The organism is Pseudomonas sp. REST10, assembly GCF_029542605.1.
GTDB lineage: Bacteria > Pseudomonadota > Gammaproteobacteria > Pseudomonadales > Pseudomonadaceae > Aquipseudomonas > Aquipseudomonas khazarica.
Genome location: NZ_CP035677.1, coordinates 3,443,305 through 3,500,975, shown reverse-complemented (window position 1 = coordinate 3,500,975; position 57,671 = coordinate 3,443,305). Strand labels below are relative to the sequence as shown.

Below are 57,671 nucleotides of genomic sequence, written 5' to 3'. Positions count from 1 at the left end.
TTGCCCTGTATCAGCAGGGCGCCGTGCTGCGCACTGACTTCGATGGCACTCTTGCCCGCGCGCAGGATGAGGTTGTTCTGGATGCGCCCGCTGCTGCTGCCGCTGACGCGCACGCCGCTGTTGTTCTTCACCCCGTCGATGCGGTTGTCGGCAAGCAGAAAGCGGCTGTTGCCGAGGTCGATGGCGTACTGCTGCTGCCTGATGAACTGGTTGCCACGCACCAGTGCCTGGCTGTGATTCAGCTCCAGCGCGCTGGCCATTTCCTCGAAGCGACTACCCTCGATCAGGATCTGTGCCGGAGGGCGATTCGCCGACTGGTGCGGGCTGAGGCCACTGCTGACGCCGCGCGAGAGGTTGGCGTTGTAGCCGATCCTGACCAGTTGCGAGGTCTCGATCTGCAGGCGGCTGCCGGCCCAGTTCATGATGAAGGGGCGGGTGGGGCGGTCGGTGTCCGTGGCACGGCCGTCGCTCCAGCTCTGCAGCCTTGAGTTCTGCACGCGCAGCAGCCCCTGGTTGATCAGTGCCGTGCCGGATGGACCGAACAGGTAGAGCACCTGGTCGTCGATCAGCAGTGCAGCATCGTCGGCGATCATCAGCGGGTAGCTGAGCAGGTAGCCGTCGTCATGGCGGCCCAGGACCCGGGCATCGTTGAGTTGCGTGCGCAGTTGCTCCAGGGTGATGCTGCCGCCACGGATCACCACGGCACGCGGGTGTTGCGCCTGGTAGCTGGCGATGGCGCGGAACAGGCCGTTGTGCACGAACGGCTCGAACGGCCAGCTGCCGGCCTGCGCGGAGTACATGGGCTCCAGGCTGACGCTGCCGCGCTTTCCGGGGGCCTGCATGTCGAGTACAGGAGGCTGACTGCGCTGCATGATCTGCGTGCTGCTGCGCTGCTGTTGCTGCTGCTGCCAGTGCGGGTCGAGCGTGTGCAGGGCCGCTGGTGCACCGAGGGCCGCGAGGCTGAGGGTGCAGGTCATCAGCAGCAGTGCGCGGGAAAGGGTCAGAGCCTGTGACATGGCGACAATCCTGGGTCAGTTGGGCCGGGGATACAGCGGCTTGAGGTCGCCGCCTACCTGGCTGTAGTGGTTGATCTCCTCGCCGTGTGCCTGGTACAGGCGGCGGCCCCACTGGTGTTGCGGATAGCGGTTGAGGAACGGCAGCAGCCAGACCATCTTGTGCGGGCCGACATCGGCCTGGCGCTCGCTCAGTTCGGCGACGGTCCCGGGATCCAGCACGGCGCGAGCGGCGAAGTTAGCCAGGCCGGCGAGCTGGCTGCGCTCCTGTTCGCTGAGCGGGCGACCGTTGAATTCCGCGGCCTCGACCAGCAGCATTAGCGGCACCAGCGCGTAATGGCTGTAGTCGGCGGCCAGGCGTCCTCTGGCGACTTCCAGCGGCAGGTACTCATAGTCCCCCTTACCTTGGGCGAGCTGGCTGAACGCCCGGCGCAGGGCGACGTCTGCCCAGGCCAGGCCCTTGTCGTCATCGAGCAACATGGCGGTGGCGGCGACGGCCCACGCCGCCCAGTAGTCGTGGTTGTTGAAGTAGATGCCGCTGTCGTGGCGACGAGGCTCGTATTCGGCGATCACCTTGGCGGACAGCTGTTGCAGCCAGCGCGTCTGCACGGGGCTCAACCGATAGCGCTGGTCACTCAGCGCCTGCACCTTGAGCAGGGTCGAGGCGATGGCGGCGAGGGCCCACTTGCGCGAGGCCACGCCGGTCTTGCTGGCGTCATCGCTGAGCAGGGCCGAGCGGCTGCCCCAGGCGTCGAGCCACTGATCCAGGCAGGCCAGGGCGATGTTGGCCTCGTTGGCCTTTTGCGTGCGCTGGAACACCTGGGTGGCCTTGATCAGGCCACCGATATAGCCCTGCACCTGCTTGCGAATGCGCTGCGTGTCCTTGCTCTGCCGAGCGACCAGGCGGCTCTTGCTGGGGTCGCGCTGGTCGTACTTGCTGTCCAGCTGCAAGTGGCCGGTGTAGGCGGCTGGCGGCGTCTTCGGGCAGCGCTCCTGGCGATAGTCGCCGACCAGGCGTGACGCTGCCGTCGACTGCGGTGCCCAGATCGACTGGGCCGCGTTGGCGCCCAGCGAGGCGCAGAGCAACAGCAGCAGGGCCGTCAGGCGGGCGCTCACAGACATAGCTTGGTCTCGATCTTGAAGGGCTGCTCGACGGTCTGCGTGGGTTCGAGCAGCACCGACAGCAGGTTGGCGTCGCGGAATTCCGGCGCACGGCTCAGTTCGAGGTAGTACTGCCCGCCCGTGACGATGGCTTCACGGCGGAACCACACCTTGTCGCGGGTGCCGTTGTCGTAATAGGTGATGATGTAGAAGTTCTTGATGTTGGGATCGCTGATGCGGATGTCGAGCACGGCGTCGCGGCCCTTGAGGTTCTGACGCGCCGCCCCCGTGTTGCTGAGCAGCTCGAGGCGGTCGTTGAGGCCCATGCCCGGTCGTTCCAGCTGGGCCTGCAGCACGCTGTCGCTGGCCTTGCAGCCGCCGTTCACGGCGGGGATCAGCTGGCGGTAGGTCAGCTCACCGTCCAGCCGGTAGTTGGCCGGCAGCTCCCAGATGATCAGTTTCGGTGCCTTGTCCGGCGAGTAGTTGCTCGACTGCAGGTATTCCAGCAGCGAGCCGTCCTGGCCGGCCCCCGGCAGCGCGTAGTTGATCAGGTCGGTGCTGAGGTACTGCTTGAGGAATCCGTCGAAGTTGAACTGCTTGGTCTCATCCTCGCGGGCAGCGGAGTTACTGGTCCCTACCAGCACCACCTCGGGGTCGGGCTGTTCTTCGAACAGCAGCGCGGCGTCGTTGCTCTCCGGCACGGTCTGGTAACCGGGCACGAACTGGTAGCCGAAGTGGTTGCCGCAGATCGCCGCCAGGCCAAGGTTGAGCGTGCCGTCCTTGTACAACGTCAGGGTCTGCTCGGTGACATAACCCTTGCGCGGCAGTTGCGCATAGACCGGGCTCTGGCGAATGGCCTCGGCCGTCAGACGGGCCGTGGATTCTGCGCCTACCGGGGTCCAGTGGTGGTCGCGGCGGAAGAAGAAGTCCTTGGGCGGATGTTCCACCAGGGTCATGATGTCGGGGACGATGGCGCCGGCGTCGCGCATCTGCTGCAGGAACCGGCGCAGGCTGCCGCTGGCTTTCTGGTAGTCGAAACCATGCGCTTGCCCGGGTAGCAGCTGGGCGCGGTGCATAAGCCCTCGGGTCGGTTGCACGGCTACCGCGACCTGCGTGCCGTGCTTGGCGAAGGCCTGCATCAGGCGCGCGAACTCCGGCTGTGCAGCCGCTGGAATGCCGAAGTCATTGGTCAGGTCGACCTCCGAACGGAACAGCCAGCGATCCTTACCAGGCACGATCTGCTTGAGCGCCTTCATGTTGCCCTCGGCGTATTCCTCGGGGGCGCTGAGGCGCGGGCAGATCAGGCATTGCAGGTCCTGGCACTCTTCGGCCTGCTCGGCTTGCGCAACGGCAGGCGTGGCGCAAGCGCCGGCGGCGATCAGGCTGCCGACCGCCAGTAGTAGAGGGTGCTTCATGCGTTTGCAGGTCATCGTCCGCTCACTTGTTTGGCCAGGCCGTCGGGAGTCATTCCGTCGGGTCGATGCTGTTCGCCAGGGTAATCGCGCGGAAGCCGCTGCCTGCCGGGAGGAGGGCGTAGCTGTAGGAGCGGCCCTTCTTCAGGAACAGCTCGTCGAAGTCGACCAGCCTGGCGTCACCGGCGTAGGCGGCGAAGGCGATCTTCAGCTCGTTGACCATGCGGCTGCCGGTCTGGTCGTGTTCGATCATGTCGACCACCACATGCTGGCCGTCGAGGGTCTTCAGTGCCGCCGGCTTGGCGGTGAAGTTGTAGAACGCGATCTGCGCCTTGCGCGGCTCGTTGACGAACTGGTCGGCGATCAGTTGCAGCTGGCCGTCGCGATAGAGCACCGTGCTGGCGGTATTGGCCTTGAGTTCATGCTCCAGCACCTGGCCGGCGACCGTGATGCGTTGCACGCCGGGAGCGACGAAACGGTAGCCGCCGAACTGCCCGCCGGTGACGGACTGGGGCTTGTTCTTGCCGCTGAGCGTGACCTCGACGTTGCTGTCGCTGAGGTTCAGTACCCGCACGAAGGCCGAGTTGGCCGGGGCGACCGGGTCATAGAGGTCGGCATTGCTGTCCTGGGCGGCCTGGGCGCAAGCACTGCCGAGCAGCAGCAGGGTCATGACGCGAAGAATGAGGGCGGGCATAGGGGTACCTCTGGCTGGTGGAGATGTCAGGGAGAAGGGATCTGGCGTTGGGCGAGGAGGGTGCGCACGGGGAACTCCCAGATCACCGTCTGCACCTCGTCGCCACTGGCGGCAGGGCCGGCCAGGAACTCGTTCATGGACTGGAACGGGCCGCGCGCTTCCAGGGCGACGGTCACCAGATCGCGCTGCAGCGCCTGCTTGAGGAAGCCGGCGAAGTTCCAGTCGTCGATACGCGTGTAGCTGGTGCCCACCAGCGCCAGGGAAATGGCCTCGTCGCCGAACAGGCTGGCGCCGAGGCCGCCGCTGTCGTGCTTGAGGGTTTCATGGAGCTGGATGTACACCGGTTCGAAGTAGCTGGGCGCCAGCCTGGGGTCGAATTTCAGGTAGTTGAGCAGGTCGCCGGTGATCTGCTTTTCGCCGGCGGCCTGGGTGATGTAGGGCGTGTCGCCGCGCAGCTGGGGGAACTGTCGGGCCAGGGTCTGCGCCGCCAGTTCGGCCCCCTTCGGGCTCCAGTGGGTGTCGTTGCGCAGGAACAGCGGCTCGGCGGCGGCGACGTCCTGGTACGCGCTGCGCAGGTCGACCCTGTCGATACCGCGCTCGGCCAGGCGCTGGCTGAACTGCTGGTAGAGGCTGCTGATTCGCTCGGCCGGCGCGTAGTTCGAGTGCTCGGCGTAGGTGTCGAGCTTCATCGGCACCGGCAGCATGATCAGCTGCTTGCCCTGCTGAGCCAGTTGCGCGTGGACCTTGTCGATCAGCGCCAGTTGCTTGTCCAGGTTCTGCTCCAGGTCGCTGGGCAGCAGGTACTCCTGGTTGGTGAACAGCCAGCCATCGCGGCCCAGCACCACGCCGCTGGCCCCTTCGCGGAAGATCGCCTGCTGGATGTTCGCCCACAGCTCCACGGACGGGTCGCGCAGAAACAGGCGCTTGTCGTAGAACTGCTCGAACTTGCGCACCAGCTTGCCGTCGAGAAACAGCGACAGGGCCTGGGTCTGGGTGCTGGAGAACGCGAGCACCGCAGGCAGCGAGTACAGGAACATGCCGCACAGCAGAACGCAGAACAGGATGCCGTTGATCTTGCTGGCCGAACTCATCACCGGAAACATGTCGGCAACCTCAGAACTGGAAGTACAGGAAAGGGGAGAAGGAATTCGCCGCCAGGCGGGTGAGCGTCAGCAGGAAGCCGAGCCACAGCAGGAGCATGCCGACGCCGCTGACGTGCTGCATGAAGTACCCCTGCTGGCCGGCGTTGGCGTAGTAGCGGATGTTGATCGAACCGGCGACTACGATCCACAGCAGGGCGATCAGGGTGAAGGTCATGGTCATGGCCGAGGTGCCGAACCAGTAGAGGTCCAGCGAGCCGAAGCCGTTGAGGCCGATCAGCGCCTTGTAGATCTGCAGGGCGTGGGGCAGGGCGCCGGTGAAGAACAACGGCATGCAGGACGCCAGGACGAACATGCAGCGCGCGTTGCGCCAGAAGTTGTAGGGCGTGTTGATCTTGGTGGCGATGCCCAGCCGCCGCTCGATGACCATGGCGATGCCGAAGAACAGGCCCCAGAAAATGAAGGCGAAGCTGGGGCCGTGCCACAGGCCGGACAGCATCATGGTGATGACCAGGCCGACGAGCATGCCGACCAGGCGCTTGCGCACCAACGGCATGTACACGTAGTCGCGCAGGAAGTCGGCCAGGGTCATGTGCCAGCGCTGCCAGAACTCGGTGATGCTCTGCGCGATGTAGGGTTGGTTGAAGTTCTCCGCGAAACGGAAGCCCATCATCATGCCCAGGCCGATGGCCATGTCGCTGTAGCCGGAGAAGTCGAAGTACAGCTGCAGCGCGGAGACCAGCAGGCCGAACCAGGCGTCCGCCATCTGCAGTTCGCCACCGCCGATGAACAGCGTGTTCATCGGCGCCAGGGAGTCGGCGATCAGCACCTTCTTGATGAAACCGAGCATGAAGCGGCAGGCGCCCAGGGAAAACAGTTCCAGGGAGTGGCTACGGTTCTTCAGCTGCTTGTCGATCAGGCTGTAGCGCAGGATCGGCCCGGCGATCAGCTGCGGGAACAGGGCGATGTAGGCGGCGAAATCGACGAAGCGATCGGTGGGCTCCGCGTTGCGCCGGTAGATGTCGACGATGTAGCTCAGGGCCTGGAACACATAGAAGGAAATGCCCAGCGGCAGGATGATGTGTTCCAGGGTGAAGGTATTGATACCCAGCGGCTCGAGTACCGCGACCAGCACGTCGGCACCGAAATTGGCGTACTTGAAGTAGCCGAGGGTGGCCAGGTTGCCGATCACGCCGACGCTCAGCAGGCGAAAGGCGATCTGCTTCTCGCCGGCACCGATTCGTGCCTTGATGCGCAGGCCGAACCAGTAGTTCCAGTAGGAAATGGCGACGAACAACAACAGGAAGTCGGGCCGCCACCAGGCGTAGAACAGGTAGCTGCCGAGCACGATCACGTAGGAGCGCCAGTGATCCCTGGCCAGGTAATAGCAGAGCAGGAAGACCGGCAGGAACAGGAACAGGAAGACATTGGAGGCGAAGATCATGCTGGCGCTGCTCTCGGTCAGTAGGTCAGGGTGATGCCCAGCGTCACCTGGTAGTCGTCGCCGATCTCCAGTGCGCTACCGGCCCTGAAGTAACTCAGGCTGGTCAGGGTGTTGAGCTGGATGCGCTTGCCGTCGTAGGCCAGCGGGAACATGCGCCAGTAGTGATTGATGTCCAGCACCTGGCCCAGGTGCGACGACCCGCTGTCACGCACCAGGCCATCGGTGGTGGTGCGCAGTGGCAGCTGCGCGGAGGCATTGCGCAGGCGCAGATCGCTCAGGCGCATGTCCAGCTGGCTGCGGTCGGTCGGCTGGGTTTCCAGGCTGATGCCATAGAACGCCAGGTTGCTCAGGTTGACGCTGACCAGGTTGCTGACCAGGCGGCTGCTGTAGCTGAAGGGGTCGTTGCGCCGGTCCGACTGGATGCGGTTGAGGCTGAAGCCGTCGTTGCCGCTGTCGTCCGGGCGGTCGGTGAGACCGGCGCTGAGGCCGACGCGCGGGGTCCAGGGCAGGCTCTCGAAACGCTTGCCGACATCGCCGACCAGCGCCCAGCCGCGCTTGTCGCTGCGCTCACGCTGGCCGTTGGCCTGGGTGATGTCCTGCGTGCCGTCGAGCCGCACGGCTTCCAGCTGGTAGTCGCTGACCAGCGAGGTCAGCTGGCGCGTGTCGCCGCGCAGGAAGATGCCGTAGCGCAGGCCGTCGAAGTCCTGGCGATCATCCACCGAGCTGCCCGAGTGATCGTCCTCGTGCAGCAGGCGCGCGCCGATCCAGTGATCGGCATGCCAGCGCCAGGCGTACTCGGCCATCAGGTAGCGGATGTTCTTGTCGCGCGGGTCGAGGCGATTGTCGTCGGAGTTGTAGTAGTAGAACTTCTCGGCGACGGCGACGAAGCCGCTGGCGAAGCTGTCGTTGTAGTCCAGGCGCAGGGCTTCGATGCTGTCGTCCCACCAGATGCCGAAGCGATCACTGAAGCGCTGGCGGCCGAAGGTGGCGGAGAAGCGCGGGTCGTCGCCGAGCAGGTTGCGGCGTGCGTAGAACTCGCGGGCCTCGCTGTAGGCATGACGGCGCCGGCTCAGGTTCTCGTCGCTGCCCTCGGTGTTCTGCAGGGCATTCGGGTCGGTGTCGTAGTTGAGCCACAGGCGACCGAACAGCTCCCACCTGGCCCAGCGCTGCTCGGGCGAGTACCAGCGGTAGGACGGCTCGTAGCGCAGGCTGAAGAAGGTGCGGCGATCCTCGCCGAGGCGGGTCTCGTCGGGGCCATAGCCGGTGCGCATGAACAGCTTGTGGGTCAGCAGCGAGGTGACCGGTTCGAGCTCGGGCGACAGGCTGCCGGCCTCGGCCGCCGGGTTGTCGAGCTCATCGGCCTGCGCCAGGAACGGGGGCAGGCAAGCGAGCAACAGGGCGGCGCAGCGCAGGGCGTTGGGGCGGATCACAGGGCGAACTCCTCGATGAGACGGTTGCCATCACGGGTGGCGGCGGTGCGTTGCTCGGGCGTCAGCCTGGAGCCCAGCGCCTGCGTCAGCGCTGCTGCGCGTTGATCGCCCAGTTCCTGAGCGGCGAAGGCGAAGGTGTAGGCCTTGGCGTTGTCGCGGCAGATGGCGCGGCCATAGGTGTAGAGGCGGGCAATGCGCATCAGGGCGTTGATCGAGCCAGCCCTGGCTTCCTGCAGGTACAGCGCCAGGGCCCGTTCCTGATCGGGCTCGTCCAGGACGCCCTGGTTGTACATGTCGCCTTCGAGCAGCGTGGCTTCGGGGTAGTGCTCGGCTTGCAGCTCGGCGATCAGGCGCTGGCTCAGGTGCGGATCGAGGGTGCGCCACAGCACCATGTGCAGCCTGGCGCGCAGGGCCTTGATGTGTTGCGGGGTGATGGGCTGCTCACGCTCGGCCATGCTCAGGCTGAGGTTCTGTCCCTGGCGCTGTTCCAGGCGCTGGACCAGGTCCACCACCGGCTCCGGGCCGTAGCGATCCGGAGCGGTCATGAGGAAGTTGGCCTTGCTCACCATCGCCGGGCCAAAGTCGCGGGCGATGGCGTTGTCCAGCCACTGCAGCACCTCGCGGTCGAGCTGTTCGATGAGGCTGGCGTGTGCCTGGGCCTTCAGCTCGCGGGCCTGTTTCTCCTCGTCGGTCTGCGCACGCGACAGCGGGCGGCTGTTGTTGTAGGCGCTGATCTCGGCGTTGCGCACCTCGGTCAGTTGCTGGGCGATGCGCTGCACCAGGTCGACCGGCAGGGTGGCCATGCGCGGCGCCAGTTGCTCGGCGAACGCGCGGAAACGTTGGTTGCGCGCCTCGCCGAGAAAATCGTAGTAGCGGTACACGGCGCGCGGGTCGCTTTCCACCGCCAGGCGGAACCACCTGTCCGCAGACTCGGTGTCACCGGCACGGGCCGCCGCGACGGCGCGGTAGAGCGGGGCGTGGCAATACACCAGGCAGGCACGGTCATAGAGGTCGATCAACTGCGTGACTTGTGCCGCGTCGAACAGCTCGGGAAAGACCAGGAACACTTCCAGGCGGGTGTCGACGCTGATGAAGTCGCGCCCGGCCTTGAAACGCTGCAGCGCCTGCTCCATGTAGGCGCGGTTGGCCTGTTGCCAGCGCGGCTTGTAGTCCACCAGGCGCGCCAGTGGCACCAGTGCGCCGATATCGCCGCGGCCCTCGGCGAAGGCCTGCTTGAACAGTTCGATGGCGCGTGCGGTGTTTGCCGGGCTGCGGCTCGCCAGCACTTCGCCGAGCAGTCGCGTCGCGCCCAGGTCGCCACGGGCGGCCAGGGCACGCAGGTCCTCCTCCACCGGCGCCAGGTTGTCCTGGAACAGCGCGTAGCGAATCTGTTCGAGGCTGCGGGCCGCCTGCGCCGGCCCGGCGATGGCCAGGGACAGGGCAGTGGTGCACAGGAGCGATCTGAGCGACATGGTGACCTCAGAATGTCCAGCGCAGGGGCAGGCCGAGCTTGAACTCGACGGCGGCCGGCAGTTGATAGGTGCTGAGCGGCAGCGGGTGATCCGGCTTGATGGTCAGCTCGACCATCTGCCGCTGATCGTCCACGCGACTGGAAACGATCTCGCCGGAGAAGGTGTCGTCGCTGCCCAGTACACGCATCTCCACCGCGCGAACCCGCTCGAGCTTGTCCATGCGCTCGAAAGGAACGCTGGCCTTGATGTTCAGTGGCTGGTCCTGCGGCAGCAGATGGACCAGCTCCTGCTGCTTGTAGGCGAAGCCGTCCAGGCGCGGTGCAGGGAAGTAGAGGCTGCAGTTGCACGGGCTGGCGATCACCGTTTCCACCGTGACCCGACCCAGCAGGGCGGCGACATCCTGCTCGCTGAGGTCGCCCAGTGCGGCGATGTCGGCGGGGCTGGTGAGGCTGCTGGCCAGTTGCGTGGAGACGCTGGCCAGTGGTTGCCCGGTGCTGACGCTGGTCTGCTCGGCGCCGATCAGGTAACGCAGGTTGCCGTTCTCCGGCATGCTGACGATGTAGGCGTTGGCACCGACGACCGCTTGCGCGGCAGGCATCTGGAAGAACAGCAGGTAGCTCTTGTAGACGATCAGGGTCACTGCGGCGGCGCCGGCGCAGAAGAACAGCAGCGAACCGAGGGCCGCCTTCAGGCGCTCTGCGGGCGTGCGTGCGCTGGCCTGCTTGGTCTTGCGCTCCTTGATGTAGTTCTCGCGCTGCATGACGTTGAACAGGCCGTTGATGTCGGCGATGTCGCCGGACATGTAGGCGGAGATGATGTAGCGCAGGATGTCGCGCTTCTGCCGGTCGAGCTCGACGAACTCGGCGCCGACTTCGCGGCCGCGCTGCGAGACGATCTTCAGCTTGGTATCGATGTTCAGGTCGACCGTGTGCAGGTTCAGCTTGATCGAGCCGTTGAACAGGCTGCCGATCTTCAGCGGCTGATCCAGCAGCAGGCCGATTCCGCCCAGGGAAATGTCCTGGATCTCGCACTCCAGTTCCTTGATGCCGTTGCCTGCCAGGGTCAGGCGGGCAGGGATCTTGGCGCGAACGAACTGGCGTTCATCGATCGCTTCATGAACAACGTTTGCAGGTAGGACAGTGGTGCTACTCATAGCATTCGCGCCTTTGCTTAGGGTTGCGTGAGTTCCAACAGGACCGAGATGACCCCGAAGAAAATGGCGATGGAGGACAGCAACATGGTCTTCGAGGTCCAGCGGTTGAGCGCCGCATCGAAGCTGACGTTGCCGTTGCTGATCGTGGTCTTCTGCCGCGTCCAGCTCTGCTGGTCCATGTGGAACATGGTGTAAACCTTCATCACCGAGCCGACGATCTGGTTGTAATAGAGAACGAAGGGGTACATCGGATCGACCGGGTGCTGGGTGAAGAAGAACAGCAGCGTCACCAGGGTCCGCGACAGCAGCACCCAGAACAGGTAGATCAGCAGGTACTGCACGCCGAACAGCAGGCCGGCCACCACCGAGGCGCTGAGGCCCATCAGGCAGGTCCACATGGACACGCGCTGGTCGTAGAGCACGTACATGGTGAACAGGCCGAGGCGATCGAGGCCCAGCAGGCGGGTAGCGCGGAAGTTCTGCCGCAGCGAGTTGCCGTACCAGCGATACATCAGCTGCCGCGTGGCGCGCAGGAAGCTGTTGTCTGGCGGGTGCTCGACGGTCAGGGTATGGCTGTCCGGCACGTAGAAGGTGTCCCAGCCGGCGCGCATCAGGCTGAACCAGGAGGACTTGTCGTCGCCGGTGAGAAACTGGAAACGGCCCAGGCGCCAGTGGTCGAGGAAGTCCGCCTCGACGTCCTTGATGAACGCCGGGTCGGTCATCACGCTGGCGCGGAAGAACGACAGGCGCCCGGTCATGGTCAGCACGCGCTTGCTCAGCGCCATCGAGCACATGTTGATGTGCCGTTGGACGAAGCGCATGGTGTGCCACTCCTGCATCAGCCTGCTGCCTTCCACCTCGCAGAACTCGTTGGTGGTGATGCCGCCGACGCTGGGCAGGTAGGCGAACAGGGTGACGGCGCGTTCCACGCAGCCCGGCAGCATCATGGTGTCGCCGTCGACCACGCCGACCACGGCGTTTTCCAGTGGCATCTGCCGTGACAGGGCGCGGAAGGCGTGGGCCAGGCCGTCGCGTTTGCCGGTGCCGCGAGCCCGCACGATGACCAGCTTGATGTCGTCGCGATCACGCACCTCCTGGCGCATGATGTCCTTGATGAAGTTCTCGTCACCCTTCTCCACGATGGAAGCGATGATGGTGCAGGGCACCGGCATGCGCTGCACTTCCTGGAACACCGACTGGTAGACCTTGAACGTGGTGTGCGTCGGGATGCGGAAGCTGGTCACCACCATGAACATATGGTCGGGCAGGGCGGCGTCGCCCATGCGTTCGACGGCCTTGCGCATGCGCGGAAACCGCCAGTGCAGGAAGTACATGCCGCGCAGGTAGTGGGTCGCGGCGTTGCCGTAGCGCCACATGCCCAGGGCGCCGATCAGGAAGATGAACTTCTGGTGCGACGGGTCCAGGTAGCTGGGGGCGACCATCTCCGAGGCGAGCGCGATCAGTGCGATCAGGCAGAGCCAACCGCACAGTTTGCCGAGGCCGGGCGAGGCCTCGAACCACCCCAGAGGTGCTGTTAAATGCCTGAGCATGGGCGTGCTTCCTCCATTGAAGCCGTGTGGGCACGTCTTGCCGCTATCAGTTGATCGTGACGTCGTCGGTGCGGCCGTAGACATCCTCGAAACGCTCGATGTCGTCCTCGCCCAGGTAGCTGCCCGACTGGACCTCGATGATCTCCAGGGGGATCTTGCCGGGGTTGGCCAGGCGGTGAATGGCGGCGATGGGGATGTAGGTCGACTGGTTTTCCCAGAGCAGGAAGGTCTTGTCGTCACAGGTCACGCGGGCCGTGCCGGATACCACGATCCAGTGCTCGGCGCGGTGGTGGTGCTTCTGCAGGGAGAGGCTGGCGCCCGGTTTCACCACGATGCGCTTGACCTGGAAGCGGTTGCCGCTGTCGAGCGAGTCGTAGCTGCCCCAGGGGCGGTAGACCTGGCAGTGGCTGTTCGCCTCGCTGCGGCCCTTGCAGGTCAGCTGGTTGACCAGCTGCTTGACGTCCTGCACGCGGTCCTTGTGGGCGACCATCACGGCGTCCTTGGTCTCGACCACCACCACGTCGTCCAGGCCGACCAGGGTCACCAGCTTGCTCTGGCTGTGCGCCAGGCAGTTGTGGCTGTCGTGCAGCATCACATCGCCGGACTGGCAGTTGCCGTCGCCGTCCTTGTCCTGGACGTCCCACAGCGCCGACCATGAGCCGACGTCGTTCCAGCCGGCACACAGCGGCACCACACAGGCGCGGTCGGTCTTCTCCATCACGGCGTAGTCGATGGAGTTGTCGGGGCAGCACTCGAACGCGCTCGGGTCGATGCGGATGAACTGCAGGTCGTGGGTGCTGCGGCTCAGCGCCAGCTGGCAGGTGTCATAGATGTCCGGGTCGTGGCGCTGCAGTTCCTCGAGGTAGCGGCTGCAGCGGAACAGGAACATGCCACTGTTCCAGACGTAGTCGCCCTGGGCCACGAATTCGCAGGCCGTCTCCAGGTCGGGCTTCTCGACGAAGGCCTCGACCGCCAGTACGCCCTGCGGAAGTTCGCACGCATCACGTCCGGTCTTGATGTAGCCATAGCCGGTCTCGGGGCGCTCGGCAGGTACGCCGAACAGCACCATCGCACCCTGTTCCGCTGCGTTGCGGGCCACGGCGAGGGCCTTGTGGAACACCTCGACGTCCTCGATCACATGGTCCGCCGGCAGTACCAGCAACAGTTCGTCCCGGCCCTCGGCCAGCAGGTGCATGGCGGCGATGGCGACCGCAGGCGCGGTATTGCGGCCGAAGGGCTCCAGCAGGATGGTCTGGGCTTCGTGGCCGATGCTCGCCAGCTGTTCGCTGACGATGAAGCGGTGTTCCTCGTTGCACACCACGATGGGCTTGCTCATGCCGTCGAACGCCAGGCGCCCGATGGTCTGCTGGAGCATCGTCTCGTTGCCGGTGAGGGCGAGAAACTGCTTGGGGTACTGCTTGCGGGACAGGGGCCAGAGGCGAGAGCCACTGCCGCCAGACAAAATCAGGGGAATCATGCTGTCACTCCGTGTATACACCGATTCAGGGCTATTGGCAGGAAACCGGCATGCGCCGTAACCAATCGAACGGCACCGCACCGGTGCCACCGCTGTTCTTGTTAGCGTGCGCTTACCAGCAGATGCCTTCCCTGTTGGCTTGAGTGGCGTGTTCCATGAATCCGACCAGGTCGACGATCTGCTTGTCGTCACCGATGCCCTTCACGACATCGGCGAAGCGTGGCTCGCCATTGCCGACGATCAGCACATCGGAGGCTGCGACCACGTCGTCCAGCTCCTTGCACAGCAGCGAGGAGACGTGCGGGATCTTCGACTCGATGTAGTCCTTGTTGGCGCCGAAGACCCGTGCGTATTCGACGTTGCTGTCGAAGATCTTCAGCTCGTAGCCCTTGCCGATGAGCATCTCGGCCAGCTCCACCAGCGGGCTTTCACGCAGGTCGTCGGTGCCGGCCTTGAAGCTCAGGCCGAGCAGACCGATGCGGCGCTTGTCGTAGCCCGTGACGATGTCGAAGGCCTTCTTCACCTGAGCGGCGTTGCTGCGCATCAGCGAGCCGATCAGTGGCGCCTCGACGTCCAGGCTGCCGGCGCGGTAGGAGAGGGCGCGCACGTCCTTGGGCAGGCACGAGCCGCCGAAGGCGAAGCCGGGCTTCATGTAGTACTTGGAGAGGTTGAGCTTGTGGTCCTGGCAGATCACGTCCATCACTTCGCGACCATCGACGCCGGCGGCCTTGGCGATGTTGCCGATCTCGTTGGCGAAGGTGACCTTGGCCGCATGCCAGACGTTGCAGGTGTATTTGATCATCTCGGCAACTTCGATCGACTTGCGGATGATCGGTGCGTCGAGTTCGCTGTAGAGCTCTTGCAGCAGGTCGCCGGACTGTTCGTCCAGTTCGCCGATGACGGTCATCGCCGGGAAGTCGTAGTCCTTGATCGCCGTGCTTTCACGGAGGAATTCCGGGTTGGTGGCCACGCCGAAGTCGACACCGGCTCGCTTGCCGGAGGCACTTTCGAGCAGCGGGATCACGACGTTCTTCACGGTGCCAGGCAGGACCGTACTGCGCACGACCACGGTGTGGCGCTCCTGCTTGTCGCGCAGGGCTGCACCAATCTGCTGGCACACCGACTCCATGTAGCCGAGGTCGAGGTCGCCATTGCGCTTGCTCGGCGTACCGACGGCAATGAACGACAGTTCGCTGGCCAGCACCGCAGCGCTGACGTCGGTGGTGCCGTGCAGCAGCCCGGAACGTACGCCGGCGTCGAGCAGTTCGGCCAGGCCAGGCTCGACGATGGGCGACTTGCCCTGGTTGATCAGGTCGATCTTGGCCTGCGATACGTCCACGCCGACGACATCGTGACCACGGGCGGACAAGCAGCCAGCACAGACAGCCCCCACATAGCCCAGTCCGAAAATACTGATACGCATAGGTCCTTCTCCTTAATTAACTGAGTCGGTCAATTGCTGCTGCTGACCCTAATCCCTGTTTCATTGCGCCTGTATGAATCAACGGTTTATTTCCGTTGTATTCGTCTGGCTGGCTGAAAGTGCGCGGATATTAGCGTCGGCTGTTTTGCGCTTTCAAGCAAAACATGGACCTTATTTTTTTATTTTGTTTGTTTAATCTTTTGTTATTTTTTTTATTATAAAAATCAATAACTTAAAGTTTGTGGTATTTATGTCGCCAAAAAAAAGTCGCACATTTTCGCTGTGTTATTTTTATGGCGTCATAAAGTCGATGCTTTTCTGCGTGCTTATGTCGCACGCACTTCGGTGCTGTGCGCGTTAGTTGTGCGGGGTGTCTGTAATATCATTGCGATATGTCTGTGCGGTGGTTTTGCCTTCGCTGCGACGAAGTTGGCAATATCGAACTCGAACTGGCGGGCCGGCGCTGCCGGCCTCCGCGTTCTGTGAGGCAATGCGGAAATTCAGGCTTGGCACAGTGCCACTGTCTGGACTACTCTCCGGTCACCGGGCTAACGAAGTGGCCAACAGGCAGGATGCCGACCCCATACACTTCGTTAGCTCGGTTTTCAGTTGCGTGGCCTGCAGATCGCCGGATCTGCAGGCAAAACAAAGCCCTCTCCTGGAGGGCTTTGTCGTTTCTGCGGGGCGCTCGCGTTGCAGCGGTGGCGAAAAAAAGCGTCCTTGCCAGCTTTCCTTTCCCGCCCTTGAGCTGTCGTATCGATCAGCCTAGGCGAAGTCTGGCGTTTCGCCATGCAGTGGAGTGGCCTGGTGCCGACAGCGCCTGCGCGTCTGGCCTCAGTCGCTGCGTTGCAGCCGGGCCTTGCCGGGTTTGCTGGCGACGAGGTGTTCCGGCAGGTCGAGCAGGTCGGTGTCGTAGGTCTCCAGTGGCGGCGGACGCCGCTCGAAACGCGCGCCGAGCACCAGCAGGCAAGGCGTCAGCAGCAGCGTCAGGACCGTGGCGAACGCCAGGCCGCCGGCGATGGCGCTGGACAGCTGCGTCCACCATTGGGTCGACGGGGCGCCGAAGCCGAGGCTCGGCGTGAGCAGGTCGACGTTGATGCTGAGCACCATCGGCATCAGGCCGAGGATGGTGGTCACGGCGGTGAGCAGCACCGGGCGCAGGCGCAGGCTGCCGGTCTCCAGCGCGGCCTCGCGTGGGGCCAGGCCCTGCCGGCGCAGCTGGTTGTAGGTGTCGATGAGGATGATGTTGTTGTTCACCACGATACCGGCCAGGGCGATCAGGCCCATGCCGACCATGACGATGCCGAACGACTGGCCATTGACCAGCAGGCCGATCAGCACCCCGGCGGTCGACAGGACGATCGCGGAAAGCACCAGGGCCGCCTGGTAGAGGCTGTTGAACTGGGTCACCAGGATGATCGCCATGAGGAAGATGGCGACCAGGAACGCGGTCATCAGGAAGGTGGCCGCCTCCTGCTGGTCGGCATCCTCGCCGGTGAACTTCACCTTGACCTCGGCCGGCACCTCGCCCAGCGCCTTGCGCAGGGCCTTGAGGCGTTCGTCCAGGCGTGCGCCGTCGGCCAGGTCGGCCTGCAGGGTGATGGTGCGATCGCCATCCACGCGGCGCAGGGTGCCGACCTTGGGCGCGGGTTGCAGGTCGACGAAGTTGCTCAGCGGGACCTGGCCGGCTGCCGTGTTCAGCGTCAGGCGGCCAAGCTGATCGAGCGAGCGCCAGTTGTTGGGCAGGCGCACGCGGATGTCGACTTCGTCGGTGGCGTCTTCGGGGCGGTAGGTTGCCAGCTTCAGGCCGTTGGTGATCATCTGCACCGCGTTGCCGACGCTCAGTACATCGGCGCCGAAGCGGGCCGCGGCCTCGCGGTCGACCTTGATCCGCCACTCGATGCCGGGCAGGGCGCGGTCATCTTCGATATCGACGAAACCCCCGAGCTTCTGCATCTCGCCGCGAATGCGCTCGACCCACTGCTCGGTCAGGGCCGTGTCCAGGGTGCTGATCTGCAGCTTGACCGGCTTGCCATCGGTGGGGCCTTCCTCCTGCTTGCGGAACTCCAGCACCACGCCGGGAATGCCGGCGGTGCGCTGGCTCATTTCGGCGAGGATGTCCTTGGCCGGGCGCCGCTGGTGCCAGTCGACGAACTGGAACTGCAGGGTGCCGATCACGTCGGCGCCCAGCTGACCTTCCGGTTGCGCCAGGGAGCGGGCATACAGCGCCTTGACCTCGCGCATGCCCAGCACCTGCTTCTCGACCTGCCTGAGCAGGGCGTCCTTCTCCTGGATCGACAGGTCGCCACGGGCACGCAGCCAGATCTGCGCGCTTTCCGGCTCGACCTCCGGGAAGAACTCCACGCCATGGTTGAAGCGACCGTAGCCGATATAGATGAGGGCGATCAGCGCGAGCATGCCGAGCAGCGTCAGGCCGGGGCGCTTGAGCAGCGTTGCCAGCAGATGGCGATAGGCCGTGCCGGCGCGGTTGCTGGTCGTCGCCTGTGGCCGCGCCTTGCCGCCGCTGACGGCGCCGAGCACCGGCAGGAACACCAGGGCCATGGCCAGCGAGGCGAGCAGGCAGATGATCACCGTGGCGGGCAGGTACTTCATGAACTGGCCGACCACGCCGGGCCAGAACAGTAGCGGCAGGAACACCACCAGGGTGGTGGCGGTGGAGGCGATCACCGGCCAGGCCATGCGCGTGGCGGCATTGGCCCAGGCCTGGCGCGGCGACTGGCCCTGCTGCAGGTAGCGGTCGGCCAGTTCGGAGACCACGATGGCGCCGTCGACCAGCATGCCGGCCACCAGGATCAGACTGAACAGCACGACGATGTTGAGGGTGAAACCGAGCATCCAGATCAGCAGGATGCCGCTGAGAAACGCACCGGGAATGGTCAGCCCCACCAGCAGTGCCGAGCGCATGCCCATGCTCGCCACCACCAGGATCAGTACCAGGACGATGGCGGTCAGCACGTTGTTGAGCAGGTCGCCGAGCATGTTCTGCACTTCCTGCGACTGGTCCATGATGTAGCTGACTTCCACGCCGGGTGGCAGCAGGGGTTTGGCCTGCTCCATCAGCGCCTTGACCTGGTCGATGGTGGCGAGGATGTTGGCGCCGCTGCGTTTGGCCACCTCCAGCACGATGGCCGGCTGGCCGTTGATCCGGGCGAAGCCGGTGGGGTCCTTGAAGGTGCGGCGGATGGTGGCGACATCGGCGAAGGTCACCACGCTGTCGCCGACCACCTTGATCGGCATGTTCATGACGTCTTCGAGGTCCTCGATGACGCCCGGAACCTTCATGCTCATGCGCCCGGCACCGGTGTCCAGACTGCCGGCGGCGACCAGGCGGTTGTTGCGGCTGACCAGGTTGAACAGTTCGTTGTAGTCGATGCCATAGCTGTCGAGCACCTGCGGGTCGACGACGATTTCCATCAGGTCCTCGCGGTCGCCACCGATGGTCACCGAGAGCACCTCGCCGATGCCTTCGATGTTCTCTTTCAGGCGCCGGGCGATGTACACCAGCTCGGTCTCGGCGATCGGCCCGGACAGGCCCACCGAGAGCACCGGGAACAGGGCCACGTTGACCTCGGTCACGGTCGGCTCGTCGGCCTCGTCGGGCAGCTTGCTGCGTGCGGTGTCGACTTTCTCGCGGACGTCGGCCAGTGCCACCTTGGCGTCGAAGCCCGCGTCGAACTCCAGGGTGACGGAGGAGTGGCCCTCGCTGGAGACCGAGCTCATCTCCTTGACCCCTTCCAGGCTGCGCAACTCCTGTTCCAGCGGGCGCACCAGCAGGCGGTCGCCATCTTCCGGGCTGATGCCTTCCAGGGTCACCGACACGTAGATCATCGGAATGGTGACGTCCGGGTTGGACTCCTTGGGCATGGCGACGTAGGCCAGCAGCCCCCCGCACAGGAGGAACAGCAGGATCAGCAGGGTGGTACGGCTGCGGTCGAGCGCGGCGGCAATCAGTGCGTGCATCTCAGCTGCCCTCTGCGGCGAGTTGCGTGCGCACCTGCTGGCCCGCTTCGACGAAGCCCTGGCCCAGGGTGATCAGCGCGACTTTCTGCGGCAGGCCGCTGACCCAGGCGCCCTGGTTGTCGACGCTGATCAGTTGCACGGGGGTGAATTCCACGCGCTGCTCATCGTTGACCCACTTGACGCCGTGGCGGCCGTTCTCGTCGAGGCTGAGCAGGGCAGGGGACAGGCGGTGGGCCATGGCCTCGCCGGTCTGGATGTGCAGCGTGGCGCTGGCGCCTGCCAGGCGCAGGCCGTCCGGGTTGTCCACCTTGACCTCTATACGGAAGCTGCGCGAGTCCGGGTCGGCGGCCGCGGCGATGAAGTGCAGCTCGCCCTGCAGCGTGCGGCCGTCGAGCAGTTCCACGCTCACCGCCTGCCCCAGCTGCAGCTGGGTGACCTGCTGCTGGGCGATCTGCGCGGTGACCTTGAGGCGGTCGATGTCCACCAGGGTCAGCAGGCTTTGTCCGGGCTGCACGTAGTCGCCCAGTTCGACCGCGCGCTGATCGTAGATGCCGGCGAACGGCGCCTTGATCCTGGTGTTGCGCAGGTGCAGGCGAGCGCTGTCGAGTTCGGCACGGGCCTTGGCCAGTTCGCTCTCCAGGCGCATCAGTTCGCTGGCGGAGATCAGGCTGCGCTCGCGCAGGCGTCTGGCCGCAGTCACGTCGCTCTCGCGCTGGCGCACGTCGGCTTCGCTGCGCGCCACCTGGGCCGGCCGGTCATCCGGCGACAGGCTGAGTAGCAGTTGCTCGGCGGCGACGCGGTTACCCTTGTCCTGGTCCAGCTTCTGCACGCTGCCACTGACCTGCGCACGCAGCTCGACCCGGCGCCAGGCTTCGATCTGCCCCTGTACCACGTGCTGGCGCTGCATGGGCTGAGCCTCCAGCCACTGCACTTCGACCCTGGCCAGCTCGGCGGCGGCCAGGGGCTTGTCCGGTTCGGCCTGCGCTTCGTCACGGGCGCTGAAGCGTTCGCCGCTGAACAGCCAGAGCAGCAGGGCGATGGCGATGACGACCGCGATGATCCAGGGGCGTTTGCTGAGGTGCGTGAACATGAGAATCCCTTACTCGTTGGTGGCGGCCGCTGCCAGCAGCGCAGCGGCCTGGCCGTGCAGGCCGGCGATGATGAAATCGGTGACGCGCTCGAAATAGGCGTCGAAGGCAATGGGGTCGGCCCAGTGCTCGAAACCGCCCGAGGCAATGCGCGTCATCACCCCGTTGATGCACGCCTCCACGCCCCACAGCAGGTGCTGGCAGTGCTCGTCAGAAAGCTGCAGGCCGGCGAAGCTGTTCTGCAGCAGTTCGCTGAACAGGGCCATGTACTCGGCTTCGAGTTCGAGGAACTGTTCGCGGTAGGGTGGCTCCAGGCGCTCCTGAAAGGCCGGGCGGTCGCAGTGCAGGCACAGCTGGGCCTGTAGCGGGTCGGCCAGCAGCTGCTCGAAGGCGCGACGGATCATCCGGCGCATGGCTTCCGGCGCCGGGGCCGAGTGGGAGAGTGTCTGCAGTTCGATCAGGTGCATGCGCGAGCGATCCAGCACCAGGCGCGCAAACAGCGCTTCCTTGCTGGGAAAGTGCTTGTACACGGTGCCCTTGCCGATGCCGGTGTGGCGCGCCACTTCGGCGATTGTGACGCGGTCCCAGGACTGACTCTGGAACAGCTGTCGAGCGGCTTCGAGCAAGGCGGTTTCACGTTGCTGGAAGAGTTGATCCTGATAGCGCATGGACTTTCCACGAAAGATTGTGACCGGTGGTCATGCTATGACTGTTGGTCACAAGGCGGCAAGCCAGGAGTTGTAACAAGGCAATTGGCGTGGGTGGGGTTGCGCCCTGCTGCCGGCGGGTACCGTTCGCCGGGGGAGCGCTGCGAGGCCGTCCGGGGACCGGCCATTTCGCTGTCTTGGTGCCCTGCGGGCGATGAAGCCTGCTGCGGGGCGCGCGGCGGCAGATGCGATGAAAGGGCGGCCACACGCCTGCGCGAGCGGCCTTTGTCTGTGCAGTGGCGCTCAGCGCGCCACGCTGACGCCTTCCAGGCTGGCGAAGGAGGTGTCCTTGGCGGTGAGCAGGAAGTCGCGCATGAAGGGCGCATCGAGCATGTCGCTGCGGATCGCCGCATAGAGGGTGGCGAACAGTCCCTTTTCGCCCAGGCGCTTGGCGCTGACGTAGTGACGCGAGCTGTACTCGTGCAGCGCCCAGTTGGGCAGGCCGCAGACGCCGCGTCCGCTGGCCACCAGCTGCATCATCATGACCGTCAGCTCGGAGGTGCGTACCTGCGCGGGTTCCACGTCGTTGGGTTCGAGGAAGCGGGTGAAGATATCCAGGCGGTCACGTTCCACCGGGTAGGTGATGAGGGTTTCCGTGGCCAGGTCCTGTGGCTGGATATAGGCCTTGTGCGCCAGACGGTGCTGGTTGGCCACGGCCAGCATGGCCTCGTAGGTGAACAGCGGCACGTAGGTGATGCCGGCCAGCTCGATGGGGTCCGAGGTCACCACCAGGTCCAGGTCGCCGCGTGCCAGCGCGGGGAGTGGCGCGAAGGAGAAGCCCGAGGCCAGGTCCAGTTCCACTTCCGGCCAGGCGTCGCGGAACTGATCGATGGTCGGCATCAGCCACTGGAAGCAGCTGTGGCATTCGATGGCCATGTGCAGGCGCCCGGCGGTGCCACCGGCGAGGCGCGCCAGGTCCCGCTCGGCGCCACGCAGCAGGGGCAGGGCGGCGTCGGCCAGTTGCAGCAGGCGCAGGCCGGCGCTGGTGAAGCGCACCGGCTTGGTCTTGCGCACGAACAGCTGCAGGCCGAGTCGCTCCTCGAGCTCCTTGAACTGGTGCGACAGGGCCGACTGGGTCAGGTGCAGGCGCTCGGCGGCCTCCACCAGGCTGTCGGTTTCGCGCAGGGCGTGCAGGGTTTTCAGGTGGCGTAGCTCGAGCATGACGGGTCTCTGCGAAGGTTTCATTCATCCAATGTCGTGGCTGGATGAAAGTGGTTCATACAGCCTACATGAGTAAATCTTTAGATCAAGACGAAAATCTTGAGTTTGTCTCACGTGTTGGCGATGCCGAGAATGGCGCCATCTCGATTGACTCTGGAGCGTCACCCCATGGCCCTGTCCCATTCCCTCGGTTTCCCGCGCATCGGCCGCGACCGTGAACTGAAAAAAGCCCTCGAAGCCCATTGGAAAGGCGAGCTGGACGAGGCCGGGCTGCGCGCCGTTGGCCAGCGCCTGCGTGCCGAGCACTGGCAACTGCAGAAAGACGCCGGCATCGACCTGCTGCCGGTGGGCGACTTCGCCTGGTACGACCAGGTACTCGGCCATTCCCTGGCATTCGGCGTGATTCCCGAGCGCTTCCGCCCGGCCGCCGGCAAACCGACCCTGGACACCCTGTTCGCCATGGCGCGTGGCGCCGTGGCGAGCACGAACGGTTGCTGTGGCGGCGCCCACGCTCAGGAGCTGACCAAGTGGTTCGACACCAACTACCACTACCTGGTGCCGGAATTCAGTGCCGATCAGGCGTTCGCCCTGAGCTGGGAGCAGCTGTTCGAAGAAGTGGCCGAAGCCCATGCGCTCGGTCATAGCGTCAAGCCGGTGCTGATCGGCCCGTTGACCTACCTGTGGCTGGGCAAGGCCAAGGGCGATGAGTTCGACAAGCTGGAGCTGCTCGAGCGCCTGCTGCCGGTCTATGGCGAGATTTTCCAGCGCCTCGCCGAGCAAGGCGTGGAGTGGGTGCAGATCGACGAGCCGATTCTGGTGCTGGACTTGCCGCAGGCCTGGAAGAACGCGTTCGAGCGCGCCTACAACCTGATTCAGCGCGAACCCTGCCGCAAGCTGATCGCCACCTATTTCGGCGGTCTGGAGGACAACCTCGGCCTGGCGGCCAACCTGCCGGTGGATGGCCTGCATATCGATTTGGTACGGGCGCCGGACCAGTACCCGACGATTCTCGACCGGCTGCCGGCCTACAAGGTGCTGTCGCTCGGCATGGTCAACGGGCGCAATGTCTGGCGCTGCGACCTGGAGAAGGCGCTCGACGTGCTGCGCCATGCCCATGAACGCCTGGGTGAGCGCCTGTGGGTGGCGCCGTCCTGCTCGCTGTTGCACTGCCCGGTGGACCTGGCGCGCGAGGACCAGCTCGACGCCGAGCTGAAAGGCTGGCTGGCCTTTGCGATACAGAAGTGTGAGGAGGTCGCGCTGCTGGGCAAGGCCCTGGAAGCGCCGCAGGATGCCGGGGTACAGGCGGCGCTGGCGGCGAGCCGCAAGGTCCAGGCGGCGCGCGCGGCCTCGACGCGCATTCACAAGCCTGAGGTGCAGGCACGCCTGGCAGCGACGCGTGCGCGCCATGCCCAGCGCCAGTCGCCGTTCGCCGAGCGCATCGGCAAGCAGCATGAGCGCCTGCAGTTGCCGGTGCTGCCGACCACCACCATCGGCTCCTTCCCGCAGACCGCGGCCATCCGTCTGGCGCGGCAGTCGTTCCGTCAGGGCAAGCTGAGCCTGGCCGACTACACCGAGGCCATGCACAGCGAGATCCGTCATGCGGTGCAGGTGCAGGAGCGCCTCGGGCTGGATGTGCTGGTGCATGGCGAGGCCGAGCGCAGCGACATGGTCGAGTACTTCGCCGAACAACTGGACGGCTACGCCTTCACCCGCTTCGGCTGGGTGCAGAGCTACGGGTCGCGCTGCGTGAAACCGGCGGTGATCGTCGGCGACCTGAGCCGGCCACGGGCGATGACCCTGGAATGGATCCAGTACGCGCAGAGCCTGACCGACAAGGTGATGAAAGGCATGCTGACCGGGCCGGTGACCATGCTGATGTGGTCCTTCGCCCGGGAGGATGTGCCGCGTGAGGTGCAGGCCAGGCAGCTGGCGCTGGCCATCCGTGACGAGGTGGTCGACCTGGAAGCCGCCGGAATCAAGGTCATCCAGATCGACGAGGCGGCGTTCCGTGAGGGCCTACCCCTGCGTCAGGCGGCCTGGCAGGGCTACCTGGACTGGGCCACCGAGGCATTTCGCCTGAGCGCCAGCGGCGTGCGTGACGAAACGCAGATCCACACGCACATGTGCTACAGCGAGTTCAACGACGTGATCGACTCCATCGCGGCGATGGACGCCGACGTGATCACCATCGAGACCTCGCGTTCGGACATGGAGTTGCTGGCGGCCTTCGAACGGTTCGCCTATCCCAACGAGATCGGCCCGGGCGTCTATGACATCCACTCGCCGCGCGTACCCGACAGCGCCGAGATGGCCGGTCTGCTGCGCAAGGCGGCGCGGCGCATCCCGCTGGAGCGGCTGTGGGTCAACCCCGATTGCGGATTGAAGACCCGCGGCTGGCCCGAAACCGAGGCCGCGCTGGTCAACATGGTCGCGGCAGCCCGGCAGTTGCGCGCGGAACTGGCCTGATGTTCCGCCCGTAACGCCCAGGCCCCTCCTGCCAGCCGGTACGGAGGGGCACGCTCTGCATGGGCCTTTGGTCACTTGCCGGGCAACCGTTCGTCCTCGTTCATCAAACTGTCACGCTTGTGTGGCAGCGCCGTCGAGCGACTTTCACCAGAATCGCGTTTCAGTGGGGTTCTATGTTTCTGGTGTTCTTCATGCGTGCACTCATCTTCATTGCCGCGTTGCTGTGCGGCGTGCAGTCTTTTGCTGCCAATCGTTGCGATCTGTCCGAGCCGACCCGCTATGCGGACGTCGGTGACGTTCGCCTGGCATACCAGAGCGTCGGTCGCGAGCGCGACCCGGCGCTGCTGCTGATCATGGGCCTGGGCGGGCAGCTGATCCACTGGCCCGACGAAGTGGTCGAGCGTCTCTGTCAGCAGGGCTTCCGGGTCATTCGTTTCGATAACCGCGATGTCGGCCTGAGCAGCTGGCGCAAGCCCGCGCCGAGCATCAACCTGCCTTACGAAGTGGTGCGCTACCGCCTGGGACTGTCGCTGGGGGCGCCCTATCGCCTGCGTGACATGGCAGGCGACGCGCTGGGCTTGATGGACGACCTGGGTATCGGTGTTTTCCATGTCCTGGGGGCGAGCATGGGGGGCATGATCGCTCAGCACCTGGCCGATCTGGCGCCGCAGCGGGTGCTCAGCCTGACCCTGGTGATGACCAGTTCCGGTGCCCAGGGCCTGCCGGCACCCAGCGATGCGCTGGTCGCGCTGCTGGCGCGGCGCGAGGCCGGCAGCCGCGAGGCCGCGCTGCAGCAGCAGGCCGACCTGCTCGCGGCGCTGGGCAGCCCGTCGGTCAAGGATGATCGCGCATTGCTGTTGCATCAGGCCGAGGTGGCTTACGACCGGGCCTTCAATCCCGAGGGCGTGCAGCGGCAGCTGTTGGCGATTCTCGCCGAGTCGAGCCGGGTCGAGTTGCTCAACCGCCTGAGCGTGCCGACGCTGGTGGTGCATGGCACCGCCGACCCGCTGCTACCGGTGATGCATGGTGTCCACGTGGCGGCGCACATCAAGGGCTCGGAGCTGAAGCTGATTCCGGGGCTGGCCCACCGTTTCCAGGATGCCTTCAAGGAACCGCTGCTGGCCGCAGTGTTGCCTCACCTCGCGGCTCACCGCGGCGACCTCGGGCTGGCCCACCTGTAGCGAGATCAGAGCTCCTGATTGTGCTTGATCGCGTCGCGGCGCTGCTGGCTGTCGATGTGCTCGCTGCTGTGGCGGATCAGCTTGTCCGCCATGGCCATGCGCTCGATATAGCGCTGGATGCTCTGCTCGGCATCGTGGCGCGAGAGGTAGGGGCCTTCCAGCGTGCCTTCGCGGGTGGCGAAGAAATACTGGCCATTGACGGCGCTCAGGCGTGAACTGCGGTAGTGCGTGCCCGGTTGGGGGTCGACGGTGCGTTGGCCGAACATGACGAGAGCTCCATCTGCAGGTGCTGGATAGGCTGAGTCTACTGCGAGCGGAGCGGCTTGCCCGGCAAGGCGACCAATGGTCGAAGTTACCGGCCGTTGGCTACTGGTTGGCGTTTTTTATTGAATTTTGACGCCGGCCTGCTGACGCATGAGGCATGCCAGGCGGTACAGTTGCGCTCGGCAAGCGAGCCGAACTGTCACTGTGCTGGTGCGTCGGCCTCTCCTAGAATGGCCGGCTGCGGTCGACGCGTCCAGTCGACCGCGCTGCTGAGGTTGCCATGCACATTTCCTCCGGCCGCTGGATGTACGGCCTGCTTCTCGCCCTGCTCACATCGCTGCTCTGGGGCATCCTGCCGATCAAACTGAAAGAAGTCCTGCAGGTCATGGACCCGGTCACGGTCACCTGGTACCGCCTGACGGTGGCGGGTTCGCTGCTGCTGGCCTACCTCGCCGCCGCTCGCCGCCTGCCACGTTTCCGCCCGCTCGGGCGCAAGGGTGCCTGGCTGCTGGCCCTGGCCATCGGCGGGCTGACGGCGAACTACGTGCTGTACCTGGTCGGGCTCAGGCTGTTGAGCCCCGGCACCACGCAACTGGTGATCCAGGTGGCGCCGATCCTGCTGCTGATCAGCAGCCTGTTCATCTTCCGCGAACGCTTCAGCCTGGGTCAGGCGCTGGGCCTGATGGTGATGCTGCTGGGCTTCGGGCTGTTCTTCAATCAGCGCCTGGGCGAGCTGCTGACATCGCTGACGACCTATACCACCGGCGTGCTGACCGTACTCGCCGCCGCCTTCGTCTGGACCTTCTACGGCCTGGCGCAGAAGCAGCTGCTGACGCTGTGGAGTTCGGTGCAGGTGATGATGGTCATCTACCTGTCCTGCGCCTTGCTGCTGACGCCCTGGGCGCAGCCGCTGCAGGTGCTGGAGCTGAGCCCGCTGCAAGGCTGGCTGCTGTTGGCCTGCTGCCTCAATACCCTGGTGGCCTACGGCGCCTTCGCCGAGGCGCTGGCGCACTGGGAAGCGTCGCGGGTCAGTGCCACCCTGGCGCTGACGCCGCTGGTGACCTTCGTTTCCGTGGCGCTGGCTTCCACCTGGTGGCCCGACCACGTGCTGCCCGAGGCGGTCAACTGGATCGCCTACGCCGGTGCGGTGGTGGTGGTGCTCGGCTCCGCCCTGACCGCCCTCGGGCCCTCGCTGATGGCCAGCCTGCGCGCGCGCAAGGCCAGGCGCCTGGCGGCCACGCAGGCCTGATCAGTCCAGCGGCAGTTCGGTGGTGCGTTTGACCTCGCTCATGGCGATGTGCGAATGCGCTTCGTGCACATGCGGGCGCTGCAGCAGGTGGTCGCGCAGGAAGCGCTCGTAGTCGGCGATGTCCTTGGCCACCACCTTGAGCAGGTAGTCCGAGCTGCCGGCCATGCTGTAGCACTCCAGCACCTGCGGATAGCCGACCACGGCCTGTTCGAACTCATCCAGATTGCCGCGACCGTGCGCCGACAGCTTGATGTCGACGAACACGGTGATGCCGAAACCCAGGCGCTTGTGGCTGAGCAGCGCGACCTTGCGCTCGATCAGCCCGTCTTCCTGCATGCGGTGGATGCGCCGCCAGCAGGGTGACTGCGACAGCTCGACCTTCTCGGCCACCTCGGCGGCGGAGAGGTCGGCATTGTGTTGCAGCAGGCGGAGAATCCTGCGGTCGATGGCGCTGAGCTTATCCTGCATGACTATTTCCATTTTCTTGTGATTGTTGGAAGGATCATGCGAAGTATTGTCCTGCAATCTGAAAAATAGAAAGAAAAAAGCGGAACCCTCCAGTCATGCTTTAGGCAAATCCGTCGTGGTGATCCTGCGGTCGGATGCAACGGAGCGTGTTTACCGTCGCGCTCCTCGTGCTCGCCATAAGAATAAAAGGAGCGCTCCATGTCCCTGGCCGAAATCCGCCTGGATGACAAATATCGCCTCGCTACCGGTCACCTCTACCTGACCGGCACCCAGGCCCTGACCCGCCTGCCCATGCTGCAGAAGCAGCGTGACGCTGCCTTCGGTCTGAATACCGCGTGTTTCATCTCCGGCTATCGCGGCTCGCCCCTGGGCGGCCTGGACAAGAGCCTGTGGGACGCGCGCGACTACCTCAAGCAGAACCACATCCACTTCCAGCCGGGCGTCAACGAGGAGCTCGGGGCGACGGCCGTATGGGGCAGCCAGCAGGCCAACCTGTTCCCGGGGGCGCGTTACGACGGCGTGTTCGCCATGTGGTACGGCAAGGGGCCGGGGGTGGACCGCAGCGGCGACGTGTTCAAGCATGGCAACTCGGCCGGCGTCTCCAGGCATGGCGGCGTGCTGCTGCTGGCGGGCGACGACCATGGCTGCAAGTCCTCGACCATCGCTCACCAGAGCGAGCATGCCTTCATCGCTGCGTCGATTCCGGTGCTCAATCCGGCCAACGTTCAGGAGGTCCTGGACTACGGCATCATCGGCTGGGAGCTGTCGCGCTACAGCGGTTGCTGGGTGGCGCTGAAGACCATCGCCGAGAACGTCGACTCCTCGGCCGTGGTGGATGTCGACCCGCTGCGCGTGCAGGTGAAGATTCCCGAGGACTTCCAGCTGCCCGAGGATGGCGTGCACATCCGCTGGCCGGACCCGCCCCTGGCGCAGGAGAAGCGCCTCAACGTCTACAAGATCTATGCAGCTCGCGCGTTCGCGCTGGCCAACAACCTCAACCAGGTGAAGCTCGATTCGCCGAACCCGCGCCTGGGCATCATCACCACCGGCAAGTCCTACCTGGACGTGCGCCAGGCCCTGGATGACCTGGGTCTGGACGAGGCGCTGTGCGCCAAGGTCGGTCTGCGCGTGCTCAAGGTCGGCATGAGCTGGCCGCTGGAGCCGGTGTCCGTGCACCAGTTCGCCGAAGGGCTGGACGAAATCCTGGTAGTGGAGGAGAAGCGCAGCATCATTGAGGACCAGCTCACCGGTCAGCTCTACAACTGGCCGGTGGGCAAGCGCCCGCGGGTGGTCGGCGAGTTCGACGAGGAGGGCGGTTCCCTGCTGCCCAACCTGGGCGAGCTGACCCCGGCGATGATCGCCCGGGTGATCGCCAGGCGCCTGGCGCCGATCTACAGCAGCCCGGTCATCGAGGAACGCCTGGCCTTCCTCGACGCCAAGGAAAAGGCCCTGGCCGCGCCCAAGCACAAGACCGTGCGCACCCCGCACTTCTGCTCCGGCTGCCCGCACAACAGCTCGACCAAGGTACCGGAAGGCAGCCGCGCGCTCGGCGGCATCGGTTGCCACTATATGACCCAGTGGATGGATCGCAGCACCGATACCTTCACCCAGATGGGCGGTGAGGGCGCGACCTGGATCGGCCAGGCCCCCTTCACCGACACGCCGCACGTGTTCCAGAACCTGGGCGACGGCACCTACTTCCACTCCGGGCACCTGGCCTTGCGCGCCGCCGTCGCGTCCGGGGTCAACATCACCTACAAGATCCTCTACAACGACGCGGTGGCCATGACCGGCGGCCAGCCCATCGACGGCGAGCTGCGCATCGACCAGCTCAGCCAGCAGGTGCATGCCGAGGGCGTCAAGCGCATCGCCCTGGTCAGCGACGAGCCGGACAAGTACCCGACCCGCGCCACCTTCGCGCCGGGCGTGACCTTCCATCACCGCCGCGAGCTGGACGCCGTGCAGCGTGAGCTGCGCGAGTTCAAGGGCGTTTCGGTGATTCTCTACGACCAGACCTGCGCGACCGAAAAGCGTCGTCGGCGCAAGCGCGGCAAGCTGGTCGACCCGGCCAAGCGCGTGTTCATCAACCCGGATGTGTGCGAAGGCTGCGGCGATTGCAGCGTCAAGTCCAACTGCCTGTCGGTGCTGCCGCTGGAGACCGAGCTGGGGCGCAAGCGCGAGATCGACCAGAGTGCCTGCAACAAGGACTACAGCTGCCTCGAAGGTTTCTGCCCTAGCTTCGTCACCGTGCATGGTGGCGGCTTGCGCAAGCCCGAGGCCGTGGGCCTGGGAGCCCTGTTCATCGCCTTGCCGGAGCCGAAACAGCCTGCGCTGACGCGTCCCTGGAACATTCTGCTGCCCGGTGTGGGTGGCAGCGGCGTGACCACCGTCGGTGCGCTGCTGGGCATGGCCGCGCATATCGAAGGCAAGGGCTGCACCGTACTTGACCAGGCCGGCCTGGCGCAGAAGTTCGGCCCGGTGATCACCCATATCCGCATCGCCGCGCGGCAGAGCGATATCTACGCGGTGCGCATCGCGGCCGGGGAAACCGACCTGTTGCTGGGTTGCGATCTGGTGGTGGCTTCCAGCGAGGAGTCGCTGGCCAAGCTCAATGACAAGATCGCCCACGCGGTGATCAACAGTCACGAGTCGGCCACGGCCGAATTCACCCGCAACCCCGATGCCCAGGTGCCGGGCGCGGCGATGCGCGAGGCGATCAGCGAGGCGGTGGGCGAGGGCAAGACCCGCTTTGTCGATGCAACGCGCCTGGCCACGCGCTTGCTCGGCGATAGCATCGCCACCAACCTGTTCATGCTCGGTTTTGCCTACCAGCGCGGCCTGGTGCCGGTTTCGGCCGAGGCCATCGACAAGGCCATCGAACTCAATGGCGTGGCCGTGCAGTTGAACCAGCAGGCGTTCCTCTGGGGGCGGCGCGCGGCACATGACATGGCTGCGGTGGAGAAGCTCGCCGCGCCCAAGGTGGTCGAGGCTCCGCATTGCAGCACGCTGGACGAGATCGTCGCCGACCGCATGCAGCGCCTGAGCCTGTACCAGAACGGCGCCTACGCCGAACGTTACCGGGCGCTGGTCGAGCGCGTGCGCCAGGCGGATAGCGACGCCGGGCAGGCGCTGAGCAAGGCGGTCGCGCGTTATTACTTCAAGCTGCTGGCCTACAAGGACGAGTACGAAGTGGCGCGGCTGTACAGCGAGGCGACGTTCCGCAAGCGTCTGCAAGAGCAGTTCGAGGGCGACTACCAGTTGCAGTTCCACCTGGCACCGAGCTGGTTGAGCAAGCCCGATGCGGTGACCGGCGAGCCGCGCAAGCGCAGCTTCGGTCCCTGGATGCTCAAGGCGTTCGCGCTGCTGGCACGCTTCAAGTTCCTCCGCGGTACGGCGCTCGATCCCTTCGGGTACAGCACCGAGCGACGTCTGGAGCGTGAGCTGATCGAGGAGTACGAGGCCAACCTGGCCTACCTGCTCAGCGAACTGAACGCGGACAACTACCGCACCGCCGTGGCGCTGGCCGAACTGCCGGAGCAGGTGCGCGGTTATGGCCACGTCAAGGAAGCCGCCATGGACAAGGTGCGCGAGCAGGCCGTGCAGCTCAAGGCCCGCATGACCGTCAGCGAGATCGCGGCGGTGCAGCTGTTCGAACCGGCTGCCTGATTCTTCAAGCATCCCCCTTGCCACCCCCTCCCGTGCGGGAGGGGGATGGCCTTTTACGATCTGAATACCGAGGTGATTCGATGTCCGTCTTCACTCATGTCGACTTCGACCAGCACGAACAGGTGGTCTACGGCCACGACCAGGCCAGCGGCCTGAAAGCCATCATCGCCATTCACGACAGCACGCTCGGCCCGGCGCTCGGCGGTTGCCGCATGTGGAACTACGCCAACGACGACGAGGCCTTGCGCGATGTGCTGCGTCTGTCGCGTGGCATGACCTACAAGTCTGCGCTGGCGCGTCTGCCGCTCGGAGGTGGCAAGGCGGTGATCATCGGCGATCCGCACCGCGGCAAGAGCGAGGCGCTGTTCCAGGCCATGGGCGACTTCGTCGACAGCCTGGGCGGACGCTACGTCACCGCGGCGGACTCCGGCACCGGGGTGAACGAGATGCGCATCATGGCCGAGCGCACGCGCCATGTCGCCGGTGCCGGGCAGCGCGAGGCCTTCGGCGGTGGCAGCCGCGATGGCGACCCGTCGCCGTCCACGGCCTATGGCGTGTTCATCGGCATCCAGGCCGCCGTCGCACATCGCATGGGGCGGGCGGATCTGAACGGCATCCGCGTGGCCATCCAGGGGGTGGGGCAGGTCGGTTTCCACCTGGCCAGGCTGCTCCGCGAGGCCGGTGCGCAACTGTGGGTGACGGACATCTTCGAGGCCAACGTGCAACGTGCGGTCGCTCAGCTGGGGGCCACGGCCGTCGACCAGAACGCGATCTACGGCCTCGACGTCGACGTGTTCGCCCCCTGCGCACTGGGCGCGATCATCAATCTGCAGAGCCTCGAGAACCTGCGTGCGCCGATCATCGCCGGCGCGGCCAACAACCAGCTGGCCGACGCCAGCCTGGCCGAGCTGCTGCGTCGCCGTGACTGCCTGTATGCACCGGACTACGCGATCAATGCCGGCGGCATCATCGATGTCTGCTACGAGCGCACCGGTGGCAGTGCCGCCGAACTCAAGGCGCATATCGAGAGCATCGGCCCGACCCTGACGGAAATCTTCCAGCGCGCCGAGCGGGAAGGCGAGACGACCACCGCGATAGCCGACCGCATGGCGCTGGAGCGCCTGCACGGTGGTGTGCCCAGCGTGCGTGCCTCGACAGCCTCTGCGGCGGTTGCCCACGGCTGGCAGCGCTAGGCCGCGAACGGATCGCGACATGACAAACGCGCCGGTCGTCGCTAAGATGCCGCCCGGCCGTTGCGAATACGGCCGTGTCCCCTTAGTTCAACGGATAGAATAAGCCCCTCCTAAGGGCTAGATGCTGGTTCGATTCCAGCAGGGGACGCCATCTTCTTTCGCGCCGATCTGGCGTGCTTCTCCGCCTTGTTCCCTGATTCTGCATGAGCGACCTTCGCTCGCCATGCCGTCCAGTCGCCTCGCTGTATCCCTCTCTTCGCTGTCGCTTCGCGGATCCAGAGCATGCTGTCTCTGTATCCCTCGCTTCGTCTTCATTTCAGGCGCGCGAGACCTTTAGATCAGACCTTTTGTTCCCTGCTTGACTGCCCCGGCAGTCGTCTCGGGTGCCGTGCTAAGACGCGTGTCTCGATATAAGTATTTGTTCTTAAGCGCTGTTGCAAATCATTATCATGTGGTTTTAGTATCTGCCCACTTTCATCCGGACTGATGAGGCGCAACGTGACCACGGAACTGCCCTACGACTTCATTGCAATAGGCATCGGGCCTTTCAATCTCGGGCTGGCATGCCTTGCGGAGCCTCTGGGAACCCGCAGCCTGTTCCTCGACAGGAAGGCCGAATTCAGCTGGCACCCAGGCATGCTGCTGGACGGCACCACGCTACAGAATCCCTTCCTTGCCGATCTGGTCTCGATGGCCGATCCCACCAGTCGTTTCAGCTACCTCAACTACTGCAAGCAGCAAGGCCGCTTGTACAACTACTACATCCGCGAGAACTGGTACCTGTCGCGTCAGGAATTCGATCGTTACTGCAAATGGGCGGCGGCGCAGCTCGACAACCTGCGCTACCAGCACGAAGTGCAGGAGGTCTGGTACGACGAGTCGCTGTCTTGCTACGTGTTGGCCGGTGTGCGCGGCGATACCGGCGAGGGTTTCCAGTACCGCTGTCGCAAGCTGGTGATCGGTATCGGTGGTGTGCCGCACATTCCTGTCTGCTGCAGCCCCGGCGATGCTCGCCAGGCGGTGCATACCTCGGGTTACCTGGACAGCAGGGAGGCACTGCAGCGTTGTCGCAGTATCACGGTGATCGGCAGCGGGCAGAGCGGTGCGGAGGTGTTTCAGGACTTGCTGGAGCAAGCCCCGCAGCATGGATACCAGCTGAACTGGGTGACCCGTGCGCCGCGCTTCTTCCAGATGGAAAATGCCAAGCTCACCCTCGAGTTGATCACGCCGGACTATGGTCGCTATTTCTATGGCCTGGGCGAGGGGGTCAAGCAGCAGATCCTCGACGACCAGCGCAGTATCTACAACGGTATCAATCAGTCGCTGATCGAGCGCATCTACCACACCCTCGATGAGCGCCAGCAGCAGGGACTCTCCGGTGCCAGGCTGCTGCCGAATCTGGCGTTGCAGCAATGTCGGCGCGAGGGTGGCGGCCAGTGGCAGCTAGAGTTCCAGCATGGCCAGACGGGCGCCCGCTATGGTCACACGACGGATGGCCTGGTGTTCGCGACCGGTTATCGCTACCAGTTGCCGAGTTTCATCGAGGGCATTCGTGCGCGCATTCGCTGGGATGCGCAGGGGCGCTACGCAGCGTCGCCGAACTGGGCGGTAGATCATCAGGATCGCGAGATCTACGTGCAGAACGTCGGCTTGCACAGTCATGGCCTGACCAACCCGGATCTCGGTCTGGCGTGCTGGCGCAATGGCCGGCTGCTCAACGAGCTGACCGGGCGCGATGCCTATCCCTGCGAAGCGCGTACCACCTACCAGGACTTCCAGCCGCCACTCGACAGCGGTTTCGTTGCGCTCGGGCCGGGGAGCGCCTCTGCATGAATCTGCGTACCACCATTCTGATCATGTCGGGCTTCGGCGTGATCAGCGATTCGATTCTGATCGCGTTCTACCCGCAATTCTTCGAGACCCGTTACGGCGTGACCAGTCCAGTGCATGTGGGCGCCTACATCGCCGCCATCTCGATTGCGGTGATGTGCATGTTGCCCGTCTGGGCGCGTGTCGCCAGGCGTATCGAGACCATGCACCTGCTGTTCTACACCCAGGGAGTGGCTGCACTGTTCTGTCTGGCTTCGATCTGGGCGCCGAGCGTCGAGAGCTACTGGTTGCTCAGTCTGATGATGTTCATGACCAAGGCCAGTTACCTGCTGATGTTCCCCTACCTGATGCGCCTGGAGGCGCCAGAGAATCACAGCCTGGTGATCGGTCTGCTGTCGGTGGTCATCCACATCGGCGCGATCTTCGGTGCGGCTGTCGGCGGCATGGCGCTGGAGCATTACGGGCCCAGCTTCTGCATCGCCCTGATGGCGGCTGGTGACCTGGCGCAGATGGCCCTGTGCCTGTACCTGATCCGCAGCGGGAAAGTGGTCAGGGTGCTCAGTCGCGAGGAGAAGACCGGCCAGGCACCGGTGCCGCGGCGTAGCCCGCAGGCGCTGTCGGCGCTGCTCAAGCTGTGCCTGCTGATGTTTCTCTTCGACTTCAGCGCCTATCTGGTACGGCCTTTCTTCACCCTGTACTGGGAGGCACGTACGGGGCTGCACGAGCCTCTGCTGACCGGCCTGGTGTTCGCCATCCCCGGCATCGTCGCCTTGCTCGCGCTGCTGCTCAAGCATCTGCTCGCGCAGCCACCGCGCTGGGTCGATCACACCCTGTTCAATCTGCTGCTCGGGGCATCGGGCCTGGCGCTGCAGGCCAGCGAGTCGCTGGAGCTGATCATCATCGGTCGCTGCCTGTACGGGTGGGCGCTGTATCAGGTGATCGTCAAGCTCGAGGTCACTCTGTTCAAGGTCAGTACGCCGGATGCGTATGCCCGCGATTTCGGCGTCACCAACTTCTTCCAGAACCTTGGCGTGCTGCTGTCCTCGTTCGGCGCCGGGTTCCTGGTCAACCTGGTCGGTATTCCGCTGACCTTCGTCATCGCTGCGGCAGGCCTGCTGCTCACGGCGATCATCGACCGCGGCTGGTTCGGCGTCGATCGCCGGCATGCCGCTCAGGGAGAACTCTGCCATGCCAACTGAGGCCACAGTGTCGCGCAATCCGCGTGCATCGCTAGACCCGAAATTCAGCCTGCGCCCGTTGCGTCTCGACGAGGATGTCGCGGTGATCCACCCCTGGTACCAGATGGACTACGCCCATTACTGGAACATGCAGGACATGACCCAGGAGGCGACCCGCGACTTCTACGCCGATGCCATGGGGAGCGGCCACATGCGTGCCTTCATGGGCTGCTATCGAGGTGCGCCAGCGTTCGTCATGGAGTGCTACGACCCCCGGCACGACCCGCTCGGTGAGCTCTATGCGGTGCAGCCTGGCGACCTCGGCATGCACTTTTTCGTCGGTCCGAGCAAGGAGCCGATTCGCCACTTCACCCGTGACGTGCTGCGCGCGGTGATGGCCTTCCTCTTCGACGAACTCGGTGCCCGCCGCGTGGTGGTGGAGCCGGATATTCGCAATCACAAGGTGCATCGCCTGAACCGTCTGGTCGGCTTCGTCGAGCAAGGCCCTGTCGATCTACCTGCCAAGACCGCTCTGCTGGCGTTCTGCACGCCCGCCGACTTCTTCCAATCACTTGAAGGATCAAGCCCGCTATGACTTCTCCTCGTCTGGATCATCCTGCCGACGCCGTTGCCCACCTCAGCCCCGAGCTGTGGCACAGGGTCAACCGTCTGCTGGTGCGCAAGGCCATCGCCGAGTATGCCCATGAGCAGCTGTTCGACCCGCGCCTGTTGGGCGCAGCCGAGCGTGAAGGCTGGCAGCGCTACGAGCTGCAGGCAGATACCGAAGGCTGTGTGTACCACTTCGAAGCACGCACCATGGCCTTGCGCCATTGGCATATCGAGCCGGCCAGCATCGAGCGCGTGCTCGATGGCCAGCAGCAGACGCTCGATGCGCTGACCTTCGTCATCGACTTCAAGCGGACGCTGGGCATCCCGGCGGACAAGCTGCCGGTGTATCTGGATGAGATCAGCAGCACCCTCTACGGTGCGGCCTTCAAGCACGGCGAACGGGCACTGAGCAGTGCCGAGTTGGCGGATGCTGACTACCAGACCATCGAGGCGGCGATGATCGAGGGCCATCCCGGCTTCGTTGCCAACAATGGCCGCCTGGGTTTCAACGCCTTCGACTATCACGCCTACGCACCGGAAACCGGCTCGCGCTTCGCCATCATCTGGCTCGCGGTACACCGCGACAACGCACATTTCGCCGCCGTGCCGGGGCTGGATCACGAACAACTGCTGCGCGACGAGCTGGGCGAGGCGCAGCTGCTGGCCTATCGCAAGCAGCTGCAGGAGCAGGGGCTGAATAGCGATGACTACCTGCTGATGCCGACGCACCCCTGGCAGTGGTTCAGCAAGCTGAGCCTGATGTTCGCCGCCGATATCGCCCAGCGCAAGATCGTGCCGCTGGGGCGCAGCAGCGATGAGTACGTGGCCCAGCAGTCGCTGCGCACCTACTACAACATGTCGCAACCGCAGCGTTGCTACGTGAAGACCTCGCTGTCGATCCTCAACATGGGCTTCATGCGTGGCCTGTCGCCTTACTACATGGCGGGTACGCCGGCGATCAACGCGTATCTGGATCAGTTGATCAGCAGTGACCCGGTGCTGCAGGCGTATGGTTTCAGCATCCTGCGCGAGGTCGCGTCGGTCGGTTATCGCAACCGCTATTACGAGGCGGCGCTGGAGACTGACAGCCCGTACAAGAAGATGCTCTCGGCGCTGTGGCGGGAAAGCCCCGGCAGCCGCCTGCAAGGCGGCGAGCGGCTGATGACCATGGCGGCGCTGTTGCACGTCGACCCGCACGGCCAGGCACTGCTGCCCGAGCTGATCCGCCGCTCCGGGCTCACCGCGCAGGCCTGGATGCGCCGCTACATGGATGCCTTCCTGCGTCCGCTGATGCACTGCTTCTATGCCCACCACCTGGTGTTCATGCCACATGGCGAGAACCTCATCCTGGTGCTCGACGGCCATGTGCCGGTGCGCGCGATCATGAAGGACATCGCCGAAGAGTCGGCCATCCTCGACAAGGATGCGCAGATGCCAGCGGGCCTGGAGCGTCTGGCCGTGGATGTGCCGGAGGACTACAAGATCCTCGGCATCTTCATCGATGTGTTCGATGGTGTGTTCCGCCACATGAGCCAGATTCTCGAAGAGAACCAGTGCATGAGCGAAACCGAGTTCTGGCGTGGTGTCGCGGAGTCGGTGATCGACTATCAGCGTGCGCACCCGGAACTGGCCGAGCGCTTCGCGCGTTACAACTTCTTCGCGCCGAACTTCCTGCATTCGTGCCTGAACCGTCTGCAGCTGAAGAACAACCTGCAAATGGTCGACCTGGCCAACCCGGCAGGCAGTCTGATCATGGCCGAGCCGCTGAACAACCCGGTCGCTGCGTTTGCACCTCGCAACGAGCACGAAACGGCACCACGGCGTATCGCCGAGCTGCAGCGCTAGCTGCTCGCCCCGTCAGGCAACGCCGGCGGGGCAACGATTTCCATGGCCCGGATTGGGTCATAGCCCAGAGCCTGAGGCGTTGCTGCGCCGACGCGGGCGGGATCGGTACATGCCGTTTTCCGCCAGCCGGTGCCCGCCTTGAGCTCGCTGCAAGGAGCCAAGCATGTACAACCCCAGTCGCACCGCTCAATTTGCCGCTACGCCCTACGATTTTCGCGCCACTCAGCCGCAGTTGCCGATCCACAGCTACTGCGATCCGGCGATCTACGAATGCGAACAGGAGCTGATCTTCCGGCACTGTGCCAACTACATCGGCCACGAGAAGATGGTGCCCGAGTTGGGCGACTGGTACGCGCTGCCGCATGAGGAGCACAGCCGCATCCTGGTGCGCAACGAGCATGGCGTGGAACTGCTGTCCAATGTTTGCCGTCACCGCCAGGCGCTGATGCTTGGCGACTTCAGCCCCGGCAGTGATGCCGACACGGTGCGCCGTGGCAACCTGCGTACCACCGGTGGTCGCATCATGTGCCCGCTGCACGCCTGGACGTACGACACCAGCGGACTGATCGTGGGGGCGCCGAAGTTTCCGGAGAAACCCTGCCGGAACCTGCCGCGCTACCCCCTGCACAACGTCTCCGGCTTCCTGTTCGAAGGGCCACGCGATCCGGTCGCGGACATCGGCGCGTTGTTTCGCCGTCCGGACATGGACTTCTCCGACTACCAGCTCGATCACGTCGAGATGCACCCGTGCAAGTGCAACTGGAAGACCTTCATCGAGATCTACAACGACGACTACCACATCGCCTCGTTCCATCCCGGTCTGCGCCGTTACGTGCGCAGCGAGGGGCTGCAGTGGGATTACGGCGACTGGTACAGCCTGCAGCGTATCAACGTGAACCCGAACCTCGCACGTGCCGGCACCGACACCTACCGCGCCTGGCACGAAGGCCTGATGGCCGTGCATGGCGATGCCGCACCAGCGTTCGGCGCGATCTGGGCCAGCTACTACCCGACCCACATGATCGAGGTATTTCCCCACGCGCTGGTGCTTTCCACCGTTTACCCGAAGGGCGTGCACGAGTGCCTTAACGTCGTCGAGTTCTATTACCCGCAGGCGCTCTGCGAGAACAACCGCGAGCTGGTCGAGGCGCACCGCGCGGCCTACATGGAGACCGCCATCGAGGACGACGAGATCGCCGAACGCACCGATGCCGGCCGGCGGGCGCTCTATCAACGCGGTATCGATGACAGTGGCCCGTACCAGATACCGCTGGAGGAGGGCATGCAGCACTTCCATGGCTGGTATCGCCAGGTGATGGGGCAGGCCCTGGCTGCCCAGCACCGTTGAGACATGCAGATCGGAGTGGCATGGAGGTTATTGCGATGAACTGAAGTCCCCTTGCGCTGTGCCCACGCTTTATCCAACTCAATCAAGAAAAAAGTGTCTGCCCATGAAAACGATGTATCACTCAGAACACCGGGTGCGCCTGCGCGCTGCCTGCAGTCCCCGCGTACTGGCCATGGCGCTGTGCGTGTTGCCGTTGGCCTGGCCGGTGGTGGCCGCCGAAGTCGATGAGGATGGCGATGCGCTGGTGTTGCAGCCCATCAGCGTCACCGGCGTCAACCGGGCGCCGCCGGTCGTCACCGAACAGAGCGACTCCTACACCCTGGGGAGCAGTGGTACGGCGACCAAGCTCGACCTGACGCCGCGGCAAACGCCGCAGACCATCACCAGCGTGAACCGTCAGCAACTCGATGACTTCAAGCTCGGCAACGCCAACGATGCCTTGCAGGCGGCGGGCATCGGTGTACAGCGCGTGGAGACCGACCGCACCTACTTCACCGCGCGTGGCCTGGACGTGAACAACTTCCAGATCGACGGCATCGGCGTACCCTTCTCCTCTGAAGAGCAGATGGGTGACATCGATACCTTCCTCTACGACCGCATCGAGATTCTCAAGGGCGCCAATGGCCTGACCTCCAACCCCGGCAATCCGTCCGCGACGATCAACTTCGTACGCAAGCGACCGACCCGTGAGACCCAGGCGCAGCTGGGCTTCAGCTATGGCTCCTGGCAGACGCGGCGCCTCGAGGCCGACGTGTCCGGCTCCCTCAACGACAGCGGTACACTGCGTGGGCGCGCTATCGTCGCCGGGCAGGAGGGCAATTCCTACCTGGATCGTTACCAGCCGAGCAAGACGCTGTTCTCCGGCATCCTGGAGGCCGATCTGACCGACAGCAGCACCGCGACCATCGGCTACTCCAAGCAGCGCAACCGGCCGGAAGGGATCATGTGGAGCGCGTTGTCGCTGTACTACACCAATGGTTCCAAGGTGCACTACGACCGCTCGCACAACACAGCGCCGGACTGGAGCTACTGGGACACCGATGACGAGCAGACCTTCGCCGAACTGAAGACCGACTGGGGCGGTGGCTGGCAAACCCAGGTGACCCTCAACTACCGCGAGATCGGTTCCGACGCCGAAATGCTCATGGCTGGCGGTGTGCCGGATGCCACCACCGGGCTTGGCCTGTACACCTATGGGTCGAAGTTCGATCGCACCGAGCGTCAGCTGCTGGGCGACGCGTCGGTGAAGGGGCCGTTCGAGCTGTTCGGTCGAACCCATGAGGTGGTCCTGGGCAGCAACTGGTCGCGTACCCGTGCGCACTGGACATCCAGTGACGATGCCATCGTCCAGTCGCTGCCACCGGTGTGGGATTACGACGGCGACTATCCGCGTCCGGATTTCGCCAACGTCACCAGCTGGGCCGACTACACCGTCTACCGCCGCAGCTACTACGTGGCCGGGCATTTCTCGCTGAGCGACCAGCTGAAGCTGATCACCGGCGTCAACCACACCAACCTCAAGAGCAGCGGTGAGCGCGTCGGTGAAGGCCATCAGTACGACAAGAACAAGTCGACGCCCTATGTCGGCCTGACGTACGACCTCAACGACAACTACTCGCTGTACACCAGCTACACCGAGATCTTCAGTCCGCAGTACCAGGTCGATCGAAACCATGCCTTGCTCGAGCCGATCGAAGGCAACAGCATCGAGGGCGGGATCAAGGGTGAATGGTTCGACCGTCGTCTCAATGCCAGCTTCGCGCTGTTCCGCACCAAGCAGGACAACACCCCCGAGTACGCCGGCTTCGATGCGGCGGAGGGCTTCTCCTACTATCAGGGCGTGGACACCAAGGTCGAAGGCTTTGAAATGACCGTGGCGGGGCAACTGACACCGGGCTGGGAGGCCAGCGCGGGCCTGACGCATCTGTTCTCCCTGCGCGATGGCGATGGCAGCAGCACGCGCACCTTCATTCCGCAGAACACCCTCTACCTCGCGACCACCTATCGGGTGCCGCAGGTGCAGGGATTGAAGGTGGGGGGCAGCGTCAACTGGCAGAGCGAGATCTTCCGCGAGCAGGGCACTTCGACGACCGGCGAGACCATCGTCAGCCGTCAGGGCTCCTACGCGGTGGTCAATGCACTGGCGAGCTATGACATCGACCCGCACTTCAACGTATCGCTCAACGTCAACAACCTGTTCGACCGCAAGTACCTGACCAGCCTGTACTGGGCGCAGTCGTACTACGCACCGTCGCGCAATGCGACCCTGAGCCTGACCTGGAAGTACTGAGTCCTTCCACCAGCCCCGCCTGAACCCAGGCGGGGCTTTCTATTCAGCCGGCAGCTTCAGCAGCGCTTCGCTGATGGCTTCCGCCAGGTACTGCACGCTGAACACGCCGCCGTGAGTCCAGGTCGCGCGCATGCTGGTCAGGCGCTGCTGGCGCACGAATGGCATGGCCTGCCACAGCCGTGTGGTGAACAGACGCTCGTGCTGGGCGAAGGGTTCGATGTAGATCACCACGCCATCCTCGATGCCGCCGAGCTGGGTAACCGGCGCCTGGGTACTGCCCCAGCGGCTGACCGGTACCGCTTGCGCAGGCTGCAGGCCGAGCAGGGTCATGGCGTGCTGCGGTAGCGAATTGGGGCCGAAGATGTACACCTGGGTCGCTGACGCGAAGCGGATCAGGGTGACCTTGGGCAGTTCGCCCGCAAAGTGAACGAGCAACTGCTGGCGCAAGGCGTCGATGCGCTGTTGCATCTGGTGCAGGCGTCGGTTTGCCAGGTCGCTGCGTTGCAGGCGTGCGGCCAGATCCAGATAGTTGCTGCGCTGTAGTTCCAGGTTGTCCTGTTTCTGGGTGAAGTCGCCATAGCTCAGCACCGGCGCGATGCGCTCGAGGGGGGCGCGAATGTCCTCCAGCAACGGGGTGATCAGGATCAGCTCGGGGCGCAGCTGCGCCAGCCGTTCCAGATTCGGCTCGGTGCGACTGCCGGCGTTGACCACGTCGGCTGGCAGCGTCGGGCGTACCACCCAATCACGATAATCCGGAGCATCGGCCACCGTCAGCGGGGTGATACCCAGCTGCAGCAGGTGCTCGGCGGGTTCCCAGCTCAGTGCGGCAATACGCGGCTCGCCCGACAGGGCCAGTGGCGAGCAGGCGAGCAGGGGCAGGCACAGCAACAGGGTACGGCGCTTCATGACAGGCGTCTGTGCAGCAGAAGAAGGATGAAGTAGCTGCCGCAGAGTATCGATGCAACGATGCCCAGCGGGATCTGCAGCGGGAATATCAGGTTGCGGCCGATGGCATCGGCCAGCAGCATCAGCAGGCCACCAAGCAACGCGGCGAGCGGCAGTTGTTGCTGAACGCGCCGCGCACCGAGAGTCGCCGCCATGTGTGGTGCGAGCAGGCCAAGAAAGCTCACCGGGCCGACGAGGCTGGTCACCAGTGCGCAGAGCAGGGCCACCAGCAACAGCAGCACCAGGCGCGTTGCCGGCACATCCAGGCCGCGCCCGTGAGCGATGCCGTCTCCCGCCGTGAGCAGGTCCAGCGCGCGCTGCCAGAACAGGCTGAGACCGATCAGCAGGCTTACGCCGCCCCCCAGCACGCAGGCTTGCAGCGCGCTGACGCGGTAGGTCGAGCCCGCCAGCCAGCCGAGCAGCGCCAGGGAGTCCGACGACCCCTGGCTGAGTGCCAGTTGCAGCGCAGTGTTGAGCAGGGCCGCGAGCGCCATGCCGACCAGCACCATCAATCCTGGCGAGTACTGCTGCTTGCGCCCCAGCAGCACCAGCGTCGCCAGGACCAGCAGGCAGCCGATGAACGCGGCAATCGGCGCAAGCAACCAGAACAGCGCCTGGCCGAACAGCAGCAGGCTGATCATCACCACCAGCGCTGCGCCGGCGCTCAGGCCAAGAATGTCCGGGCTGGCCAGTGGGTTGTGCAACAGGCGCTGCAGCAACACGCCGGCGACGGCCAGGCCTGTGCCGGCGGCTGCCGCACTGAGCAAGCGCGGCCAGCGTAGCGACCACAGCACGTCCGATGGCCAGGCCAGCTGCCAGCCCTGAGGTTCAAGCTGCAGGCACAGGCCAAGCAATGCAGTGAGTGCCGTGGCCGATGCCAGCAGCCACCAGGTACGACTGCTGCAGCGCTCGCGGCCCCGCGGCAGGTCCAGCGACTGCCTGGTTTCCGCAGCGCGTTGCTGCCGGGACAGCCAGAGCAGGGCCGGCGCGCCGACCAGCGCGGCAACCGCGCCTGTCGGTATCTGCTCGCCCAGCCAGCGGCTGAGCAGCAGCGCCATGGCGTCGCTGGCCAGTAGCACCAGCATGCCCAGCAAGGCGCTGTAGAGCAGCTCGTCGCGGGCCGTGCGTGCGCCGCACAGATGCGCCAGATTGGGAGCCAGCAGACCGATGAAGCCGATGAGGCCGACGGCGGTGATGGCTGCGGAAGTCATCCACAGTGAGACGAGAAACAGCGTCAGTAGCGCTGGCAACAGATTCAGTCCGCGCCCCTGGGCGGCGGTACCGCCCAGCTTGAGCAGGGTCAGCGCGCGCGGCGCCAGCCAGAGCAGCAACAGCCCCGGCAGCAGTTTGGGCCAGAGCCAGCTGACCCAGGACCAGTCGATCTGCCCCAGGTCGCCCGCGCCCCAGATGAACAGGCCGCGTGTCTGCTGCTGGTTGAGTATCAGCACGGCAATGGCCAGCGCACCGAGCAGCAGGTTCATGGCCATGCCCGCGAGTATCACCGGCAGGCCGGCGATGCCATCACGTCCGGCAATCAGCAGGACCAGCCCCACGCTCAGCAGCGCCCCGACCAGTGCAGCCCAGTGACCTTGCACGGCAGCGAAGGCGGGGAAGGCCAGGCTGGCGACCAGCAGCCCGAGCCAGGCGCCGGACGCGGCACCCAGGGTCATGGGGGATACGAGGCGGTTCTGCGTCAGTTGCTGCAACAGGCTGCCGGACAGCCCCAGGGCCGCGCCCACCAGCAACGCCATGACCATGCGTGGCAGGCTGGCCAGGTGAAATTGCAAGGCGGTGAAGCTGTCGCCTTCGGGGAAGTTCAGCGTCCAGTGATCGAGGCTGAGATTGAGGTGCAGCAGGGCAATGAGCAACAGTCCGAGGAGCGTCGCCGCGTAGCGGCAAGCATCCGCCTTCAGCGGCCGGCAATCGTCGACCGGGTACTGTGCGCTGTCGACTTCAGCCAAATCGGGGCGCTCTGTTGTCACGAAGAGGGGCGTGGGCCGAGCAGCGTGCGAGCATCAGCAGACCAGCTCTTCGCGAAAACGCTGCAGGCGCTCGGCGGGTTTCAGTCTTGGACAGCCGGCACAGGGCTCGCCATCGGCGCGACGAAAGTGTTGGCAGCAGGCGTTGCGCCCCAGTGCCAGGCACTGGCGACCGTCGTCCAGGCTGACTTCGACCAGCGGGCTCTTGCCTGGCAGTCCCAGTGCTTGCAGCCACTGTTCTTCCAGCTCGCGCAACTGTGCATTGCCCAGGTTCTGGTGGCGTTGCAGCAGAAGCAGTGCCGCGCGGGCGCAGTCGGCGATCAGCAGGCGGGCCAGCTTGGGGTAGATGGTGGAGACGCTGTTGAACTCCTCGAGCTGATGTTCCAGCAGGTTCATCAGTCGTTCAGCTGCGTTCTCGACCAGTTTCCGGTCGCCTGTGCACAGCGCGCAATCAGGCGGAAGGTTGAAACCACCGACGAAGCCCTGCTGGATCGACTGCCCCATTCGCTTCAGGCAGGGCACGCGGCGCTCCAGGTGAGCGGCCAGCAGGCTGAGGTAGATGGGTTGCCAGATCAGCAGGGTCCAGCAGCGGGTGGACCAGTAGTGTCGCCCGGCCTCGGGGTGGGCATGCTGCCAGTAGTCATGCAGCGCGGCGATGCGCTCCTGATTGCCTTGGCCTCCGCACAGGAGCTGGTCGCTGCGCACGGGAGCCACGTTGCCGTTCAAGCCTGGCAGGCAGAGGGCGACGGACTTGAGCAGGGCGTCGAGGTCGGTGGCAGGGTGCATGGCGATCGAATCCGGAAGCTTCGCGAATGGAGCGCGTCGGTAGAAGCGACCGGAATAATCTAGCAATCAAATGCTAGTAATACAAATTATCATTTGCGTATTCAGTGTGCGTCACGCACAAAAAGGCCCACGCGAAGTGGGCCTTGGGTCCTGGGCGTGACGAATCAGCCGTCTTGACGCTCCTGCGCCATGCACGCCGCAGCGGTGAACAGCGCATCGGTGGACGAGTTCAGCGCGGTCTCTGCCGAGTCCTGGACGATGCCGATGATGAAGCCGATGGCGACGACCTGCATGGCCACGTCATTGGGGATGCCGAACAGGCTGCAGGCCAGCGGGATCAGCAGCAGCGAGCCGCCGGCCACGCCCGAGGCGCCGCAGGCGCTGATCGAGGCGAGCACGCTGAGCAGCAGGGCGGTGGGCAGGTCCACCGCGATGTTCAGCGTATGCACGGCGGCCAGGGTCAGCACGCTGATGGTGATGGCGGCACCGGCCATGTTGATGGTGGCGCCCAGCGGGATGGACACCGAGTAGGTTTCCTCGTGCAGGCCCAGGCGCTGGCACAGTTGCAGGTTGACCGGAATGTTCGCCGCCGAGCTGCGGGTGAAGAAGGCGGTCAGGCCGCTTTCGCGCAGGCAGGTGAAGACCAGCGGATAGGGGTTGCGACGGATCTTCCAGTACACCAGCGCCGGGTTGACCACCAGGGCGACCAGGAGCATGCAGCCGACCAGCACCACCAGCAGGTGCAGGTAGCCGAGCAGGGCGTCGAAACCGGATTCGGCCAGGGTCGCGGCCACCAGGCCGAAGATGCCCAGCGGGGCCAGGCGGATGACCAGCTTGACGATGGCGGTGACGCCGTTGGACAGGTCTCCCAGCAATTGCTTGCTGCCGGCGCTGGCATGGCGGAAGGCGAAGCCCAGGCCGATGGCCCAGGCCAGGATGCCGATGAAGTTGCCCCTGAGCAGCGCATTGACCGGGTTGTCGACCAGGTTCATCAGCAGGGTCTTGAGGACTTCGCCGATCCCGCCCGGAGGCGACAGTTCGGCGGCCTGACTGCTCAGCACCAGTGCCGAGGGGAAGGCGAAGCTGGCGACGACGGCCACCAGTGCGGCGCTGAAGGTACCGAGCAGGTACATCAGCAGAATCGGGCGGATGTGGGTCTGCTGACCGTGCTGGTGGTTGGCGATGGAGGCCATCACCAGGATGAACACCAGGATGGGCGCCACTGCTTTCAGCGCGGAAACGAAGACATTGCCGATGAAGCCGACGGACAGCGCAGCCTGGGGAGCGACATAGGCAAGGGCGATGCCTGCCAGCAGGCCGATGACGATCTGCGTCACCAGGCTGATGCGGTTGAGAAGCTGCAGGGCAGGGTGGAGGGCTTGGGACATCGGGTGGTCTCTGGTTGCTGGGCACGCTGCTCGAGCAGGGCGCCGGGGCGAGAGGACTTTCAGCCAGGGCCGAAAAAAATAGCGCGCGACTCTAGCACAGCCTTCATGGGCTTCTAGCCAGGGCAGTCGATCTCGGCGACGGAGTGCAAGGCGGTGTCGCATCTCGATAAGCTTGCACTGCTTGAAATATTGAACATGCGATGCGTATTTTGTACGTCTCGCCGCCCCTCGGGCGGTATTCGCGTCATTCAAGGACAATAAAGATGAGCACTGCCAACTGCCGCCCACTGGAAACCCTTCTGCAGGGGATCGATGAGATCGACTGCGTCACCCCCGACCTCAACGGGGTACCGCGCGGCAAGGTGATGACCGCCAGTGGCTTCCTCGAAGGCCGTCGCCTGCAGCTCGCTCGCGGCGTGTTGCTGCAATGCATCATGGGCGGCTACCCGGCGGCGCGCTTCTACGGCAGCGATGACGGCGACCTGTTGCTCAATGCCGAGCCGAGCCAGATCCACCGCCTGCCCTGGAGCGAGCCGCCGCGCGCGTTGGCGATCTGCGACGCGGACGAGCTGGACGGGCGCAGTTCCGGGCTGTCCACCCGTGGCCTGCTCAAGCGCGTGCTGGCGCGTTATGCCGAGCAGGGCTGGCAACCCGTCGTGGCCACTGAGCTGGAGTTCTTCGTCTTCGCCGGCAACCCCGATCCGCAGCAGCCATTCCAGCCGCCGCTGGGGCTCGATGGCCGCCGTGAGGATGGTGGCGCGGCGTTCAGCGTCAGTTCCAGCAATGGCCTGCGGCCGTTCTTCGCCGATGTCTACCGCTGCATGGAGGCGCTCGGCCTGCCGCGCGATACCTTCATGCACGAGATGGGCGTGAGCCAGTTCGAGATCAACCTGCTGCACGGCGATGCGCTGCAGTTGGCTGATCAGACCTTCCTGTTCAAGCATCTGCTCAAGGAGGTCGGCTTCAAGCACGGTTTGTCCGTGGTGTGCATGGCCAAGCCCCTGGCGCACACCCCCGGCAGCTCCATGCACATCCACCAGAGCGTGGTGGAGCAAGGCAGTGGCCGCAACATCTTCAGCGCCGACAATGGTGAGGCGACAGCCGCCTTCTATCACTTTATCGCTGGCCAGCAGGCTGCGCTGGCGGATTTCACCCTGCTGTTCGCGCCGCATGTGAACTCCTATCAGCGCCTGTGCCACCCCTATGCCTCACCGAACAATGCCTGCTGGTCGGCGGACAACCGCGCGGCGGGGCTGCGCATTCCCGCCAGTGCGCCGGTGGCGCGACGGGTGGAGAATCGCCTGCCTGGCGCCGATGCCAACCCTTACCTGGCGCTCGCTGCCAGCCTTGCCGCCGGCTTGCATGGCCTGGAGCGCGAGCTGCAGCCGAGCCCGGCGATTCAGGGGGAGTTCGAGGTGCCAGAAGAATTGACGCTACCCTGTACCATGCACGCCGCCATCGAGCGTCTGAAACGAAGCGAGCTGGCAATCGAACTGTTCGGTGCGGAATTCATCGAAGGCTACATCGCCAGCAAGACCATGGAGCTGACCAGCTTCTACGATGAAATAACGCCCTGGGAGCGTCGTGTTCTGGCTGGCCAAGCCTGACGCTGTTTTTGCCTACCCGCGTACAAGGAGCTTTATCCGTCAATGCGACTGATCTGGAAGTCATTCCGTTCGCTGTACTTCGCCACGCTGCTGATGCTGCTGGGTTCCGGTCTGCTCAGTACCTACCTGGCCCTGCGCCTGGCCGACACGGTGGATGGTCTGTGGGTCGGGGCGTTGATGGCGGCCAACTATTTCGGCCTGGTGCTGGGGGGCAAGCTCGGGCACCGTCTGATCGGCCGGGTCGGGCACATTCGTGCCTACGTGGCCTGCGCCGGTGTGGTCACCGCGGCGGTGCTGGGGCATGGCCTGGTGGAGTGGCTGCCGTTCTGGCTGTTCCTGCGCATGCTGGTGGGCCTGGGCATGATGTGCCAGTACATGGTGATCGAGAGCTGGCTGAACGAGCAGGCCGATGCCAAGCAGCGCGGCCTGGTGTTCAGCGGCTACATGGCGGCGTCCTACATGGGGCTGATTCTTGGGCAGCTGACGCTGGTGGTGCATCCGACGCTGGGGCTGGAGCTGCTGATGCTGGTCGCTCTCTGCTTCGCTCTGTGCCTGGTGCCGGTTGCGCTGACCCGGCGCCTGCACCCGGCGCCGCTGCATCCGGCACCGCTGGAGCTGCGCTTCTTCCTGGACCGGGTGCCGTTGTCGCTGACGACCATTTCGGTGGCCGGGCTGCTGATCGGCTCCTTCTATGGCCTCGCGCCGCTGTATGCCACGCGCATGGGGCTCTCCACCGAGCAGGTGGGTCTGTTCATGGGCAGCTGCATTCTCGCCGGGCTGCTGGTGCAGTGGCCGCTGGGCTGGTTGTCCGACCGGCGTGACCGGGTGCGCCTGATTCGAGGCTGTGCGGTGTTTCTGCTGCTGGCCGCGCTGCCACTGGCGGCGTTGCCGCAGGTGTTCCTCGGCTTGCTGATCGGCGTCGGCTTTCTGGTCAGCCTGATGCAGTTCAGCCTGTATCCGTTGGCGGTGGCGCTGGCCAACGACCACGTGGAGCCGGAGCGCCGGGTCTCGCTGACCGCGATGCTGCTGGTCACCTTCGGCGTCGGCGCCTGTATCGGACCCCTGCTGGCGGGCGTGCTGATGCGTTTCTACGGGGCCAACATGCTCTACGTGTTCGTCTGTTTCTGCGCGCTGATCCTGATCTGGCGCATTCGTCCCGAGGTGGTCACCCACCAGCATCAAGTCGACGATGCGCCGCTGCAGCACATGGCCATGCCGGGCAACGTCGCCAGCTCACCGCTGGTTGCCGCGCTCGATCCGCGCGTCGACGAGCAGACCGTGCAGGAGCAGATGCAGCAGGAGCCGGCTCCTGAGGTGCCAGACGAGAACGAGGAGAAGAGCGAGCGTGCCGGGCAGTAGCCTGCGTCCCGGCAGCGGCTCACGTGGGATTCAGAAGGGGCCGTCGCCTTCGGTGCGACGCGCCTCGCGCTGCAACTGATAGACGAAGCGCTCGACCTGACGTTGCTCCAGGCCGCTCATGCGGTAGAAGCGCGTGCCGACGAAGGTCATGTCGAGCTTTTCGTCGTACTGCACATGGCGCAGTTCCACTGCGCAAGTCATCGAGCCGAACGGCAGCTGCGCGGTCAGGCGCTCATGCACCTGGCCGTTGCTCAGTTGCTCGCTCAGGTTGCCTGCGAAACGCAGCTTGCAGCCTGTCGCGGAGATGTCCAGCAGGTGGCCGGGCAGCGCATCGCGCAGCTTGTCGCCGGTCAGTACGACCTTGACCTGGTCGCTCTGCTTCAGCTGGGCGCGGAAGGCACTGCGCCGCTGGTGATAGATGACTTCCAGCGGCAGCGGCGCCCAGTAGCACGGCGCACCTTCGAGTTCGCCCAGCTGCACGTCATGCTCGCAGCTCCAGGCTACGCGCACGCCATCGCGAAAGGCTTCGACGTTGAAGGATTCGCCCTGCTTGAGGAAGCGCTCGCCGTCGGTCGGGATGATTTCGTCCAGGGCCACGCGCGCGCGGTCGCGGTCGACCTCGACGAGATAGCTCTGGAAACGCTGGCCACGTCCTTTGAACTGGATGACCAGCGGATCATGGTTCTGCTGCAATTGACGTAAGGTGGCAATGATCTCTGCGGATGTCTTGAGCACCTTGGGCGGCTGGGGGCCGCTCTCGTCGTGGAACGCACTGGACACAGTTCGGAACTCTCCGAGTCATGGACTACAACGGCACTAGCATACTGGCGAAGTGCCTGCATGTCCCTGTGCTTTTATTGTTAGCGTGATTCGCTCAAGCCTGGCTGAGCGGTCTCTGCTGCGCGATTTTAGCGGCACTGCCCCGGCTGTCATAGAGCCCGGGCGTTTCCCCGCCACGCAGAATGCCAAGGATGTTGCCGACCGACGCCTGGTTGGCGCGGATCAGCCGGCCGTTGCGCGTGTTGCCATCCTGGCAGCGTTGCAGCAGCTTGGACAGCTCTTCGCTGCGCGCCAGCAACTGATCACCGACGGCGGACTGGGCGGCCAGCGTGGCGAGCCCCTGGCGGTCCGCGCTCAGGTTGGCGCTCTGCAGCAGGCGACTGCGCTCGTTGCCGTGCTGCTGGAGGAGTGCGAGAAGCGGTTGCTTGTCACCGAGCAGGCGGTCGAGGCGGGTGAGATCGCGGTCGGTCAGGGCCTGGAATTCGTTATCGATCAGCTCAAGCAACTGCTCGGCCGTGCCGATGTCGTGGGAGAACAGGTCTAGCAGGGCGGTGTCTTGCATGGCGGGCTCTTGGGGGTCGGGCGTCCAACACCCCCAGCGCAGCCCTGGGACTAGCGCTGGGATTCGAAGTCGAGCAGTTTCTGGGCGACGCGTTTGCTGTCGACCTGATAGCTGCCGTCAGCGATGGCCTGTTTCAGCTGGGCCACGCGCTCCTTGTTGACGATGGGCTGATCGCGCAGCTTCTCGCCGATTGCTTGCAGCTGCTGAGCCTCGCGACTCAGTTGCACGGGTTCGCCGCTCTTGGCGTCGGTTTGTCCATCGCTACCGGTGACAGGCGCTTTGCTCGGCTGTGCCGATTCACTGCGATTGCCAGCCTGAGTCGCGCCGGTACGTCCCGTGGTAGCGGACGTATTGGCATTATTCAGCCGGTTGAAATCGATGACCATGATGCAGAACCTCGGACGATATGGTGGACGCTTGCCATGCTTTTCGGCCACTGCCGAGAAAACTTTAGGACTAATTTCATCGCGTCGTCGAACAGTGTAGGGAATCGCCTGACCTTTACGCTACAAGAAACGTGCCTACATGGCGACCTCGACCTGGCCCGGACCCACGACCCGGGCCCGGATGACCCGCTGCGAGCGCAGGTTGCGGATGTTGATCTGTTCGCCAGGAGCCCCGTCCGTGAGGGCTTCGCCGGGCATGCGCACGCTGAAGTTGGCGCCGACGGCGTTGATCACGACCTGGTCGCCGCGACGAATCACTTCCGCCGCCTCCAGGTGGCTGGGCGCAATGACCTGATTGGCATTGAGCTGGCGCGTCAATTTCTTGCCGACGACCTGTGCTGGGTCCGTCAGGTAGCCCTGGGAAAGCTGGCCGATATCACGCTCGGCCATGCTCAGGTCGGAAGCCTTGACTATGCTTAGGCGCTTGAGGGGACGGGTGAGTACGGCGACATGGCGGTACAGGCGCACTTCGGCGGGAACGAACACGGTCCAGGGGGCGCTGCCGTCGCAGCGCACACGGGTGGTGACCCGGCCCAGGGGCTGTGCCGGACTCTCGAGCGTGGTCGTCAGCGGAACGTCGCACAGTGCCAGGCGCAGGCGAGGATCGAGACGATTCACACGAATCTCATGGCGGCCGTGGATTTCGCTACGCTGTAGATAATTGGTGACCGCTTCCTCAAGAAAGGTCTCGGTGGCGCCGATAAGTTGTTCAGCACTGGTAAAGCTGGCCGCCGCCGTAGCGCTATAGCCGAGCATCGGCAAAGCGAGTAAAACGGGCAGGGAAGTAAGGCACTTTGCCAGTAGCTGACGGAATGATGACGTTGTCTGCTTCATACGCAATGCAAAGCAAGCCCCGTGCCGCCTGCTAGGCTCAACGGGGAGAGCGTTACTAGACGAGAAGGAGTCCGGGCATGGCCGGGTTGATGGATTCGGTTAACCAGCGAACTCAGTTGGTGGGACAGAACCGCTTGGAGTTGTTGCTTTTTCGCCTGGAAGGCCCGCAGCTATACGGTATCAACGTATTCAAGGTGAAAGAGGTCCTGCAGTGTCCGAACCTCACCATCATGCCCAAGTCCAGCCCGGTGGTGCGCGGGGTGGCCAACATTCGTGGCGGCACCATCCCGATTCTCGATCTGTCGATCGCCACCGGTCGGGCGCCGCTGAGTGATCTGAAAACCAGTTTCGTGATCATCACCGAGTACAACACCAAGGTTCAGGGCTTTCTGGTGCGTTCGGTCGAGCGCATCGTCAACATGAACTGGGAAGAGATCCATCCACCACCCAAGGGCACTGGCCGCGATCATTACCTGACGGCGGTCACGCGGATGGATCAGCAACTGGTGGAAATCATCGACGTCGAGAAGATCCTCGCCGAGGTCGCGCCCACGTCGGAAGCGATTTCCGCGGGCGTCATCGACGAACAGGTGCAGAGCCAGGCGGTGACCAAGCACGTCTTGATCGTCGATGACTCCTCCGTGGCGCGCAAGCAGGTTTCCCGTTGCCTGCAGACCGTGGGTGTCGAGGTCACTGCGCTGAACGATGGCCGTGAGGCACTCGACTACCTCAAGAAAATGGTGGATGAAGGCCGCAATCCCGATAAGGAACTGCTGATGCTGATTTCCGATATCGAGATGCCGGAAATGGACGGCTATACACTGACCACGGAGATTCGCAGCGACCCGCGCATGCAGAAGTTGCATATCCTCCTGCATACTTCGCTCTCGGGCGTGTTCAATCAGGCAATGGTGAAGAAGGTCGGCGCTGACGACTTCCTCGCCAAGTTCAAGCCGGATGATCTGGCGGCGCGCGTGGTCGATCGCATTCGTGTGTCGGATGAGGGCTAAGAGAACGTCTCTTGGCAAACATTATGGTTGGTGAGGCTGCATTAGTGTCTTCGGGTAATTTGGATTTCGAGCAGTTCCGGACTTTCCTGGAAAAGGCCTGCGGTATCCTGCTTGGCAGCAACAAGCAGTACCTGGTCTCCAGCCGTCTGAACAAGCTGATGGAACAGAACGGCATCAAGACCCTGGGTGAACTGGTGCAGCGCATGCAGAGCCAGCCCCGGGGAGGATTGCGTGAGCAGGTGGTCGATGCCATGACCACCAACGAAACCCTGTGGTTTCGTGACACCTATCCGTTCGAGGTGCTCAAGAGCCGGGTACTGCCTGAGCTGATCAAGGCCTACCCGTCGCAGCGGCTGCGCATCTGGTCGGCGGCCTGTTCGTCCGGCCAGGAGCCGTATTCGCTGTCGATGTCCATCGACGAGTTCGAGCGGACCAACCTGGGGCAACTCAAGGCCGGTGTGCAGATCGTGGCCACGGACCTGTCCCCGTCGATGCTGAGCAACTGCAAGTCCGGCGAGTACGACAGTCTGGCCATGGGCCGGGGGTTGTCGCAGGAACGCCTGCAGCGCTTCTTCGACCCCAGGGGACCTGGGCGCTGGCAGGTCAAGGCGCCGATCAAGAACCGGGTCGAGTTCCGTCCGCTCAATCTGCTGGACAGCTACGCCGCGCTGGGCAAGTTCGACATCGTGTTCTGCCGCAACGTGCTGATCTACTTCTCGGCGGAGGTGAAGAAGGACATCCTCACGCGCATCCATGCGACCCTGAAGCCCGGTGGCTACCTGTTCCTCGGGGCGTCCGAGGCGCTCAATGGCCTGCCGGACAAGTACCAGATGGTGCAGTGCAGCCCGGGGATCATCTACAAGGCCAAGTAGCCGCGAAGTCGCTCGGGTATGTCAGCAACGGGAGGCCATGTGCCTCCCGTTGGCGTTTTCGGCACCGCGCAGCGGCAACGCATGCCCGCATGGCATTGCCGCCTGGTTGCCTGTAGGCGGTAAAGCTTTGCCGCTTTGCCGCTTTCCTTTCCCGGATATCTGTCTAACGCATTGATTTACAAGGGTTAAACAAGTTGGCACAGGCTTTGCTGAATAGCTCGCAACGGTAACCAGATCGCCCCAGTGGCAAAGGTTCAGAGCATGAGCATCAATTTCGGCAAGGCACTCGGTATCCACGAACAGGCGCTCGCGTTCCGCGCTCAGCGCGCCGAGGTGCTGTCCAACAACATCGCCAACGCCGACACGCCGAACTACAAGGCGCGCGACCTGGACTTCGCCAGCGTGCTCGCCGAGCAGAATGCCAAGCAGCAGCGCGGCAACGTCAGCCTGGCGCGCACCGATGGCCGTCATATCGCGGCTGACGGCGTGGCCACCGGCGAGGCCGAGCTGCCTTACCGCACGCCGTTCCATGCCTCTCTGGACCAGAACACCGTCGACCTGCAGATCGAGCAATCGAACTACGCGGAAAACTCGGTGCAGTTTCAGGCCAGCTTCACCTTCCTCAACAGCAAGTTCAAAGGGCTGACCGCGGCCCTGCGCGGCGAATAAGGAGCGCGACCATGTCTCTTGCCAGTGTCTTCAATATCGCCGGAACCGGTATGAGCGCCCAGAGCACTCGCCTGAACACCATTTCCAGCAACATCGCCAACGCCGAGACCGTCTCCTCGAGCATCGATCAGACCTATCGGGCCCGTCATCCGGTATTCGCCACGGTGTTCCAGCAGGCGCAGGACGGGGATCGCGGCTCGCTGTTCGCCGAGCAGGACGACGCCGGCCGTGGTGTCCAGGTGCTCGGTGTGATCGAGGACCAGAGCAGCCTGATGCCGCGTTACGAGCCGGACCATCCGATGGCCAACGCCGATGGTTACGTCTACTACCCGAACGTCAATGTGGTCGAGGAGATGGCTGACATGATTTCCGCCAGTCGCGCCTTCCAGACCAACGTGGAAATGATGAATACCGCCAAGCAGATGCTGCAGCGTGTGCTGACCCTCGGTCAGTAACGTATTTGAAGGGGACTAGGGATGAGCACAGTAAGCGGCACGAGTTCGGTACTCGACCAGTATCAGATCAAGCAGGACACCACGCAGAACAAGGAACTCGGCAAGAACGAGTTCCTCAACCTGCTGGTGGCCCAGTTGAACAACCAGAACCCGCTGGAGCCGCAGGGCAACGGCGAGTTCATCGCCCAGCTGGCACAGTTCAGCCAGGTGGAGGGTATCGAGAAGCTCAACACCAGCATGGAGTCGCTGCTCTCCGGCTACCAGTCGTCGCAGGCGCTGCAGGCTTCCTCGCTGGTCGGACGCAAGGTGATCATCCCCAGCGAGAAAGCCGTCGTCGATACCAGCGAGAGCTTCAAGGCGACCGCCGTTCTGCCGGTCAGCAGCAGCAACGTCTACGTCAACGTCTATGACAACGCCGGTTCGCTGGTGTCGCGCGTCAACCTCGGCGAGCAGGCTGCCGGCAACGTCAGCTTCATCTGGGACGGCAAGGATTCCAACGGCAACCTGATGCCGCCAGGGACCTACAAGTTCGAGGCGCAGGCCACGTATGGCTCGGAAACCAAGGGGCTGTACACCATGCTGCCGGCCAACGTCGACAGCGTGACGCTGGGTGGCGGCGAGCTGATGCTCAACCTCGCCGGCCTCGGCAGTGTTCCGCTTTCGCAAGTGCAGGTCATCGGCCAGTAATTATTGCCGCCGGCAGTTCCGGCAAAGGAGTCTTCCATGTCTTTCAATATCGGTCTCAGCGGTCTGCGGGCGGCAACCAGCGACCTCAATGTCACGGGCAACAACATCGCCAACGCCGGCACCGCGGGTTTCAAGCAGTCTCGCGCGGAGTTCGCCGATCTCTACGCCTCGTCGGTGCTCGGCACCGGCAAGAACCCGCAGGGCAGTGGCGTGCTGCTGGCCGACGTGGCGCAGCTGTTCAACCAGGGCAACATCAACTACACGCAGAACGCGCTGGACATGGCCATCAGCGGCAACGGCTTCTTCGTCACCAGCAACAATGGCGACATCAGCTATACCCGCGCGGGTTACTTCGGTACGGACCGTGACGGCTACATCGTCAACAACTTCGGTTATCGCCTGCAGGGTTACGGCGCCGACGAGAACGGCAATATCCTGCCGGTGCGCACCGACCTGCGCGTCAACGCCGGGCAGCAGGAGCCGAAGGCGACCACCACGGTCACCCAGACGGTCAACCTGAACTCCAATGCCGTGCGTCCGGTCAACGCCGGGACCATGGCGGCGCCGACCTTCGACCCGAGCGATTCGCAGTCCTTCAACTGGTCGACCTCCACCAACATCTACGACGCCCAGGGCAACGCCCACGTCATGAGCCAGTACTTCGTCAAGAACGAGGCGCCGGCCAACAACGGCTGGGTCATGCACGTGCTGATCGACGGTGTGAACCCGCGCGACCCGAGCAGCACCCAGCCCTTCAGCTATGCAGTGAACTACGATGCCGCCGGGCAACTGGCGACCCCGGCGCTGACGCCGCTGGCCAGTACGCCGGCGAATCCGGCCCTGGACGCGCCGGCGATTCCGGCGGGCACGCCGAACGGCATTTTCGCCCTGGCCGATACCGACTGGACGCCGGCGGAAGAGGACCCGGCCAACCCGGGCACGATGGTCGCCAACGGGGCTGACAGCGAGGCGTTTACCTTCGACATGCGCGGGTCGACCCAGTACGCCGCGTCGTTCGGGGTCAATGCCGTCAGCCAGGATGGCTACACCACGGGTCAGCTCGCCGGGCTCGAAGTCGACGATACCGGCGTGATCTTCGCCCGCTACACCAACGGTCAGTCGAAGGTGCAGGGGCAGGTGCTGCTGGCCAACTTCGCCAACGTCCAGGGGCTGACGCCGGTGGGCAAGACGGCCTGGGTGCAGTCCTTCGAGTCGGGTGAGCCGGTTATCGGTACCCCGCGCAGCAGTACCCTCGGGGCTCTGGAGGCGGGGGCGCTGGAGGACTCCAACGTCGAGCTGTCGGACCAGCTGGTGAACCTCATCGTGGCGCAGCGCAACTACCAGGCGAACGCCAAGACCATCGAGACCGAGAGCGCCATCACCCAGACCATCATCAACCTGCGTTGATGGCGCTGACCTGAGATGAAGCGGCAAGCCAGGCTTGCCGCTTTGCCGTTCCGCAACCGGCAAAACCTCGCCGCCGCATGTCTTTCGGCGCT

The 57,671-nt window shown here is 64.5% G+C and carries 44 protein-coding genes, 1 tRNA gene and 1 pseudogene (1 of these 46 running past the window's edge); 20 read left to right on the top strand and 26 right to left on the bottom strand.

Annotation, left to right across the window (positions count from 1 at the left end; all coding sequences use genetic code 11):
• From EWH21_RS16500 to metR, 16 genes are all read right to left on the bottom strand, one after another.
• A protein-coding gene (locus EWH21_RS16500; protein ID WP_277698856.1) for a right-handed parallel beta-helix repeat-containing protein crosses the window boundary here: on the bottom strand, nucleotides 1-1,016 show its 5' portion. 463 nt of this gene lie to the left of the window's left edge; only the first 1,016 of its 1,479 coding nucleotides appear in the window; it begins with the start codon at nucleotides 1,014-1,016; its stop codon lies off the left edge, out of view.
• Between the two features lie 15 nt (nucleotides 1,017-1,031).
• A complete protein-coding gene (locus EWH21_RS16495) occupies nucleotides 1,032-2,135 on the bottom strand; it encodes a polysaccharide lyase (protein WP_277698855.1) in 1,104 nt (367 codons plus the stop codon).
• Nucleotides 2,126-3,544, bottom strand: coding sequence for an alginate biosynthesis protein AlgX (locus EWH21_RS16490; RefSeq protein WP_277698854.1), 1,419 nt, complete (start codon nucleotides 3,542-3,544; stop codon nucleotides 2,126-2,128). Before EWH21_RS16490 ends, EWH21_RS16495 begins: the two co-directional genes overlap by 10 nt.
• A 34-nt stretch (nucleotides 3,545-3,578) precedes the next feature.
• Complete coding sequence (locus EWH21_RS16485; protein ID WP_277698853.1) at nucleotides 3,579-4,220, bottom strand: alginate O-acetyltransferase AlgF; 642 nt, start codon at nucleotides 4,218-4,220, stop codon at nucleotides 3,579-3,581.
• A 26-nt stretch (nucleotides 4,221-4,246) separates the two neighbouring features.
• Nucleotides 4,247-5,323: an alginate O-acetyltransferase gene (locus EWH21_RS16480; RefSeq protein WP_277698852.1), complete on the bottom strand. Its 1,077-nt coding sequence runs from the start codon at nucleotides 5,321-5,323 to the stop codon at nucleotides 4,247-4,249.
• 10 nt (nucleotides 5,324-5,333) lie between these two features.
• Nucleotides 5,334-6,764: an MBOAT family O-acyltransferase gene (locus EWH21_RS16475; protein WP_277698851.1), complete on the bottom strand. Its 1,431-nt coding sequence runs from the start codon at nucleotides 6,762-6,764 to the stop codon at nucleotides 5,334-5,336.
• A gap of 17 nt (nucleotides 6,765-6,781) precedes the next feature.
• Nucleotides 6,782-8,194, bottom strand: coding sequence for an alginate export family protein (locus EWH21_RS16470; RefSeq protein ID WP_277698850.1), 1,413 nt, complete (start codon nucleotides 8,192-8,194; stop codon nucleotides 6,782-6,784).
• The gene (locus EWH21_RS16465; RefSeq protein WP_134675487.1) at nucleotides 8,191-9,666 is read right to left on the bottom strand and encodes a sel1 repeat family protein; all 1,476 of its coding nucleotides are present in this window, start codon (nucleotides 9,664-9,666) and stop codon (nucleotides 8,191-8,193) included. Before EWH21_RS16465 ends, EWH21_RS16470 begins: the two co-directional genes overlap by 4 nt.
• A 7-nt stretch (nucleotides 9,667-9,673) precedes the next feature.
• Nucleotides 9,674-10,819: a PilZ domain-containing protein gene (locus EWH21_RS16460; protein ID WP_277698849.1), complete on the bottom strand. Its 1,146-nt coding sequence runs from the start codon at nucleotides 10,817-10,819 to the stop codon at nucleotides 9,674-9,676.
• A gap of 17 nt (nucleotides 10,820-10,836) precedes the next feature.
• Complete coding sequence (locus EWH21_RS16455; protein WP_277698848.1) at nucleotides 10,837-12,369, bottom strand: glycosyltransferase; 1,533 nt, start codon at nucleotides 12,367-12,369, stop codon at nucleotides 10,837-10,839.
• Nucleotides 12,370-12,415: 46 nt separating this feature from the next.
• Nucleotides 12,416-13,846, bottom strand: a complete 1,431-nt coding sequence (locus EWH21_RS16450) for a mannose-1-phosphate guanylyltransferase/mannose-6-phosphate isomerase (RefSeq protein WP_037055634.1) — start codon at nucleotides 13,844-13,846, stop codon at nucleotides 12,416-12,418.
• A 112-nt stretch (nucleotides 13,847-13,958) separates the two neighbouring features.
• Nucleotides 13,959-15,269, bottom strand: coding sequence for a UDP-glucose/GDP-mannose dehydrogenase family protein (locus tag EWH21_RS16445; protein WP_152489141.1), 1,311 nt, complete (start codon nucleotides 15,267-15,269; stop codon nucleotides 13,959-13,961).
• An 834-nt stretch (nucleotides 15,270-16,103) separates the two neighbouring features.
• Nucleotides 16,104-19,250 carry an efflux RND transporter permease subunit gene (locus EWH21_RS16440; protein WP_047584316.1) on the bottom strand — a complete coding sequence of 1,049 codons (3,147 nt, stop codon included), beginning with the start codon at nucleotides 19,248-19,250 and terminating at the stop codon, nucleotides 16,104-16,106.
• A 1-nt stretch (nucleotide 19,251) separates the two neighbouring features.
• Nucleotides 19,252-20,340, bottom strand: a complete 1,089-nt coding sequence (locus EWH21_RS16435; protein WP_277698847.1) for an efflux RND transporter periplasmic adaptor subunit — start codon at nucleotides 20,338-20,340, stop codon at nucleotides 19,252-19,254.
• Nucleotides 20,341-20,349: 9 nt separating this feature from the next.
• On the bottom strand, nucleotides 20,350-21,006 hold the full coding sequence (locus EWH21_RS16430) for a TetR/AcrR family transcriptional regulator (RefSeq protein WP_152489140.1): 657 nt from the start codon (nucleotides 21,004-21,006) through the stop codon (nucleotides 20,350-20,352).
• A gap of 282 nt (nucleotides 21,007-21,288) precedes the next feature.
• The gene (gene metR / locus EWH21_RS16425) at nucleotides 21,289-22,206 is read right to left on the bottom strand and encodes a transcriptional regulator MetR (protein WP_277698846.1); all 918 of its coding nucleotides are present in this window, start codon (nucleotides 22,204-22,206) and stop codon (nucleotides 21,289-21,291) included.
• Nucleotides 22,207-22,374: 168 nt separating this feature from the next.
• Here metR and metE point away from each other — a divergent pair, with 168 nt between their 5' ends.
• Together metE and EWH21_RS16415 are read left to right on the top strand one after the other, a co-directional pair.
• Nucleotides 22,375-24,672 carry a 5-methyltetrahydropteroyltriglutamate--homocysteine S-methyltransferase gene (metE, locus tag EWH21_RS16420; RefSeq protein WP_277698845.1) on the top strand — a complete coding sequence of 766 codons (2,298 nt, stop codon included), beginning with the start codon at nucleotides 22,375-22,377 and terminating at the stop codon, nucleotides 24,670-24,672.
• Nucleotides 24,673-24,863: 191 nt separating this feature from the next.
• Nucleotides 24,864-25,853, top strand: coding sequence for an alpha/beta hydrolase (locus EWH21_RS16415; protein WP_277698844.1), 990 nt, complete (start codon nucleotides 24,864-24,866; stop codon nucleotides 25,851-25,853).
• A 77-nt stretch (nucleotides 25,854-25,930) separates the two neighbouring features.
• Here EWH21_RS16415 and EWH21_RS16410 read toward each other — a convergent pair.
• Nucleotides 25,931-26,119, bottom strand: a pseudogene (locus tag EWH21_RS16410) (DUF6316 family protein); the annotation flags it as partial.
• A 278-nt stretch (nucleotides 26,120-26,397) separates the two neighbouring features.
• On the opposite strand from EWH21_RS16410, the gene EWH21_RS16405 reads away from it, so the two are divergent.
• Nucleotides 26,398-27,366, top strand: coding sequence for a DMT family transporter (locus tag EWH21_RS16405; RefSeq protein ID WP_179554559.1), 969 nt, complete (start codon nucleotides 26,398-26,400; stop codon nucleotides 27,364-27,366).
• Here the strand turns inward: EWH21_RS16405 and EWH21_RS16400 are convergent, their stop codons facing one another.
• A complete protein-coding gene (locus tag EWH21_RS16400) occupies nucleotides 27,367-27,834 on the bottom strand; it encodes an Lrp/AsnC family transcriptional regulator (protein ID WP_037055653.1) in 468 nt (155 codons plus the stop codon).
• A gap of 198 nt (nucleotides 27,835-28,032) precedes the next feature.
• On the opposite strand from EWH21_RS16400, the gene EWH21_RS16395 reads away from it, so the two are divergent.
• The 9 genes from EWH21_RS16395 (at nucleotide 28,033) to EWH21_RS16355 (ending at nucleotide 41,793) form a co-directional block, all read left to right on the top strand.
• Nucleotides 28,033-31,500, top strand: a complete 3,468-nt coding sequence (locus EWH21_RS16395) for an indolepyruvate ferredoxin oxidoreductase family protein (protein ID WP_277698843.1) — start codon at nucleotides 28,033-28,035, stop codon at nucleotides 31,498-31,500.
• 80 nt (nucleotides 31,501-31,580) lie between these two features.
• Nucleotides 31,581-32,693: a Glu/Leu/Phe/Val dehydrogenase dimerization domain-containing protein gene (locus EWH21_RS16390; RefSeq protein WP_047585723.1), complete on the top strand. Its 1,113-nt coding sequence runs from the start codon at nucleotides 31,581-31,583 to the stop codon at nucleotides 32,691-32,693.
• Nucleotides 32,694-32,769: 76 nt separating this feature from the next.
• Nucleotides 32,770-32,844, top strand: a tRNA-Arg gene (locus EWH21_RS16385).
• Nucleotides 32,845-33,191: 347 nt separating this feature from the next.
• Entirely contained in the window at nucleotides 33,192-34,526 is a 1,335-nt protein-coding gene (locus tag EWH21_RS16380) for a SidA/IucD/PvdA family monooxygenase (protein WP_277698842.1), read from the top strand.
• A complete protein-coding gene (locus EWH21_RS16375) occupies nucleotides 34,523-35,722 on the top strand; it encodes an MFS transporter (RefSeq protein ID WP_277698841.1) in 1,200 nt (399 codons plus the stop codon). The genes EWH21_RS16380 and EWH21_RS16375 overlap by 4 nt, the downstream gene beginning before the upstream one ends.
• Nucleotides 35,712-36,296: a GNAT family N-acetyltransferase gene (locus EWH21_RS16370; protein ID WP_277698840.1), complete on the top strand. Its 585-nt coding sequence runs from the start codon at nucleotides 35,712-35,714 to the stop codon at nucleotides 36,294-36,296. The genes EWH21_RS16375 and EWH21_RS16370 overlap by 11 nt, the downstream gene beginning before the upstream one ends.
• Complete coding sequence (locus EWH21_RS16365) at nucleotides 36,293-38,155, top strand: IucA/IucC family siderophore biosynthesis protein (protein ID WP_277698839.1); 1,863 nt, start codon at nucleotides 36,293-36,295, stop codon at nucleotides 38,153-38,155. Before EWH21_RS16370 ends, EWH21_RS16365 begins: the two co-directional genes overlap by 4 nt.
• Before the next feature lie 163 nt (nucleotides 38,156-38,318).
• Nucleotides 38,319-39,503, top strand: coding sequence for an aromatic ring-hydroxylating dioxygenase subunit alpha (locus EWH21_RS16360; protein WP_047585713.1), 1,185 nt, complete (start codon nucleotides 38,319-38,321; stop codon nucleotides 39,501-39,503).
• Nucleotides 39,504-39,606: 103 nt separating this feature from the next.
• Nucleotides 39,607-41,793: a TonB-dependent siderophore receptor gene (locus tag EWH21_RS16355; protein ID WP_277698838.1), complete on the top strand. Its 2,187-nt coding sequence runs from the start codon at nucleotides 39,607-39,609 to the stop codon at nucleotides 41,791-41,793.
• 39 nt (nucleotides 41,794-41,832) lie between these two features.
• On the opposite strand, the gene EWH21_RS16350 is transcribed toward EWH21_RS16355, so the two are convergent.
• From EWH21_RS16350 to sstT, 4 genes are all read right to left on the bottom strand, one after another.
• A complete protein-coding gene (locus tag EWH21_RS16350; protein WP_047585711.1) occupies nucleotides 41,833-42,699 on the bottom strand; it encodes an ABC transporter substrate-binding protein in 867 nt (288 codons plus the stop codon).
• Complete coding sequence (fhuB, locus tag EWH21_RS16345; RefSeq protein ID WP_277698837.1) at nucleotides 42,696-44,699, bottom strand: Fe(3+)-hydroxamate ABC transporter permease FhuB; 2,004 nt, start codon at nucleotides 44,697-44,699, stop codon at nucleotides 42,696-42,698. Before fhuB ends, EWH21_RS16350 begins: the two co-directional genes overlap by 4 nt.
• Nucleotides 44,700-44,753: 54 nt before the next feature.
• Complete coding sequence (locus tag EWH21_RS16340) at nucleotides 44,754-45,503, bottom strand: siderophore ferric iron reductase (protein WP_277698836.1); 750 nt, start codon at nucleotides 45,501-45,503, stop codon at nucleotides 44,754-44,756.
• A 164-nt stretch (nucleotides 45,504-45,667) separates the two neighbouring features.
• A complete protein-coding gene (gene sstT / locus EWH21_RS16335; RefSeq protein WP_277698835.1) occupies nucleotides 45,668-46,891 on the bottom strand; it encodes a serine/threonine transporter SstT in 1,224 nt (407 codons plus the stop codon).
• 365 nt (nucleotides 46,892-47,256) lie between these two features.
• On the opposite strand from sstT, the gene EWH21_RS16330 reads away from it, so the two are divergent.
• The gene (locus EWH21_RS16330) at nucleotides 47,257-48,498 is read left to right on the top strand and encodes a glutamine synthetase family protein (RefSeq protein ID WP_172979224.1); all 1,242 of its coding nucleotides are present in this window, start codon (nucleotides 47,257-47,259) and stop codon (nucleotides 48,496-48,498) included.
• A 42-nt stretch (nucleotides 48,499-48,540) separates the two neighbouring features.
• Nucleotides 48,541-49,857 (top strand): MFS transporter, encoded by a 1,317-nt coding sequence (locus EWH21_RS16325; protein ID WP_277698834.1) that lies wholly within the window; start codon nucleotides 48,541-48,543, stop codon nucleotides 49,855-49,857.
• Nucleotides 49,858-49,887: 30 nt separating this feature from the next.
• Here the strand turns inward: EWH21_RS16325 and EWH21_RS16320 are convergent, their stop codons facing one another.
• The 4 genes from EWH21_RS16320 to flgA form a co-directional block, all read right to left on the bottom strand.
• Nucleotides 49,888-50,637: a flagellar brake protein gene (locus EWH21_RS16320; protein WP_277698833.1), complete on the bottom strand. Its 750-nt coding sequence runs from the start codon at nucleotides 50,635-50,637 to the stop codon at nucleotides 49,888-49,890.
• A gap of 94 nt (nucleotides 50,638-50,731) precedes the next feature.
• Entirely contained in the window at nucleotides 50,732-51,199 is a 468-nt protein-coding gene (locus tag EWH21_RS16315; protein WP_037050334.1) for a flagellar protein FlgN, read from the bottom strand.
• Nucleotides 51,200-51,249: 50 nt separating this feature from the next.
• Nucleotides 51,250-51,585: a flagellar biosynthesis anti-sigma factor FlgM gene (gene flgM / locus EWH21_RS16310; RefSeq protein ID WP_037050337.1), complete on the bottom strand. Its 336-nt coding sequence runs from the start codon at nucleotides 51,583-51,585 to the stop codon at nucleotides 51,250-51,252.
• Nucleotides 51,586-51,720: 135 nt separating this feature from the next.
• Nucleotides 51,721-52,479, bottom strand: coding sequence for a flagellar basal body P-ring formation chaperone FlgA (gene flgA, locus EWH21_RS16305; RefSeq protein WP_152489122.1), 759 nt, complete (start codon nucleotides 52,477-52,479; stop codon nucleotides 51,721-51,723).
• A 77-nt stretch (nucleotides 52,480-52,556) separates the two neighbouring features.
• Here flgA and EWH21_RS16300 point away from each other — a divergent pair, with 77 nt between their 5' ends.
• From EWH21_RS16300 to flgE, 6 genes are all read left to right on the top strand, one after another.
• Nucleotides 52,557-53,489 (top strand): chemotaxis protein CheV, encoded by a 933-nt coding sequence (locus EWH21_RS16300; RefSeq protein WP_037050343.1) that lies wholly within the window; start codon nucleotides 52,557-52,559, stop codon nucleotides 53,487-53,489.
• Nucleotides 53,490-53,533: 44 nt separating this feature from the next.
• Nucleotides 53,534-54,361, top strand: coding sequence for a protein-glutamate O-methyltransferase CheR (gene cheR / locus EWH21_RS16295; RefSeq protein WP_037050345.1), 828 nt, complete (start codon nucleotides 53,534-53,536; stop codon nucleotides 54,359-54,361).
• Nucleotides 54,362-54,622: 261 nt separating this feature from the next.
• A complete protein-coding gene (gene flgB / locus EWH21_RS16290; protein ID WP_037050348.1) occupies nucleotides 54,623-55,030 on the top strand; it encodes a flagellar basal body rod protein FlgB in 408 nt (135 codons plus the stop codon).
• 11 nt (nucleotides 55,031-55,041) lie between these two features.
• The gene (gene flgC, locus EWH21_RS16285; RefSeq protein ID WP_037050350.1) at nucleotides 55,042-55,485 is read left to right on the top strand and encodes a flagellar basal body rod protein FlgC; all 444 of its coding nucleotides are present in this window, start codon (nucleotides 55,042-55,044) and stop codon (nucleotides 55,483-55,485) included.
• A 21-nt stretch (nucleotides 55,486-55,506) separates the two neighbouring features.
• Complete coding sequence (gene flgD, locus EWH21_RS16280; protein WP_037050352.1) at nucleotides 55,507-56,172, top strand: flagellar hook assembly protein FlgD; 666 nt, start codon at nucleotides 55,507-55,509, stop codon at nucleotides 56,170-56,172.
• Nucleotides 56,173-56,208: 36 nt separating this feature from the next.
• A complete protein-coding gene (gene flgE, locus EWH21_RS16275; RefSeq protein WP_037050355.1) occupies nucleotides 56,209-57,579 on the top strand; it encodes a flagellar hook protein FlgE in 1,371 nt (456 codons plus the stop codon).
• Nucleotides 57,580-57,671 lie beyond the last annotated feature (92 nt).

Coding starts and splice junctions, on each gene's coding strand:
- EWH21_RS16455 (WP_277698848.1), bottom strand. CDS start 12,369: ATGCTCAGGCATTTAACAGCACCTCTGGGGTGGTTCGAGGCCTCGCCC.
- EWH21_RS16370 (WP_277698840.1), top strand. CDS start 35,712: ATGCCAACTGAGGCCACAGTGTCGCGCAATCCGCGTGCATCGCTAGAC.
- EWH21_RS16465 (WP_134675487.1), bottom strand. CDS start 9,666: ATGTCGCTCAGATCGCTCCTGTGCACCACTGCCCTGTCCCTGGCCATC.
- EWH21_RS16395 (WP_277698843.1), top strand. CDS start 28,033: ATGTCCCTGGCCGAAATCCGCCTGGATGACAAATATCGCCTCGCTACC.
- flgE (WP_037050355.1), top strand. CDS start 56,209: ATGTCTTTCAATATCGGTCTCAGCGGTCTGCGGGCGGCAACCAGCGAC.
- EWH21_RS16490 (WP_277698854.1), bottom strand. CDS start 3,544: ATGACCTGCAAACGCATGAAGCACCCTCTACTACTGGCGGTCGGCAGC.
- EWH21_RS16365 (WP_277698839.1), top strand. CDS start 36,293: ATGACTTCTCCTCGTCTGGATCATCCTGCCGACGCCGTTGCCCACCTC.
- EWH21_RS16415 (WP_277698844.1), top strand. CDS start 24,864: ATGCGTGCACTCATCTTCATTGCCGCGTTGCTGTGCGGCGTGCAGTCT.
- EWH21_RS16405 (WP_179554559.1), top strand. CDS start 26,398: ATGCACATTTCCTCCGGCCGCTGGATGTACGGCCTGCTTCTCGCCCTG.
- sstT (WP_277698835.1), bottom strand. CDS start 46,891: ATGTCCCAAGCCCTCCACCCTGCCCTGCAGCTTCTCAACCGCATCAGC.
- EWH21_RS16480 (WP_277698852.1), bottom strand. CDS start 5,323: ATGTTTCCGGTGATGAGTTCGGCCAGCAAGATCAACGGCATCCTGTTC.
- EWH21_RS16475 (WP_277698851.1), bottom strand. CDS start 6,764: ATGATCTTCGCCTCCAATGTCTTCCTGTTCCTGTTCCTGCCGGTCTTC.
- EWH21_RS16495 (WP_277698855.1), bottom strand. CDS start 2,135: ATGTCTGTGAGCGCCCGCCTGACGGCCCTGCTGCTGTTGCTCTGCGCC.
- EWH21_RS16430 (WP_152489140.1), bottom strand. CDS start 21,006: ATGCGCTATCAGGATCAACTCTTCCAGCAACGTGAAACCGCCTTGCTC.
- EWH21_RS16460 (WP_277698849.1), bottom strand. CDS start 10,819: ATGAGTAGCACCACTGTCCTACCTGCAAACGTTGTTCATGAAGCGATC.
- EWH21_RS16450 (WP_037055634.1), bottom strand. CDS start 13,846: ATGATTCCCCTGATTTTGTCTGGCGGCAGTGGCTCTCGCCTCTGGCCC.
- EWH21_RS16485 (WP_277698853.1), bottom strand. CDS start 4,220: ATGCCCGCCCTCATTCTTCGCGTCATGACCCTGCTGCTGCTCGGCAGT.
- EWH21_RS16325 (WP_277698834.1), top strand. CDS start 48,541: ATGCGACTGATCTGGAAGTCATTCCGTTCGCTGTACTTCGCCACGCTG.
- EWH21_RS16300 (WP_037050343.1), top strand. CDS start 52,557: ATGGCCGGGTTGATGGATTCGGTTAACCAGCGAACTCAGTTGGTGGGA.
- EWH21_RS16435 (WP_277698847.1), bottom strand. CDS start 20,340: ATGTTCACGCACCTCAGCAAACGCCCCTGGATCATCGCGGTCGTCATC.
- EWH21_RS16360 (WP_047585713.1), top strand. CDS start 38,319: ATGTACAACCCCAGTCGCACCGCTCAATTTGCCGCTACGCCCTACGAT.
- EWH21_RS16375 (WP_277698841.1), top strand. CDS start 34,523: ATGAATCTGCGTACCACCATTCTGATCATGTCGGGCTTCGGCGTGATC.
- metE (WP_277698845.1), top strand. CDS start 22,375: ATGGCCCTGTCCCATTCCCTCGGTTTCCCGCGCATCGGCCGCGACCGT.
- EWH21_RS16340 (WP_277698836.1), bottom strand. CDS start 45,503: ATGCACCCTGCCACCGACCTCGACGCCCTGCTCAAGTCCGTCGCCCTC.
- EWH21_RS16445 (WP_152489141.1), bottom strand. CDS start 15,269: ATGCGTATCAGTATTTTCGGACTGGGCTATGTGGGGGCTGTCTGTGCT.
- flgC (WP_037050350.1), top strand. CDS start 55,042: ATGTCTCTTGCCAGTGTCTTCAATATCGCCGGAACCGGTATGAGCGCC.
- metR (WP_277698846.1), bottom strand. CDS start 22,206: ATGCTCGAGCTACGCCACCTGAAAACCCTGCACGCCCTGCGCGAAACC.
- flgM (WP_037050337.1), bottom strand. CDS start 51,585: ATGGTCATCGATTTCAACCGGCTGAATAATGCCAATACGTCCGCTACC.
- EWH21_RS16390 (WP_047585723.1), top strand. CDS start 31,581: ATGTCCGTCTTCACTCATGTCGACTTCGACCAGCACGAACAGGTGGTC.
- EWH21_RS16330 (WP_172979224.1), top strand. CDS start 47,257: ATGACCGCCAGTGGCTTCCTCGAAGGCCGTCGCCTGCAGCTCGCTCGC.
- EWH21_RS16440 (WP_047584316.1), bottom strand. CDS start 19,250: ATGCACGCACTGATTGCCGCCGCGCTCGACCGCAGCCGTACCACCCTG.
- EWH21_RS16400 (WP_037055653.1), bottom strand. CDS start 27,834: ATGCAGGATAAGCTCAGCGCCATCGACCGCAGGATTCTCCGCCTGCTG.
- EWH21_RS16355 (WP_277698838.1), top strand. CDS start 39,607: ATGAAAACGATGTATCACTCAGAACACCGGGTGCGCCTGCGCGCTGCC.
- flgD (WP_037050352.1), top strand. CDS start 55,507: ATGAGCACAGTAAGCGGCACGAGTTCGGTACTCGACCAGTATCAGATC.
- flgB (WP_037050348.1), top strand. CDS start 54,623: ATGAGCATCAATTTCGGCAAGGCACTCGGTATCCACGAACAGGCGCTC.
- flgA (WP_152489122.1), bottom strand. CDS start 52,479: ATGAAGCAGACAACGTCATCATTCCGTCAGCTACTGGCAAAGTGCCTT.
- EWH21_RS16315 (WP_037050334.1), bottom strand. CDS start 51,199: ATGCAAGACACCGCCCTGCTAGACCTGTTCTCCCACGACATCGGCACG.
- EWH21_RS16350 (WP_047585711.1), bottom strand. CDS start 42,699: ATGAAGCGCCGTACCCTGTTGCTGTGCCTGCCCCTGCTCGCCTGCTCG.